Genomic DNA, 54,968 nt, shown 5'->3' with positions numbered 1-54,968 from the left:
GCGTGCTGCCGCCCGCCGAGCAGGTACGCCGTCAGCAGGCCCATGAACAGGCAGCCGAGCATGTTCACCAGGAAGGTGCCCCAGGGAAAACCCCGCACCGCCCCGGGCATCACCTCGGTGATCAGGTAACGCAGCAGAGCCCCGATCGCACCTCCGAAGGCGATGTCCGCGAACGCGCTGGGCCGCAGCCCCGGATGACGCGGTGGGCCCGTGCCCCGGTACAGCGCGACGGTCTCGGCGCGCTCACGCCGGAGTAGCCGACTTCCTGCCCCGGTTGAATCTCCCATTGTCGACTTTCCTCCAGATATGCGAATGTCACTGCTTGTGGCGGTCCGGCGCGGGCACTCCCAGGAGCAGCTCACGGACGGCGTTCCAGGTCAGCTGGAGAGCCGCCTCGACCTCGGGAGACCTGTCCCCGAGGATGCGGGCCCAGGCGCCCCGGCCCCCGGGCAGGACGCTGGCACCGGCCCGCAGCCCGGTGCCGACGAGCACCGCGTGCATCGTGTCGGCCACCACCTGCGCGGGCTGCGCGGCGGTGACGACGTACAGGGAGGCCAGCAGCCCGAATCCGGCCATCACCGCGGGTCCGGTCACCGGCCGTTCCCCCGGCACCAGGCGGAGCGGGTCGGCGAAGAGCAGCCGCGCCGAGGTGTCACGCACCTCGACGTCGCTGCAGTAGGCCGTGTACGCGTGCCGCTCTCCCCGCGCCAGCCTGCCGGCCATCAGCGTCTCGCCCAGCACCACCGTCGCGTCCGCCGCGACGGTGACGCGGAGCCGCTGGTAGTACCGCGACTCGGCGAACGGGATCGTGGTGTCCGGCAGGTACTCCAGGTATCCGCCCGGCTCCGCGGTGAGGTTGATCAGCTGGGTGGCGTAGTCCTGTTCCATCCGGTGGAGCCGGGTGGCGGCCTGGGTGGTCAGGTGGACGGACGAGCCCTCGCCGCAGGAGACGTCGATGCGGTAGCGGTCGCCCTGGAGAACACCGCCGCCGGACGACATGAACATGAGGTACGGCATGTCCGGGCGCTCGGGGTCGTAGTACAGCGGACGGGCGATCTGCAGCGGTGTCTTCTGGTAGTGACCGGTCAGCTCGGTCCGCCCGCCGACCCGCTCGAACGCCAGGTGCAGGATCCCGACCTTGCCGGGGCTGCCGACCGGCAGCATGTCCAGGTCGGCGGCATGGCGCGCCACCGAGCCCGGCAGCCACCCCGGCTGGTAGCGCTCCGGGACGAGATGGTCGATCACCGCCCCGGAGCGCACATCGCCTCCAGCCGCGCCTCGATGAAGTCGGCGACCTCGGTGACACCGGTGCCGGCCAGACAGTCGGTCAGCACGACCGGCCCCGCCCCGCGCACCGTGTGGGCGTCCCGTTCCATCACCGACAGGTCGGTGCGCACGTACCGGGCGATGTCGATCTTGTTGATGACCAGCAGGTCGGAGTCCGTGGTGCCCGGGCCGCGCTTGCGCGGCATCTTGTCGCCCGCGGCGGTGTCCAGGACGAAGATGTAGACGTCGGCGAGCACCGGGCTGAAGGTGAGCGTCAGGTTGTCGCCGCCGCTCTCGAACAGCAGCATGTCGATGTCGGGGAACCGGTCGAGCAGTTCGGTCGCCGCCGCCAGGTTCATGCTCGGATCGTCACGGACCGCGGTGTGCGGACAGGACCCCGTCTCGACCCCGACGATCCGCTCGGAGTCGAGCACCCCGGCCATCGTACGGCGGACGTGTTCGGCGTCCTCCTGCGTGTAGATGTCGTTGGTGATCACGCCGGGACTGTGCCCCCTGGCGATCAGGATGGGGACCAGCATCTCGATCAGGGCCGTCTTGCCGGATCCGACGGGCCCCCCGACACCTACCTTGAACACCTTCCGCGGTTCCATATCGTGCCCTCTCAGGTGATGAACAGGCGGGCCGCTGCCCGCTCGTGCGCGGCCGAGACCGTGTCGGCGACGGGTACCGAGCCGTTCAGGTCCATGGGGTCATCGGCGGCGAGCGCCGCCCGCGCGACCTGGGCGAGGTCCGGCCGGACCTCGCCCAGGATCCGCTGGGCCCGGCGGAAGTCGGTGCGGCCCAGCCGCACCGCCGCCGCCGTCCAGCCCGCGGCGAAGGCGTACAGGTCACCGGCCACCGCGTGCGCGACGGGCACGCCCATGCCCGCGTGGATCACACCGACCACGACCGCGTGGTTGCCCGGCACGGCCCTCTCCGCCACCAGGGCCGCCAGCCGGGCCGTCTCCGGCGAGGCGAACGCCCACACCGCCGTGTCGAGGACCTGCCGGCCGGTCCTGACCGAGGCGGAGCGCTGCTCGCGGTTGAGTTTGATCGCGTGCAGCCGCTGGTCGACCTCGACCAGTCGGTCCCAGTCGCCCGCTCCGGCGGCGCGGTGCGCCAGCACCAGGGCCGTCGCGTCCCCCGGCCCCACCGAGTTGTACAGCAGATCGGTCAGCAGGCCGCGCAGGTCCGCCGATCCGGTCGCCCCGAGCTGGACGTACCCCTCCAGCCCGTGCGAGAGCGTGTACAGCCCGCTCGGGAAGCCGGAGTCGGTGAGCTGCAACTGGGCGAGCAGCGGGCCCAGGTCGGTCAGGCTCATCAGATGAAGTAGAGCCGGTTCAGCGGCAGCTTGGTGGCAGGCTCGATGCTGACCGGCTTGCCGTTCACCGAGACCTTGTAGGTCTCCGGATCGACCATGATGTCGGCCAGCGTCGAGTTGCGCAGCATGTGGCGCTTGTCGACGGTCCGGCACTGGCGTACGCCCCGGACGGTCCGCTCCAGGCCGAGCCGCTCGGGCACGCCCGCGTCGATCCCGGCCTGCGACATGAAGGTGACGCAGGTCTCCTTCAGCGCGGTGCCGAAGGCGCCGTACATCGGCCGGTAGTAGATCGGCTGCGGCGTCGGCAGGGACGCGTTCGGGTCGCCCATCGGGGCCCAGTTGATCATGCCGCCCTTGACGACCATGTAGGGCTTGGCCGCGAAGGAGTGCACCTGCCAGAGCACGATGTCGGCCAGCTTCCCGTCCTCCAGTGAGCCGATCGTGTCGGCCATCCCGCAGGTGCGGGCCGGGTTGATGGTCAGCTTGGCCAGGTAGCGCAGCACCCGGAAGTTGTCGTTGCGCGCGGAGTCCTCCGGCAGCGTCCCCCGCTTGTCCTTGCAGTGGTGGGCGATCTGGAAAGTGCGGGTGAACGACTCGCCCACCCGGCCCATCGCCTGCGAGTCCGACCCGATCATGCTGATGATGCCCAGGTCGTGCAGGACGGTCTCGGCGGAGATGGTCTCGGCGCGCACCCGGCTCTCCGCGAACGCCACGTCCTCGGGGACGTCGTAGCTGAGGTGGTGGCAGACCATCGTCATGTCCAGCAGCTCGTCCACCGAGTTGGCGGTGTAGGGCAGCGTCGGGTTCGTGGAGGCCGGCAGCACGTTGGGCTCCCCGGTCACCCGCAGGATGTCGGGGGCGTGCCCGCCGCCCGCGCCCTCGGAGTGGTACGTGTGGATCGCGCGACCGTTGATCGCACTGATGGTGTCCTCGACGAACCCGGCCTCGTTCAGCGTGTCGGTGTGGATGGTTATCTGGATGTCGTACTCGTCGGCGACCGACAGCGAGCAGTCGATGACGGCGGGCGTGGTCCCCCAGTCCTCGTGCACCTTCAGCCCGCAGGCGCCCGCCCGGATCTGCTCCTCCAGGGAACCCGGCAGGCTGTTGTTCCCCTTTCCGTACACCCCGATGTTGATCGGGATGGCCTCGTACGCCTGCAGGATGCGGGCGATGTTCCACGGCCCCGGGGTGCAGGTGGTGCCGCGGGTGCCGTCGGCGGGACCGGTTCCCCCGCCGACCAGGGTGGTGATCCCGTTGCTCAACGCGTGCTGCGCCTGCTGCGGGGAGACGAAGTGGACGTGGGTGTCGATCGCGCCGGCGGTGGCGATGAGGTTCTCGCCGGAGATCACCTCGGTGCCCGCGCCGATGACGAGCCGCCGGTCGACCCCGTTCTGGGTGTGCGGGTTGCCCGCCTTGCCGATCCCGGCGATCCTGCCGTTCTTGATACCGATGTCGCCCTTGACGATGCCCAGGATCGGGTCGATGACCACCGCGTTGGTGATCACCACGTCCAGGGCGGCCGTGGCGTTCTGCGAGGCCGGGTCGGCCGACATCCCGTCGCGGGCCGTCTTGCCGCCTCCGTACTGCGCCTCGTCCCCGTAGTGCCCCTCGGTGTGGTCCTTCTCCACCTCGACGACGAGGTTGGTGTCCCCGAGACGGATCCGGTCACCCACCGTGGGGCCGTACATGGTCGCGTACTGCTTACGACTGATCGTGGTCATCGGGATTCAGCCCTTCTTCGCGGAGCCTGAGGAGCCGTTCTTCTTTGACGAAGCCGGCGCGGACCCGCCCGGCTCGTCGAGATAGCCGCGTTCGCGCATTCTTTTCAGTGCCTTGCGATGCGCCTCGTGCGAGCGGACGCTTCCGTTGAGCAGTCCGCCGAAGCCGACGATCCGCAGGCCCCCGCCGTACTCGACCAGCTTCACTTCCTTGGTGTCTCCGGGTTCGAACCGGACGGCGGTACCGGCCGGAATGTCAAGGCGCTTGCCGAACGCCTTGTCGCGGTCGAACCTCAGCGCGCGGTTGGCCTCGAAGAAATGGAAGTGCGAGCCCACCTGAACGGCCCGGTCACCGGTGTTGTGCACGGTCAGCTTCACCCTGGGCTGACCGGCGTTCAGCTCGATCTGTCCCTCGCCGTAGATGTAGACGTCGTCATCCGACATGGGATGTCGCCCCCTTCAGGTTCGCCACCGCCCGAAAGCCGTGGTGTCGGTCGTCGTGGTCGTGGTGGTGTCCGGCCGTCGCGGACGACAGTCCGCCGGGCGGCAGGACCGCGCGTTCCCCGGGCATCACTTCCCGCCGACGGGATCGTGACAGGAGACCAGCTTGGTGCCGTCGTCGAAGACGGCCTCGACCTGCAGCAGCTTCAGCATTCCGCGCACTCCGGGCAGCACGTCGTCGGGCCCGACCACCTGCTTGCCCAGCTCCATGCACTGGGCGACGGTCTTGCCGTCCCGTGCCGCCTCCACGACCGCCGAGCTGATCAGCGCCACCGTCTCGCCGTAGTTCAGCTTCAGCCCGCGTTTGCGGCGCTGCTCGGCCATCTGGGCGACGAGAAAAATGAGCAGCTTGTCCATCTCGCGTGGTGTGAGATTCATCGGGGTCCTTTCTCCGCACGGCTATCCGGCGCGCTGGATTTTCGTGAACATCGGGATGGCCACCAGGAACGCCCAGGTCACCAGGACGAACGGCCAGGTGAGGGTGTGGCCGCCGGTAACGGCGAACAGGTTGCCGATACCGGCGGTCAGAGCCGCCGCGGACACCACGCCGATCACCGCGTAGACCGCGCTCACCCGGTTCACCAGCACGAACGTGCCCCACAGCGCGAGCCCGGTCAGCACGGCGTTGTAGCCGTACAGGCCGGCCCCGAGATCGGCGGCCTGCGCGCCCAGCACCCAGCCGGTGAGCAGGCCGACCAGGCTGGAGAGGAGCGCCACCAGCCCGGTCACCCAGCCGGCCACGAACAGTCCGATCAGGAAGATCAGGCCGACGTACCACTGGTTCTGGAAGAACACCTGGCCGATGCCGCTGAGCGTGCCCCGCCAGAAGTCGTGCCAGCTCATCACGGTGCCCGGAGCCGTGGCCGACGGCGGGGCCGAGCGTGCGTGCTCCGCCCAGATCCGGCTGAAGGACGGCCCGCCGATCACCATCACGCTGGTGACCACGCAGAAGGGCGCGGTGAAGGTCGGCAGGTGGTATGGGGTGAGCAGCACGTTCAGCGCTGAGGTGAGCACGCTCCCGGCGATCGCCCCGGCGACGACCAGGAGCACGGTCATCCACCGGACTTCCAGGTAGAGCACCAGGCTGACACCGATCAGCGTGCCGCAGAAACCCTCCAGCCCCACCGAGACCCGGTCCCAGGTGACGCCGAACAGGTACGCGGTGACCGTGGCGACGAGCGTGCCCAGCAGGCCGAAGACGCCGAACTGCCAGCCGCCGACGAACAACGCGACGATGAAGACCAGGCCCGTCCAGTGGTTGGGCTGGAAATCGACCTGCGCGACCCCGCGGGGGATCGTCAACAGGTACTCCAGCGCGCGACGTCCCCCGGAAGGGTGCTCACCTCCGGGTGAGCCCGACGGCAGAAACGCCGATGTCATAAACGTCGCCCTTCCCGCCACTGGCGCGCGTCCTGCCCACGGACGGCCATCAAAGGTGAATCCACGATGTGGGCACACAGCACTACTTTCCATGTGCCGAACCGGCAAAAATCAACCAAGGCCAGCATTCGGTCAAATATCAAAGGTGCTGAGGTTAACTCCCGACTTAAACGCCAACCATGTGGGTCAGGGCATCTCCGCCGGCGGGCGCAAAAAGAGCCGAAGGAGTAAACAGGACGAAGGAGCCCATAATGTCAGTTGGAATGAGCAGCTGGATATCGAGCGGGCTGAACACCGGTGATTCGGCCTGGATGCTGACCAGCACCGCGATGGTGCTGCTGATGACTCCGGGGCTGGCCTTCTTTTATGGCGGAATGGTCCGTTCCAAGAATCTACTGACAACGCTTTACATGAGTTTCATCTCGATCAGCCTGGTGACCATCATCTGGTTCTGCTACGGATACGGACTGGCCTTCGGCAGAGACCTGGGTGGCGCCGGGCTCATCGGCTGGAGCAATTTCCGGTTCGCGAACATCACCCCCGAGACGCTGCACCAGCAGATCCCCACGTACGTCTTCGCGCTGTTCCAGCTGACCTTCGCCATCATCACGGTCGCGCTGATCAGTGGCTCGATCGCGGGACGGGCCCGATTCGGTCCGTGGATACTCTTCGGCGTCCTGTGGATGACCCTGGTCTACGCACCGGTCGCGCACTGGGTGTTCTCCGACACCGGCTGGCTGCACAGGTGGGGCCTGCTGGACTTCGCCGGCGGGCTGGTCGTCGAGTTGAACTCGGGCATCTCCGGGTTGGCACTCGCACTGGTGCTGGGGCCGGGTGTCGCCTTCCGGCGCAAGGACGCCCCGAGACCGGAGAACATCCCCATGGTCCTGCTCGGCCTGGCCCTGCTCTGGTTCGGCTGGTTCGGCTTCAACGCGGGCTCCGCGCTGACCGACGGCCCGCTGGCCGCCCGGGCGTTCCTCAGCACGATGATCGCGGGCTGCGCGGGGATGCTGACCTGGCGGCTGGTGGAATGGATCCGTTTCCGGCACCTGACCAGGATGGGCTCGACCAACGGCGCCCTGGCCGGGCTGGTGGCCATCACCCCGTCCTGCGGGTTCGTCAACGTCGAGGGCGCGCTCGTCGTCGGCATCGTCGCCGCCCTCGTCTGCACGTACGCGGTCGAGATGAAGCTGGTCCTCGGCTACGACGACACCCTGGACGTGGTCGGCTTCCACGGGGCCGGCGGTGTCACCGGCATCGTGCTGCTCGGGTTCTTCGCCACCGGCGAACTCGTCGGGACCCCCGGCCTCTTCTACGGCGGGTCGATCGCACTGCTGGGCAAGCAGGTGGCCGGTGTCCTGGCCGTCGGCCTGTACAGCTTCATCGTCACGTTCGTCATCGGGAAAGTGGTCGACAGCCTGTTCCGGATGCGAGCGACCGAGGAGGAGCAACGCGCCGGCTCGGATGTGGGCTTTGCCGAGGGGTGAGCCCGGCGGTCACCATGACAGGTCGCCGCCATGACCCCGCACCACCAACCGAACCGCCCTGTTCACGTCAGTTGGCGGGTCAGGCCCCAGCTGCGCCACGGTGAGGGCGAAAGGCAACATCTGACCAGCCTGCAGGGGCTGGCCGCGCTGTCGCTCGACGCGCTCAGCTCGGTCGCCTACGGGCCGGAGGCGACCGCGCTCATCCTGGTCACCGCCGGTGGCGCCGCGATCGGCTACACGCTGCCGATCGTCCTGGCCGTCGTCGGACTGCTCACCGTGCTGGTGATCTCCTACCGCCAGGTGATCGCCGTGTATCCGAACGGTGGCGGCTCCTACGCGGTGGCCAAGAGCGATCTCGGCGAACGGGTGAGCCTGCTGGCCGCCGCGGCGCTCATCGTCGACTACGTGCTCACCGTGGCGGTCAGCCTCGCGGCCGGCGCCGCCAGCCTCGTCTCGGCCTTCCCCGTCCTGACCCCGCATCTCCTGGCGATCTGCCTGGTGGGACTGGCCCTGCTGACCGCGGTGAACCTGTACGGCATCGCCGAGAGCGCGCGGGTGCTGATGCCGCCCACCGTGCTGTTCGTGGTGAGCATCCTCGGCGTCGTGGTGCTGGGGCTGGCCCGCTCCCATCCGGCGGCCGTGGTGGGGACCCCCATGCACGTCCCGGTGACCGACACGCTGGGGGTGCTGCTGATCCTCAAGGCGTTCTCCTCCGGATGCTCCGCGCTGACCGGCGTCGAGGCCATCGCCAACGGCGTGCCCATGTTCCGCGAGCCGAGGATCGCGCGGGCGCAGCGAACCGAACTGCTGCTCGGCGCGCTGCTCGGCACGATGCTGATCGGGCTGGCGCTGCTCATCCACCGCGACCGGGTGCAGCCCCGGCACGACGTCACCGTCCTCGCCCAGCTGACCGCCGGCGCCTACGGCACGGGCTGGGCGTACTACGCGACCAACCTCGTGGTCACGCTCGCCCTGGCACTGGCCGCCAACACCAGCTTCGGCGGCCTGCCGGTCCTGCTGAGCCTGCTGGCCCGCGACAACCGCCTGCCCCACCTGTTCGCGCTGCGCACCGAACGTCCCGTCCACCGCTACGGTGTCGTGGCCGTGGCGGTGGCGGCGGCCGTGATACTCATCGCGGTGGACGCGCGGACCCACAGGCTGATCCCGATGTTCGCCATCGGGGTGTTCATCGGCTTCACGATCAGCCAGGTCGGCCTGGTCAGGCACTGGGCGACCCAGCACCCGCCCCGCCGGCTCGGCAAGGCGCTGCTCAACGGCACCGGCGCCCTGCTGACCGCCATCGCCACCCTGGTGCTGCTCACCACCAAGTTCCTGGAGGGCGCCTGGGTGGTCGCCATCGTCATCCCGCTGCTCATCCTGCTCTTCGCCCGCGTCGAGCGCTACTACACCGCGGTCGAAAAGCAGCTCGGGGTTGGGCGGACGCCGCCCAGACCCACCCGGCCCGCGGCGGTCGCCGAGGCCGGGAAAGTGATCATCATCCCGGTCTCGGACATCACCGCCAGGACGGAACGGGCCGTCAGCGCGGGCCTGGCCCTCGGTGGCGAGGTGGTGGTCGTCGCGGTGTGTTTCACCGAGGAGGGGCGGCACGACCTGCGGACGCGGTGGAACCTGTGGGATCCGGGGGTCCGACTTGAGATCCTCGACAGCCCGCAGCACACCGTGGTCCGTCCCGTTCTCGACTACATCCGGCAGGTCGCCGACAGCGGCACATGGGTCGCCGTGCTCATTCCCACCATCGAACCGCGGCACTTCCACCATCGGGCCCTGCACAACCAGCGTGACCTTTTCCTGATGGTCGCGCTACGGGAGCACACGGACGTGCTCATCTGCCTGCTCCCCTTCCGAATAGCCACATAGACGACGCCAGCGATTAAAACAGCTTTTCATACTACGTGTTAACTATAGTCCGATTTGAGTGTCACGTCATAAGCTGATTTAAGTGTCACACTCGGCAGTTAGACCGCCCGAATTGACATGATATTTCCACTGAAAATGCTGGTCGCCCAGAAGCAATACCTAATCCTCCGCAAGCCAGCCGAGTTTCTGATGGTCGCTTTGCCCTCAGCAGGAATGGCCGGTGCGAGCATCGCCAGAGAGGCAGAACCGATCATGACATCTGGGGGAAAAATGCTTCGAAAACTAATCCTGGCGCTGGCCCTGGTCACGGCGGCCGGATCACCAGCCGCCACGACCACGGCCTGGGCGGACGGGGTGTCCACCGCTCCGGCCGCACAGGCGCCCGTCGCCGCCGCGCCGTCCGCGCAGAAGGCGGGGAGGTGCGACCCGGGATCGCCATGCGCGGCAGTCAACTGCGGCCCCGGCCGCGTCTGCGTGCCCTCTCCCAAGCAGTGCTTCACCACGCCGTGCCCGCAGTACGACTGCGTGCCCATCTCCGGCACCGTCGGCCAGCCGTACTACCCGGGCTGGCAGCCTCCCTACCCGGGCTGGCGCCCGCCGTATCCAGGTTGGCGACCGCCGTACCCGAACTCCTACCCGATCCCGCCGTACCCGGGCTGGCACCCGCCGTACCCGGGCTGGCGGCCCCCGTACCCAGGTTGGCGGCCGCCGTACCCGAACTCCTACCCGGTCCCGTGGCGGCCTCCGTACCCACCACCATGGCCTCCCCGACCCCGCTAACGGATGACGGTCCGCTTCCCGGGGAAGCGGACCGGCCGGAAACCTCTCGCCATTGACGGTCGCGGGAGCCATGCGGACTATGGCCGCATGGCTCCCGCCACCTCCGGCGGGGGCGCGTCCACACCGCGCGAGGCGGAGCCGAACAGGCCGAACCCGTGGAACAGGGAAGGACGGAAATCGACAGTTGACCCCTCCCGCGGTCAACGACGCCGGCAACGAACTGACCGCCTTTCACCGCGGCGCCGAGGCCGTGCCTCCCGGCGACGCCCCGCTCCCGCTCGCCCTGGTCGCCCTGTGGTCTCGCGGCCGATTGCTTCTGGTGTTCACCCGCTATCGCCAGGAACGGGAACTACCGGGCGGAGGACACCGGCGTCTCAGCCGATCCTGGCGCTCTGCCCTCCGTCGACCGGAAGCAGGACGCCGGTGATGAACCGGGCCTCCTCCGAAGCCAGGAAGAGAGCCGCGTTGGCGACGTCCCATCCCGTGCCCATGCCGCCCTTGAGCGGAACCCGCTGGTGACGGCGGGCCGCGTACTCCTCCCTGTCCATGCCGTACGCCGCCGCGCCCAGGTCGACGCCGAGCGGGGTGTCGATGAGGCCCGGCATGATGGCGTTGACCCGGATTCCGTAGCGGGCGTTCTCCAGGGCCAGCTGCTGGGTCGCGGCGTTCATGGCCGCCTTGGACATCTTGTAGGTGATGGGTGGATTGCCGGGAGCGGGGTTTCCGGCGATGGCCGCGATGGAGGAGATATTGGTGATCACACCGCGCTCGGCGGCCCGCATCACAGGCAGCACCGCCCGGGCCATCAGCAGGATGCTGCCAGAGTTGATCATCATGGTCCGGGCCCAGTCGTCGGGCTCGACGGAGGTGGCCGAGCCGTCGCCGATGGCCACGCCCACGTTGTGATGCACCACGTCGAGGCGGCCGAAGCTCTCGACACAGGTGGCGACCGCGGTCAACCAGTCGTCGGCCACCGACACGTCACCCTGGACGGTGACCGCGGTTCCGCCCTGCTCCTCGACCAACCCCGCCGTGACCAGCATCGAGTCCAGGTCGCGGTCGACGAGGACGAGTTTGGCGCCCTCCCGGGCGAAGACCAGTGCCGTCGCCCTGCCGTTCCCGATCATCTGGCCGGGGGTCTGTCCGGCACCGGTGATGATCGCGGCGTATCCCTCCAGCCGGTCGGTCACGAGGCACCTGCCAGGTCGGGATCGATCTCGACGCCGAAGGTGTTCAGCGCCATCGCCGTCATCGTGTAGAAGCCGACGGTCATCGTGAAGTCCATCACCTGGTGGGTGTTCCAGCGGGTGGACAACGACGTCCAGGCCGCCTCCGACAGGTCGTGCCCGCCGTGCAGCTCGTCGATCGCCCGCAGCAGTACACGGTCGTCGTCCGCCCAGCCGGGATCTTCGGGACCCGCGGCGATGCGGTCGATCTCCTCCTCGGTGAGCCCGGCCCGCCGCCCGATGCCCACGTGCTGCGCCCATTCGTAGGAGGAGCCCGACAGCGCGGCGGTACGCAGGATCACGATCTCCCTCTCCCGCGCGGGCAGCGTCGACTCGCGTAGCAGGTGCTGCCCGAGACCGAGCCAGCGCCGGAGCAGCCGGGGGTGCCTGGCGAACGTGGTGAAGATGTTCGGCACCCGGTCACCTCCCACGGCCAGCCCGTCGAGCAGGCGCCGTGCCTGCTCGTCCCCTTCGCCCTCGGGCAACGGCGGAATACGTGTCGTCATGCCCTGCCAACCCTTCGATTGATCGTGGCGCTGCTTCCCCCGAGCGTGTACGGAGAACGATGAAGAGCATCCCCAGACACTGGAATCTAATTCGGAGATCCCGCGATCAAGTCGAGCACCGGCCGACGATGACCAGGCCTTGCGGCAGGAGCAACGGCGCGTTGAAAGGTGTGCCCCCGCAGGTCACATCTCACACGGTGATGACCACCTTGCCGCGAGCGCGTCCCTTCTCCAGATACCGGATGGCCTCGGGAACCTCAGCCAGCGGGTACGTCCGGTCGATGACCGGCGTGACCTTGCCCGCCTCGATCAGCTCCCTCAGCGACCGAAGGTCCTCCTCCCGCGGCATCGAGAACAGCCCGCGCAGCCGCTGACCCACGAACGCCTTGGTCAGCTGCACCGCGAACGTCCCCACGCCTCCCCCCGCGCCGATGATCAGGACCTTCCGCCCCGGCCGGCACCCTTCCCGCCTCGCGAAGAGCGTTCAGGGCGGTGCAGGCCGAGACGGGAACGGCCGCCGCCTGCTCGAAGGTGAGGTTCGCCGGCTTTGGCACGAACCGGTCCTGCCGGGCAAAGGCGTACTCGGCGAAGGCACCGTCGCAGGTGCCGAACACCTCGTCACCCGGCTTGAACCGGGTCACATTCCCGCCGACCGCCTTGACGCCCCCGCGACGTCCATCCCCCGGACCCGGACCTTGGGCCTGCGGAACCCGAAGCCCATGACGCGCGCCAGATACGGCAGGCCCGTCATGAGATGCCAGACGCCCGGATCGACGGCGGCCGCACGCACCCGTACGAGCAGGTCGTCGTCCCCCGGCACCGGCCTGTCGATCTCCCTGAGTTCCAGGACGTCGGAAGAGCCGTACGTGTCCTGGACGATTGCCTTCACTGCGTCTCTCCTAGACTGTCCGCGTACTGGAAAACGTCGTCGAGCGAGACGCCGAACACCCGGGCGATCTGGAAGGCCATCTCCAGCGAGGGCGAGTAGCGGGCCTGTTCGATGGCGATGACGGTCTGGCGGGTCACGCCGATGCGGTCCGCCAGCTCCGCCTGGGTCATCTCCCCGTGCGTGAACCGGAGGGCGCGGATCCTGTTGGTGACCCTGGTCGGCTTCACCACGGCCAAAAGCCCCGGCGATAGGCGAAGATCTTCGCGGTGGATCCGACGACCGCGGACAGGACGAACATCAGGTAGACGACATTGGCGATCCAGAAGTGGTCCAGCTCGGCCAGCGACATGCCGAGCGCCGCCACCCCGCCGATGACGACGAACGACTGGCCGGTGTACTCACCGAACCTGTAGATCTCCCGGTCCCGCTGGTCCTTCTTGCCGGCGTCCTTGGGTGAGGCGATCGCGACCGCGACGTGCAGCACGATCGACGCCACGATCGCGGCACCGATGCTCCACAGCATCGTCGACACGTACCGGACCTCGGTGAGCGGGACACCGTCCGCTCGCCCCAGCACGAGGACGAGGTAGGCCGCGTACGCGCACACCGCGACCACGCCCATGATCCAGGCGCTCTTCTCTTCGGATGACATGCCTCGAATGTAAGGTAAAGCCAACATCATGTCTAGTTTTATTGACACTCCTCCGTATCAAGCACCCCCCGGCCGCCCCCATGCCTGCCGATCACGTGCGCCCTGACGCCTCAAAGCCCCGCCGGTGTCGAGACGTGACCTGCGAGGGAGCGGGCGGTCAGCGGTTGCGGCTCGCCAGGAAGCGGCGCCACTGCGGCGAGGTCCGGGCGAGCACACGCAGCGAGGCCGGGACCGTGGGCCGCGGGTCGTTACCGCCGAGGTGGAGGGTGGTCAGCGCGGTGAGATCCGGGAGCCATTCCGGGACCTCCGCCAGCCGGTTGCCGCGCAGGTCGAGCTCGGCCAGCGCGGTGAGGTTCCGCAGTGGCTCGGGAAGCTCGGTCAGCCGGTTGCCGCGCAGATCGAGCTTGGTCAGGCCGGTGAGATCGCCCAGCGACCCGGGGAGTTCGGCCAGTTCGTTGCCCCACAGGTAGAGCCAGGGAACGCCGGTGAGGTTGCCGATCGACTCCGGCAGGCTCGTCAGCTGGTTGTCCCACAGGCAGATCCTGGTGAGCGCGGTGAGGTCGCCCAGCCACTCGGGAAGCTCGGTCAGCCGGTTGTCGTGCAGGTCGAGCTCGGTCAGCGCGGTGAGGGCGCACATCGAATCCGGCAGGCGGGTCAAACGGTTGGCCTGCAATGACAACCCGGTGAGCGCGGTGAGGCCGCCGAGCCAGTCGGGCACCTCCGCCATGTGGTTGTAACTGAGACGGAGCTCGGTGAGCGCGGTGAGATTGCCCAGTGACTCGGGAAGACCGACGGGCGGCCGGCAGTGCGTCAGGCCGAACGAGGTGAGCGCGGTGAGGTCGCCCACCCAGCCGGGAATGTCGAACGGCTCCCAGCCACCGCTCAGGGAGAGCCTGGTGAGGGCGGTGAGCTTTCGCAAGGAGTCGGGAAGCCCGGTCAGCCGGAGGTCGAACAGGGAGAGGTCGGTGAGAGAGGTCAACTCGCCGAGCCACTCAGGGAGCCGAACCAGTTTGTTGTGGCCGAGGTCGAGTGCGACAAGGGCGGTCAGGTTCACCAGCCGCTCGGGGAGCCCGACGAGATTGTTGTATGACAGGCGGAGCCGGGTGAGGTCGGTGAGGTCGCCCAGCCACTCGGGAAGCTCGGTCAGCTCGTTGAAGGTCAGGTCGAGCTCGCGCAGATGCGTCAGGTCTCTCATCCGCTCGGGCAGCTCCGTCAGCTTCAGCCCGCTCAGACTGAGCGTGGGCGCCCCTTCCCGTCCGCACCTGTTGATCCGGGTCAGGGCGGCCTTCGGACCGTTCTTGACCGCCATTGAGAGATCCCCTTTCCGAGGTGAACGAAATGATCGGGGTGACCTGGGCGGCTCACCGGCGAGAAGCCTAAGGACCGGCACTTGCGGATGGCTGGTGTCCGTCTTTCCGAGCCGCACCGAACCCTTCGCGCTCCGCGCGGACCAGGCTCGGGTCGCGTCCGACCGGCACGTGCCTGAGGCCCCAGCACTGCGAAGCCCGCAGGCGCGGCGTTAGGGCGTGGGAGGAAAGGCATCCCGGGGTCACTCATTCCGGAGGAGCGATCACATCACCGGCGGTCCACCCCGACCCGGACGGACGGCGCCGACGCCTCTTCACACCGCGCCTGCCACTAGCGGGTATGTCTCACCTCGGGGAAACGTCTGGAGGGACCGTCCAGCAGATGACCGCGGTGGCGCAGGTGCAGGTCGAAGAAGGCCCGGGGATAGGCGCGCTGGAAGGCCAGCGCTCTCGCGGCCGGTATGGTGCCCACCAGTTCCCGGAGCTCCTGGCTGGACAGTTTCAGCAGTGGCGCGACCAGGGGCAGAATGAGCGCGTCATCGCCGAAGGAGTTGTGCGCGGCTCCGTTCAGGGTCAGGTTGAGCCGCCAGCCGCGCAGGTTCGACCAGAATTTCCGCAACTGGGGGTTGGTGGCCATGCCGCCCTTTCCTGGCGTGTCCACGACGAGGTACGGCCGGTTCAGCCCGCCGTCGACGACCGGCCCCAGCGCGGCTCCGTCCAGGCCCATCCCGGCTTTGATGCGCTGGTCGGCGTACATGGCGGACGAGGTGGCCGCTCCGCCCAGAGAGTGGCCGAACATGCCGATCCGCCGTAGGTCGAGGGCGCCGCGCAGCCCCGTGGGGAGCTTCTTGCGGTCCGCGTCGGGATTACCGCCGGCCTGGAGCGCGGCCAGCTGGTTCAGCACGAACCGGGCGTCGTCGGCGCGTACCTTCGCGGCCTTGTCGAAGTCGGTGAGCTCCCCGTCGGGGTTCACGGTGACCCGGCCACCGGGGAACTCCACCACGGCCGCGTCATAGGTGTGGTCTATCGTGACCACCGCATACCCGTGGCCGGCCAGGTCCTCCACCACACCGGTGCCGAAGGACCGTGAGGCGTTGGCGCCCGGGGAGTACAGCACGACCGGCAGCCGGCCGAGACGCCGGTCGACGGGTGCCCCCTCGTGGCCGCTGGTCTGGCCGAACGTCACGCTGCCGGGTGCCAGTCCCAGGGAGCCGAGGTAGCGGTCGGCGGCGGCGCGTGGCATCCATGGGGCGAGGGGGCGCCTACGCACGTCGCGTGCCGGGTACCACAGGCTGACCATCAGCTCGCGCTTTTGCGGGGCACCCACCCACGGATCCGTCCTCGACTCGTCGACCAGATGCAGCGAGACCGTGCCGATCTTGTACGGTCCGGAGGGTTTCGGCAGGGTGAATCTCACCGGTTCGGTGTCGGCCGCCGCGGAGGCGCCTGCGGTCGCGGTTGCGGAAAGCGTGAGCAGCGCGGCGACGAAGACCGCGACTCTTGTTCTGATCATGCTTCTACGGTTCCGTACGGCTTGGCCCCTGACCTCGGCCCGCGGCATGGACTTCGGGTCAGCCCGAGACAGGACGCCGATGCTCGGCCATCGGGAGAGATCAGCCCGCGGCACTACGTCCTTGGTCGGAGCAGTGGGACGAGGTCCGCGCATTTCACAGTGGTCAGCGGCCGCTCGATGCACTGACCAGCCCGCTCTCGTACGCGGCGATGACGAGGTGGGCGCGGTCATGGGCGTCGAGTTTGGCCATCAGGCGTCGGATGTGCGTTTTGACCGTGGCCAGGCCGACGCCCAGCCGTACGGCGATCTCGGTGTTGGTGAGACCACGGGCGATCAGCAACAGCACCTCGCGCTCGCGATCGGTGATCCGGCCGAGGTCGGCGCCCGGCGCCCCGGGGTCGCCGGGCGTATGGCGGGAGAACTCGGCGATCAACCGCCTGGTCACCGTGGGCGCCAGCAGTGCCTCACCGGCGGCGATCACGCGCAGGGCGGCGAGCAGATCGCCCGGGCGGGTGTCCTTGAGCAGGAAGCCGCTGGCTCCGGCGCGGAGCGCGGCGTAGACGTACTCGTCGAGGTCGAAGGTGGTGAGGATGAGGACCTTCACATCGGCGGTGACGGGGTCGGTGCGGATCCTCCTGGTCGCCTCCAGACCGTCGAGGTCGGGCATGCGCACGTCCATCAGGACGATGTCCGGCCGTAGCCGCCTGGCCAGGTCGACGGCGTCGCGCCCGGTGCCCGCCTCACCGACCGCCGCCAGGTCCGGGGCGCTGTCGATGAGCAGCCGGAACCCGGCGCGCAGCAGATGCTGGTCGTCGGCCACGAGCACTCTGGACGCTCCGCCGCCGGGTCGTGCGCCTTCGTTCGTGATCGCGTCCATCAGGTGGTCTCCTCTTGCTCAAGGTGCCGGGACGGGCAGACGCGCCTCCACGACGAACCCGTGCCCCGGTCGCGGACCGGCCGACAGCGTCCCGCCGTGCAGGGCGGCCCTTTCCCGCATCCCGGCCAGGCCCTGACCGCCACTCCCGCCGGGCGGTACCAGGGGGCGAGGGCCGGACGGGCCCTCGTCACTGATCACGACCATCACCTCGCCGGGCTCTCCGGGCGTGACCGTGACCTGGCAGCGCGTCGGGGCGGCGTGCTTGATCACATTGGTCAGCGCCTCCTGAACGATCCGGTAAACCACCGGCCCCACGCCTTCGGAGACGGTCGGCTCCAGGTCGACGCGGAGGTCGACCGCGACTCCGGCCGCCCGCGCTCCGACGGCCAGGGCCGGGACGCCGGCCAGCCCCGGAGCGGAACCGATCCCGCCGGTTCCCTCGTCGCGGTGGGCGGAGGCGGGGCGCAGCGTGCCGAGCACGAGGCGCATGTCGGCGAGGGCGGCATGGCCGGTCTCCTCGATCAGGGCGAGCGCGTGCCGTGCCTCCTCGGGATGAGTCTCCGCGACGTGGTTGGCGATGGCCGCCCTGACGGTGATCACGCTCAGGCTGTGCGCGACGACGTCGTGCAGCTCGCGGGCGATCCGCAACCGCTCGTCCGTCACTGCCTGGCGTGCCGATTGCCGGATCGCGCGAACGGCGTGCGCCCGCTGCTCGCGTACGGCCATGCCCACGGTCCAGGACAGGCCGAGCAGCAGCCACGCGAACGCGGTCAGCGACAACGCCTGTGCCCATGACGATTGCCCAGAGCCCACGGCCGCCACCAGCAGCAGGGAGACGACGAGCGCGACGACCGCGGGCCGCCGAGGTTCCGAGAGCGCCACCATGTGCAGCGCCACCGCCACGACCAGGTACGACTCGCTCTCGCCTGCGAGCCCGGCGAGTGTCGCGGCGGCGAGCACCCAATAGAACACGGGACCGGGCCACCTCCTGCGCACGGCGAGAGGCAGCCAGGAGGCGAGGAGCAACGGCACCGTCACGACCCTGCCCTGTGACAGCGCCGCGGCGGAAAAGCCCGCGCCGAGCAGCACCGCGGCGGCGGCGTCCAGAGCCACCCAGTGGCCGGGACGCAGCCGCCGAGCGATCAGCGGACGCGGCTCGGACACGGAGCAACGCTATAGGCGCAGCTCATCGAAGGGATCGTCCCGAAGTACGTCATCTCCTGGGCGGAGTTCATCCGCCGGGATGAGCCGTGCCGTACGGTCCTGGGCTGACCCGGTGTCAACACCCGCGCTCCCGGCTCCACGTTCTTATGACCGCCGGTTCCGGGTACGCCGGGCCGGTCACACCGCCGCCGTCGGGCCTACCCCTCGGCGACCGGCCGGTAGGTGCACACGTGCACGCCCTTGTCGCTGATGACCGTGGAGGCCAGTTCGAGCGTGCGCGCCGCACCGCCGTCGGGGAAGATCGTCTTTCCGCCACCGAGAAGCACCGGCATGATCATGAGTCGGAGCTCGTCGACCAGGCCCTCGCTCAGCAGAGTGCGCGCGAGCGTGGGGCTCCCCATCACCACCAGGTCGCCGCCGTCGCTCTCGCGCAGCTTCCGGATGCCGGCGACGGCCTCGTCACCGGGGATGCGGGTGGTGTTGTTCCAGGTCAGCTCGTCGTCGCCCAGCGTCTTGGACACGACGTACTTCGGAATGGCGTTCATCCGGTCGGCGAACGGGTCGCCGGCCCGCCCGGGCCATGCCGCGGCCATCGTCTTCCAGGTGCGGCGCCCGAACAGCAGCGCCCCGGCCTCGGCCACCGCGTCGTTGAAGGCGCCGCCCACCACCTCCGGGTCGAAGAACGGGTGCGACCAGCCGCCGTGGGCGAAGCCACCGTCGGTGTCCTCGTTGGGTCCGCCCGGCGCCTGCACAACGCCATCCAAGCTCATGAACTCAGTGATCACGATGCGCATGGGACTCGCTCCTCCTGGTTGCGTTGCCGAGTTCCGGCACCGCTGATCTGGTCGCGGTGCGGGGGGGTGAAGGTGTTACTCGTCGTGCTCCGATACCGGCCGGTCAGCCGAAGTGCTCGGCCATCCAGGTGTCCCACGCGGACTGCTCGTCGCGGCCCGCGAAGTTCTGGTGACCGAGCACGAGGGCGTCGCCGCGGTCGGTGCCGGAGTGGATGAACCGGTACAGGCCCTCGCCCGTCCGGACGCCCAGGTTGACGGGCAGGTTCGCGTAGTAGACGACCCCGGCGGAGCCGTCCGGGAGACGGACGTCGTCGCCCTCGGCGACGTCCGGCGTGACGCCCAGTTCCCGGGTGACGGTCTTCCAGACGGCGTCCGGACCGCCCGCTCCGGGCCGGAAGGCCGTGGTGACCGACGGGGTGCGGCCGGTGAAGCGCGCGAGGTACTGCTTGAGGGTCTCCAGGTAGATGGGCCAACCGGCCTGCATCGCCTCGAACTCGGTCTCCCAGTCGTCGCCGAGCATGCCACTCTGCACGAGCCGCAGCACGGTGGTGCCGCCGCCACGCCCCTCGATGAGGTACTCGAACGCCATGAACCGGCCGTCGGGGGCCTGCTCGCTGCGGGTCGCCAGGCGGGTGCCCGGCTCGTAGGCGGTGATCGTGGCCTGCTCGGTGTGGCCCAGCATGGTCAGGTTCGCCGGGCCTCCCTCGGCGGTGCCCAGCTCGGTGCGTCCCATGAACCAGGAGTCGACGCCCGGCCCGGTCGCGATCGCGTCCCAGACCTGCTCGGGCGTGGCGCTGAGTTCGATCTCCTGGCTCAGCTCGAACGGGTGCGTCATCGGGTTTCCCTCATGCTCGGGTGGACGGCGACGACGATCCGGTGGTCGCGGCCGTGCTCGGCGGACTGGTCGTGGTACTTGGACACCAGGGTCGTGACGGCCCCGGCGAGTTCCTGAGCGAACGCGGCCCGGTCGGCGGCCGAGGCGAAGCGCACCTCGGCGTCGATCGCGAAGGTCGCGACGTGTTTGCGCGCTTTGGCGGCGCCGGCGATGAGCCCTCCGACGTCGCGGACCAGCCGGGCCGCGACGGCCAGCAGCCAGCCGGCCGACAGCTGGTCGGGAGAGCGGGCCGGATCGGGCTCGACGGACGCCAGCGCGGTCGGGGAGATCACGTAGGAGGCCGCGGTCGCGCGCATGATGCGCTCGTTGACGTTGCCCTTGCGCCGCTCCTCGATCATCTCGACGAGCCCGTGCGCCTCAAGCGTCTTGAGGTGGTAGTTGACCTTCTGCCGGGGCAGGCCGACCTTGGCGGCCAGCATGGTCGCGGAGGCGGGCTCGCTCAGCTCGGCCAGCAACCGGGCCCGGATGGGGTCCAGCGAGGCCTCGGCGGCGGCCGGATCCTCGATCACAGCGATGTCCTGCATGACCACAGGCTATGACCGACAAATTAATTTGTCAAGGAAGTCTTATTGATCGGCACATCGGCCCTGCCGGGCTCGGGTCCCGGCGATCCCCCTACCGAGGTCAGGGCAGGACCGTGCCGAGCCCTCTCCAGGAACCTTCCGACTCCGCACGTACCGAAGTCGGATCGCAGCTATACGATCCGGCCAAAAGTGCGTCGGCTCCGGTCCCGGTATTCGCCATGCCGACGTATGCGCCACGGTGGGCTTTCGGGTGCGAGATAGCCTGACGTGGTGGGCATCACCTCTGGCAGCTACCCGTTGGGGCCTGAGTCCGGTCGGCTCATCGTCAATACGACCCGTACCGGGCTGGGCGCGAAGGCCGGCCATGACCTCACCATCGAGGTCACCCGTTGGCGCGGCGATGCCACGATCGACGTCGCCGATCCGGCCGGCTCCTCGGTGACCGTCGAAGTCGACACCGGGTCGTTCGAAGTCCGGGAGGGAACCGGTGGCATCAAGCCGCTCACGGACTCCGATCGCCGGGACATCAAGAAGAACCTTCAGGAGAAGGTCCTGCACGTGGCGCGTTACCCGACGATCACATTCCGGTCGACACGGATCAGCGGAACAGCGGAGTCGTTTCGCGTCGAGGGCGATCTCACCATCGTCGGTGTCACCCAGCCCGTCACGCTCCAGGGCCTGCTGACCGAGGACCGCGTACGCGGCTCGGCGACCATCGCGCAGACCCGGTGGGGCATCCGGCCCTATTCAGCGTTCTTCGGCACACTCAAACTCAGCGACGAGATCGAGGTACGGTTCGACATCGGCCTTCCTCGGGGACGCGAACCCGACGGCTCGGCTTCCAGCCCGTGATCGAGATCGTCCATTCGGCCCGGCCAGGTCGGGCACCGGGCCCGGCCTGCCGAGCGTAGGCTCCACAAGCCGGGCCGCCACCTCGCGCGAGTCTGCGGCCGGGAGCACGCGCCTACGCCGACTCCTCCGGTGCGGCTCTCACCCCGGCTGCCGCGGCGGCCGGCCTGGCATCATCAGGCCGGCGTCCTAGGAGCCGCCGTTCATGGCCGAGGCCGAATTCTTCTGCGCCCGACCCGGGGCTCCCCTGCGGCGATCAGACATCACGCGCCCGTCAGTGCCGCTTGGGGGGACGGGTGTGCGTGGGTGCCGCGACGCGGTTCCACAGGTTGATCTGCGCCACCTGGGCGACAAGGTAGGCGACCTCCTCCGGCTTGAACGCGGCGGCCACCGCGTCCCAGACCTCATCCGACACGCCGTCGGGCTGCTCGGTGGCGGCCTCGGCGTAGGCCAGCGCCGCTCGCTCGGCGTCGGTGTACAGCTCCGACTCCCGCCAGGCGGACAGCTGGTAGATCCGATCCTGCGTCTCACCGAGTCGCAGCGCCTCGTGGACGTGCATGTCGATGCAGAAGAGGCAGCCGTTGATCTGCGAGCTGCGGATCTTCACCAGTTCGCGGGTCGTGGCGGGGAGCGGCCCCTTCTGGATCACCTGCTCCGCCTGGATGAACGCCTTGTACAGCTCGGGCGCCACCTCGGCGACGTTCAAACGTGACATCGTGCTCCCACCTTTCTCGGTCTCTCTCCGGTTCTCACCAGGAAGACAAGATCGCACCCGCCGCTGTGACAGCTTTTGCCAGAAAGATTGGCGAAGAGTCAGCGCGCCCGGCGTGGTTCATCCGCGGCCTCGCCGGGTGAGCGCGTTGCCGGCCGCGCCTACCACGATGCCGAGGACGATCATTAAGGCGTAGCTGTAGATCTCGTAACCTTCGGGGGCGAGGAACCGGAGGAAGCCCATGAAATGGATCCAGCCGAACCACTCGTGCAGAAGGCCGCTCCCGCCGCCGGCGACGAGGATGAAGCAGAGCAGGCCCGACAGGGGCGCCAGGGGGGACTTCGGGTTGGTGGAGGTCATGGCCCCACGGTAGGCAGGTGATGTCCGGCGCGGGATCGGGCTTAGGACGGTCGTGCGGCGACCAAAGTCGGCCGTCGTCGGTCGAGGGGACGTACTTAAGTTTCCGGTCGCACGGACTCCTGCTCGCGGGTAAGGCCCGGCGTCGCAACCGGCCCCTGGCGAGGTGGGCATGTGACCAGCTCATCGCACGAGTCGCTAGCCTAAGGCGCGATGAACCGTTTCACGACGTCGAGAGGTGAGTTCGACCTCACCCGATTCCCCGAGGATCCCCGCGACCCGTTTCGCGCCTGGGACGCCGCCGACGAGTACCTGCTGCGGCACCTCGACGACGAACAGGCGGATCTGTCCGGCACCGTGGTCGTACTGGGCGACCGGTGGGGCGCCCTGGTCACCGCGCTCGCCGATCACCGCCCCACGCAGATCACCGACTCCTTCCTCGGCCGGCAGGCGACCCTGGCGAACCTTGAGCGCAACAAGGTCGCCGGGGACGCCGTACGGCTCCGCACGACCGGGGACGCGCCACCGGACCGGATCGACGTGCTGCTCATCCGGGTGCCCAAGAGCCTCGCGCTCCTTGAGGACCAGCTGCACCGCCTCGCCCCGCACCTGCATTCCGGCACGGTGGTCGTCGGCGCCGGGATGGTCACCGAGATCCACACCTCGACGCTGCGACTGTTCGAACGGATCCTCGGGCCGACCAGGACCTCACTGGCGGCCAAGAAGGCGCGGCTCATCTTCTGCGCACCGGACCCCGGGCTCCCCCGGGGCGAGAACCCATGGCCACGGAGCTACCCGCTGCCCACCGGCATCGGAGCCGTCTCGGGTCTGACCGTCATCAACCACGCGGGCATCTTCTGCGCCGACCGCCTCGACGTCGGCACCCGCTTCCTGTTGCGGAACCTGCCGCGGCGCCGTGGACCGGAACACGTCGTCGACCTGGGCTGCGGCAACGGGGTGGTCGGGCTCGCCGCCGCACTGGGAAACCCCGAGGCCCGGGTGACCTTCATCGACGAGTCCTATCAGGCGCTGGCCTCGGCACAGGCCACCTTCCTGGCGAACGTGCCCTCCGGCACCACCGCGGAGTTCCTGGCGGCCGACGGTCTGTCGGCCATGCCCGCCGGGACGGTGGACCTGGTGCTGAACAACCCGCCGTTCCACACGCACCGCGCGACGAGCGACGCGACGGCCTGGCGCATGTTCAACGGCTCCCGCGCCGCGCTGCGCCGCGGCGGCGAGCTGTGGGTGGTCGGCAACCGGCACCTCGGCTACCACGCGAAGCTGCGCCGGCTCTTCGGCAACTGCGAGATCGCCGCGAGCGACCCCAGATTCGTCGTCCTACGAGCCGTCAAGCGCTGACCGCACCCCGGCTGTCCCATCGGGGAGGAAATCCTCGACCGCCATGCTCACCGGAAAGCTGCGGCGCTGCGCTCGGCCCAGGCCGCGAAGGTGCCCGGCGCCCGGCCCAGGACACGCTCGACATCGGGGCTGATCCGCTGCTCGGCGTGGGTGGGCTCGCCGAGGATGGCAAGGGTGGTCTCGACCACGGGTTCGGGCATGAACTGCAGCATCTGCGCGCGGGCCTCGTCGCGGGTCTGCTCGATGAACCGGATCGGCTCGCCGAGCGCGTCGCCGATCGCCTCGGCTCGTTGCCTGGGCGTGATGAGGGCGGGCCCGGTCAACTCGTAGACCTGCCCGGCGTGACCGTCCTCGTGCAGGACCGCTGCGGCGACCTCGCCGATGTCGGCCGGGTCGATGAACGGCAGTCCGGTATCGCCGAACGGTGCGGCGGCCGTGCGCTGCGTGCGGATCGTCTCGGCCCACGCGAAGGCGTTGGAGGCGAAACCACCGGGCCGCAGAATCGTCCAGTCCATGCCCGACTGTCGGATGGCGTCCTCGATGGACAGTCCCATGCGCCCATGTGAGGACGACTGCGGTCGGGTTGCGACTCCTTGGGAGGACAGCAGGACGACCCGTCGAACGCCGCCGGCTTTCGCGACGTCGAGGATGCTCTGGGGGTTCAGCAGGTGCACGGCGGCACCGCCGTCGTGGAGGAACACCGCGTCAGCGCCGTCGAAAACGGGCCGAAGGCTCTCAGTGGCGGCCAGGTCCACCTGACGGTGCCGGACACCCTCCGGCACCGCCGTGCCCGAGACTCCTCGGGACACCGCCGTCACCTGCTCACCGGCTGCCGCGAGTGCCCGCACGAGCGGTCGGCCGACGTTGCCGGTGGCTCCCGTTACTACGATCATGAACTTCCCCCATCGATTGTGATCAGTCACGCCGGGAGCTCTCTCCCGACTGAGTTAGCTGACTAACTTGGTACGACCATAGCCAGCCGAACCCGCTGCTGTCTATGGTTAGTTAGGTGACCAACTTGAAGAAAAGCGATGTCCTCACGAAGCGGGGCAAAAGGGAGCGGCTGACGGCCGCCGCAGTGCGAATGCTGCATGAGCAGGGCGTGGAGAAGACAACGCTCGCCGACATCGCACAGGCGGCCGACGTCCCCGTGGGCAACGTCTACTACTACTTCAAGACCAAGGACGAGCTGGTCGAGGCCGCCCTCTCCGAGCACACCAGACATCTGGAGACCCTCACCGGCCGGCTCGACCAGCTCCCCGACCCGCGCGAACGCCTCAAGGGCCTGGTGAACGCGTGGGTCGGCCAGCGCGACATCACGGCCCGCTACGGCTGCCCCACGGGCACCCTTGCCGTCGAACTCGACAAGCGAACCGACAGTGGCCTCGACATCGCGGCGGGCCATGCCATCCGCCGGCTACTGGACTGGGTGGAACAGCAGTATCGCCAGATGGGCGTGGCCGACCCCGAGGACCTCGCGCTGGCATTCGTCGGCGCCTATCAGGGCATGTCCCTGCTCTCCAATGCGCTACGCGACCCGGAGATCATGACTCGGGGGGGCGCCCGCCTCGTTCGCGAGCTCGATAACTTGACGTGACACACGCCGCCGGGTCAGTGTCCGGCGGCGTAGCGGCCGGCGAGCTCGGTGCCGATCCGGGCCAGCTCGGCCTGGACGGAGCACGGTTCGACCACCTCGATCATCGCACCCCAGCCGGCCAGATGCCGGGCGATGTCCAGCGGGGTCGGCGCGGCGAGGCGGACCCGGACACGCCCGTGGTCGAGCTCGGCGTCGATGTGGCAGTGCCGCCCGAAGTGCGTTCGCAGCACCGGCACGAACCTGGCCTCGATGAGCACGGTCGCCCAGGTGCGTGACCGCCGCCGCTCCACCTCGCCGACGACCTGCTGCCACGCGGTGGCGAGCGTGAAGTCGTCCGGGCGCTCGGCGACCTGGTCGGTCGGCTCGGCCCCGATGATCCGGTCGACCCGGAAGGTTCGCCGCCCTCGTTCGGTCCCGGCGAGCAGGTACCAGATGTCGTCCTTGTCGACCAGGCCCCACGGGTCGACCAGCCGCTCGGTCCGCTCCCGGGCGTGGTCGGTGTAGGTCAGCCGGACCTTCCGCCGGCGGATCACGGCGGTCTGCAGCAGGTCGACCAGCTCGGGCCGACGGCGATCACGCTCGCCCCACCGGGTGGGGTCGATCACCGTGGCGTCGGCGGCGGCCTCGGCGTCGGCCCGGAAGGTCCGCGGCAGTGCCCGCACGAGTTTGCGCAGCGCCGCCTTGGCCTCCCCCGAGACCGCCGCGGCCGGGCCGACGAGCAGGAACAGCGCCTGCGCCTCGGTCGCCGACAGGCCGCTGAGATCGGTGCGGGCGCCACCGACGAGCGACCAGCCGCCGCCCCGTCCAGGCTGCGGATACACCGGGATGCCGGCCGCGGACAGCGCCTCCAGATCGCGGCGGGCGGTGGCGACGGACACCTCCAGCTCGTCGGCCAGCTCGGCGGCGGTCACCCGGCTACGGGCCTGCATGAGCAGGAGGGCCGCGACGAGACGATCAGCACGCATGCCCCCAGTCTCTCCAACAAAGTGCTCAGTTCGTGAGCACTTTGGGGTGGAGCATGGTGACTGTCACCGACCGAAAGAGGAGACCACCGATGTTGCGAGGACTGGCCACCGTCAGCTTCTGGGCCGACGACCTGGAGGCCGCCAAGAAGTGGTACGTCGACCTGCTGGACGTCGAGCCGTACTTCGAGCGTCCGGGCAACGGGCAGCCGGCCGCCTACTACGAGTTCAGGATCGGCGACTACCAGGCCGAACTCGGCCTCATCGACCGGCGTTACGCCCCGCCGGGCGCGCCCGCCGCCCCGGGGGGCGCGATCGTCCACTGGCACGTCGACGACGTACAGGTCACCCTGGACCGGCTGCTGTCCCTGGGGGCCACGCCGCACACACCGCTCACCGAGTACGGCCCCGGTTTCGTCACCGCGTCCGTGGTCGACCCGTTCGGCAACGTGCTGGGCATCATGTACAACCGGCACTACCTGGAGATCCTGGGCCGATGATGCACTTCGCGGACGCCGCCCGGTGGGAGTCGTGGCTGGCCGAGCATCACGAGACCGAGGGCGGCGTCTGGCTGAAGATCGCCAAGAAGAGATCACCCGAAGCGTTGATCACGATCGGGCAGGCGCGAGAGGTCGCGCTCTGTTACGGCTGGATCGACAGCCACCGCAGGTCCTACGACGAGCACTGCTTCCTGCAACGGTACTCGCGCCGCCGCAGGGGCAGCCCCTGGTCGCGAGTGAACGTCGAGCACGTGGAGGCGTTGGCCGCCGCCGGGCGGATGCGGCCGCCCGGCCTGACGGAGGTCGCCGCCGCCCAGGCGGACGGCCGGTGGGCGGCGGCCTACACCGCCCAGCGCAACGCCACCGTCCCACCCGACCTGGCAGAGGCACTGGCGGCCAACCCACGGGCCGCCGCCCGCTTCGAGGCACTCGACAAGACCGGCCGCTACCTGATGATCCTGCCGCTGCTGAAGACCAGGACCCCGACCGGCCGCGCGGCCCGCCTACAGAAGACGATCTCCAGCTTGCTGGAGTGAGAAAGCCGCCGATACTCGCCGCGTCGTGGAAGGTGTTTCAGGGACCGTGAGCGTCAACGCCGGGCCGGGCGTAGCACTTCACGTCGGAGACGTCGCAGCCATGTCCCTTCCGCCGGGCGGCGAGCAGGGACGGACGGTGACCGTGCAAGGTCGCGGCACGTTCGTCAACGAGCGGGAGAACTGGCCGACTGATCAGCGCGGCGGCAGTCACCTTTGTTCTCCAGGAATTCGCCAAAGCGTGCCCGGAGGACCGGGGGGACGCCAATGGTCACAGGCGGCCTTGGCCCGAAGGAGCCGGGGTGTTGGGCTCGCCGGGAAGGTCGGGTTCCTCCCCCAGCCACCACAGAGCCGACTCTTGCGGCCGGCGTTCATCCCGGAGCTCAGGTCCCCACCGGAGGTCTGAAAGGCGGCGAAGCACAGGGTAAAGACCACCCATGATTACCGTGGCGGTCACGACGATGAGAAAGCCGACGCAGAACACCAGGCCGACGAGCATGAGCACTACGTACACGAATTCGTAGGCGAGCCCGAAGAGAACCTCCTCCGCTCCATCAGAAGCAAAGCCGCTCCTCATCATGCGCGCCGTAGGTGCACAGTGAGGGTATATCGACTGTGGGGGAAATGTCTTCCGTGTACGGTAACGCGGCCCCGGTACGGCGAACGTGCCGGCCATGGCCGCCGTTCGGAACCGATGCGTCCGGGTGGAGGGCGGAAGTCCCCCGTCAGGGTCTCGGAGGAAGGGGGAAGCGGAGGGCCGCGGCTGTGATGTGGTCTTTCAGTGGGGTGTCGACGGCGACGTGTTCGACGGAGCCGCCTTCGGTGATGACCGTTTCGGTCAGTTCGTCGAGGACGTCGGGGACCTGGCGGGTGGCGCCGCCGCAGAGCGGGCAGGTCTGGCCGGAGCGGGCCAGCCAGCCGGACTCGTCGCAGACCACGCCGGGGACCTCGGCGCCGTCCTGGATGAGCAGGGTGTCGATCGCGGCGGTGGTGCCGCCCCACAGGCATTCGTCGATCCCTGTCGCGGCGTTGCCGCCGACGGCGGCCTTCTCGAAGACCTCCTGCACCAGACGGCGTTCCTCCTCACGTTCGTAGTCGGCGACGATGCGCTCGGCGCTCTCCCGGATGTCCGCGAACGTCGCCACCTTGCCCGTGTCGACGTTGAAGACGCCCGCAACCTTCGTGCGCAGCTGCTGCGGCAGGAAGTCCAGGAAGACGGTGACCTCGTTCTGCCGGCCACCAACGACCAGCAGGTCGTAGTTCTCGGCGCGGAAGAGCCTGTCCAGCAGGCTCACGGTCTGGCGATAGTGACGTTTGACGAGGTCATCGGCCTTGTTACGGACCGTGTACTCGGCGAGACCGGCCCAGCCGGCGTAGTCGGGCTTGCGGAGGACGCTCCCTCGTACCTCGCCGATCTCGCGCATCTCCGTCTGGTACAGCTCCCATACGCGGGCCGACTCCTTGTCGACGACCAGGACGCAGCAGCGGTGATACTCATCGAGCACCGCGAGCATGGGACGGACGTACGGAGTCTGGTCCACCACGACCTGGTCGCGCACCTTGCGCGGGAGCGACACGACCTCGAACAGGTCGCCCTCGCTGCACGCGAACACCGCGACGGCACCGACCGTGCCCCGCCCGAGCTCCGGTATGCCCTCGATGCGTTCGATGTCCTGCCGCAACGAGAGCCGTGCCCGCCGGTCGAGCGACGGGTCCTCGGTGAGCGGGCGGATCTGGGTGATGAGGCTGTTCACCCGGGTACGGACCGCCTCGAACTCGTCAAAGCCCACAGCGACGTACATGGAGAGAACCGGCAGGCCGCCGCTGTCAAAACGGATGAGGCGGTCGACAGTGCCCTTGGTGATCATGCGATGTCCTCGTCATGGCGGTCGGATGCTCGAACTTCAAGGGGTGGACACCCCGGCAAGGCCGCCCCTTATCGTCATGGAAGTCAATCTAGGATCCGCTAAGTAACGTGCAAGGCGAAGCCGGACAACGTGCCCGACAAGATGTCAGCGCAGTTCGGCAGCCCCGCGGACCTGATGCGTCAGTGGTGGTAGGCGTGGACGACCGCATGCCCACGGCCCTTGGCGATCAGCCAGCGGTTGACCGGCACGGTCAGCACGAAGGCCAGCGCCAGGGAGAAGGCCAGGGCCGCCCAGAACAGGACGCTGGCCAGACCCGCGTCCATGGCGCCGGGCACGGTGAGCATCACGGTGTTGTCGATGATCTCCATCACCACGATGGAGACGGTATCGGCGGCCAGGGCGACCTTCAGCGCCTGGCGCATGTCCAGGCCCGCCTTGAGGACGCCACGCATGGTGAGGGCGTAGCCGAAGACGAAGGCCAGCGCGACCGACAGCACGACGGTGGCGCCCGCGTGCAGTCCCACCGCGGTCCCGATGATCATTCCGAGGACCTCGCCGATGGCGCAGCCGGTCAGGCAGTGCAGTGTCGCCTGGGCGGCGGTACGCCAGGAGGAGCCTCCGTGTGCGCCCGCGTGTCCGGCGTGGTCGTTTCCGGTATGGCTGTGCGTGCTGTGGCCGTGATTTGAGTGGTCCATGGCCTGTCACATCCTTTTCGGTTATGGGCCCGTCTGCTGACACCCACGCCGGAAATATACCCATGGGGGGTATCGAATCGCAAGACGAAGCACTGCCGAGACCGGGAATTGAACCCCGGGGGGGTATGTTATGGTCAAGAACCAAGGTACCCGGTAGGGGTACATGTGAGAGGAGAACCTCATGTGCACGGCATGCGCGTGCGGCACTGCGGACACCGCCTCCGCACAGGTGGAAACCAGCGGCGGAACCGCCTACCAGGTCAGCGGGATGACGTGCGGCCACTGCGTCAGCTCGGTCACCGAGGAGGTCACCGAGGTCCCGGGCGTCACCGACGTCAAGGTGGACCTGGCCACCGGCCTGGTGACGGTTGGCGGCGACGGCCCGATCGACGCCGCCGCCATCGCGGCCGCGATCAAGGAGGCCGGATACGAAGTGGTGACCGTGTCATGAACACGCCCGTCAAGCTCGGCGCCTACGCCCTGGGTCTCGTCGTGATCTTCGGTGGGGCTCTTGGAGCCGGCGCCGCGGTGGGCCCCACCGAAACGCCGCCCGTCGTCAACGGCCACCAGGCCCCGAACCAGGCGGCCGACGGTCATGGAGCCCACGTACAGCCGGCTCCCAGCCAGGCAGCGACCGCGGCATCCATCCCAGGAGGACTTCAAGTGTCCCAGGACGGCTACATCCTGACCTCCGAGACGACGACCATCACGCCCGGCGAGCCGACGGACTTCCGGTTCACCGTGACCGGTCCCGACGGCCGCCCGGTCACCGGCTACCAGACGCTGCATGACAAGAAGCTGCACTTCATCGTGGTCTCCCGCGATCTGGTCGGCTTCCAGCATTTGCACCCCGAGCTGACCGACGACGGCGTGTGGTCGGTAAAGCTGACACTGCCAGAGGCGGGCGCCTACCGGGCGTTCGCCGACTTCGCCCCCGAGGGTGGCACCGGCCTGACCCTCGGCGTTGACCTGCACGCGAGCGGCGCCTACAAGCCCAAGGCGCTGCCGGCGGCCAACCGTACGTCCACGGTCGACGGCTACACCGTGGAGCTCGACGGGGCACTCACCCCGGGTGCCTCCAGCAGGCTCACTGTGAAGGTGAGCAAGGACGGCCGCCCGGTCACCGATCTGCAGCCCTATCTGGGTGCCTACGGTCACCTGGTCGCCCTGCGCGCCGGAGATCTGGCCTACCTGCACGTGCATCCCGACGGCGAGCCGGGCGACGGCAGAACGCCTTCCGGCCCGGAGATCACCTTTTACGCCGAGGTGCCCAGCAGGGGTGGCTACCGACTGTTCCTGGACTTCCAGCACGAGGGAGCCGTACGCACCGCGGAGTTCACCGCCCACGCCGGTGAACTCCGCACGCCGGCCACGACCTCAAGCCCGACGCCGACGGCCACCCCGTCCGCGTCACACGGCGACCACAACCACTGACCTCTGGCATGACGAGCGAAAGGAGCAGGTGGTGTCTCCCCTCACCGGCGACAGATCGCAGGACACGGTCGAACTCTCGATCGGTGGCATGACCTGCGCGTCCTGCGCCAACCGGATCGAGCGCAAGCTCAACAAGCTCGACGGCGTCACCGCGACCGTCAACTACGCCACGGAGAAGGCCAAGGTCACCTTCGGTGAAGGCGTCGATCCCCAAACGCTCATCGCCGAAATCGAGAAGACCGGCTACACCGCCGCACTTCCTGTGAAGCCGGGCAGCGGCACACAGCAAGACGGATCACAGACCGACCCAGCCGACGAACTTCGGCCGCTGCGCCAGCGGCTGGTCACCTCGGTGGTGCTCGCCGTGCCGGTGATCGCGATGGCGATGATCCCGGCGCTGCAGTTCACCAACTGGCAGTGGCTGTCGCTCGTCCTGGCAGCGCCGGTCGTGGCCTACGCGGGCTGGCCCTTTCACCGGGCGGCTTGGACCAACCTGCGCCACGGCGCCGCGACCATGGACACTCTGGTCTCGCTCGGCACCCTCGCCGCGCTCGGCTGGTCGTTGTGGGCGCTGTTCCTCGGCAGCGCGGGCACCCCGGGTATGACTCACCCGTTCGCCTTCACGATCGAGCGCACCGACGGCTCGGGCAACATCTACCTTGAGGCGGCCGCGGGCGTTACCGCGTTCATCCTGGCGGGACGCTACTTCGAGGCTCGCTCCAAGCGCCGCGCGGGCGCCGCCCTGCGGGCCCTGCTGGAGCTCGGCGCCAAGGACGTCACCGTACTGCGCGACGGTCACGAGATCCGCGTTCCCTCCGACCAGCTCAAGGTCGGAGACCGGTTCATGGTCCGGCCCGGCGAGAAGATCGCCACCGATGGCGTGATCGAGGAGGGCTCCTCCGCCATCGACGCCTCCATGCTCACCGGCGAGTCGGTGCCGGTCGAGGTGGGCCCCGGGGCGGCGGTGACCGGCGCCACCGTCAACGCCGGTGGCCGCCTGCTCATCCGCGCCACCCGCATCGGCGCAGACACCCAGCTCGCCCAGATGGCCAGACTGGTCGAGGACGCCCAAACGGGCAAGGCCGCTGTGCAACGGCTGGCCGACCGCGTCTCTGGGATCTTCGTCCCGATCGTGATCGCGCTGGCCGTCGGCACGCTCGGCTACTGGCTGGGCACCGGCGACGGTGTTGGTGCGGCCTTCACCGCCGCGGTCGCCGTGCTGATCATCGCCTGCCCCTGCGCCTTGGGCCTGGCCACGCCGACCGCGTTGCTGGTCGGCACCGGTCGCGGAGCCCAACTCGGCATCCTGATCAAGGGCCCGGAGGTCCTGGAGTCCACCAGGAAGATCAATACCGTCGTGCTCGACAAGACCGGCACCGTCACCGAAGGCAAGATGACCCTCACCGGCGTCCACCTCGCCGACGGCGAGGACGCCACCGAGGTGCTGCGCCTGGCCGGCGCCCTGGAGCACGCCTCCGAGCACCCCATTGCCCAGGCCATCGCCCGGGGCGCCGCCGAACGCGTGGGAGAGCTGCCCGCCGCAGAGGACTTCGCCAACCTCGAAGGCCTCGGCGTCCAAGGCATCGTTGACGGGCACGCCGTGCTGGTGGGCCGTCCCGCACTGCTCGCCGAATGGTCACAGCAGCTGCCGGTGGAACTGGAACGGAAACTGCAGGCGGCTCAGGCGGCGGGCCGTACCGCGGTCGCGGCCGGCTGGGACGGGAAGGCCCGCGCGGTCCTGGTGGTGGCCGACACGATCAAGCCGACCTCGGCCGAGGCGATTCGGCGGTTGCGCGCGCTGGGGCTGAGGCCGGTGTTGCTCACCGGGGACAACGCCGCCGTGGCACGGTCGGTGGCCGCGGAGGTGGGCATCGACGAGGTGATCGCCGAGGTACTGCCCGCAGGCAAGGTCGACGTCGTCAAGCGCCTGCAGGCCGAGGGCAGGTCGGTGGCCATGGTGGGCGACGGCGTCAACGACGCCGCGGCGCTGGCTCAGGCCGATCTCGGCCTGGCCATGGGGACCGGCACCGACGCGGCCATCGAGGCCTCAGACCTCACCCTGGTCCGCGGCGACCTGCGGGTGGCGGCCGACGCCATCCGGCTGTCGCGCCGCACCCTGGCCACCATCAGGGGCAACCTGTTCTGGGCCTTCGCCTACAACGTGGCCGCCCTGCCGCTGGCCGCACTCGGTCTGCTCAACCCCATGATCGCCGGAGCCGCGATGGCGTTCTCCTCGGTCTTCGTGGTCGGCAACAGCCTGCGCCTGCGGGGCTTCAGGTAAGACCAACCTCAGCTGAGACCGCTCGGCTTCGAGCGGGCATCGTGACGGCCTCCGGCATCGTGCCGGAGGCCGTCACGCCATTTCCCGGAAACCGGCCCCGCGTGGATGTCGAGCGCCTAGGAGAGGTACGGCAGATGAGCCGAGCGGTAGAGCACGATAATCAAGGCCACGATGGCCGCGAACCAGGCGACCAACGCGAAAAGCCCCAGGTCGGCATAGCCGTGCTGGACCAACGCGCCGAGCACTCCCAGGCCGACCACGAGCCAGCGCAGCACGTCGAGCAGAGCGACCGGGGAGATGGCCCCCTGAGGGCGGATCCGTCTGATGATGGCGTCGGTGATCAGCCAGACGGTGATCAAAGTGCCTGCCGTGTTGGCGATGCCGATCACCTCCCCCAGGGAGGAGGTCGACAAGGTACGGCTCGAATCCGCGATGGACACGATCGTGGCGACAAGCGAGGTACAGACCATGGCGACCGCGGCCAGCCTGGCCCGGCCGAAGGGATCGTCGACGGATCGCTCCAACCGGAACAGTCCGGACACGCACAGGTTCCATCCGACGGGGTCGAGCAGCAGATCGAAACCGTTGAAGCGGAAGGCACCGAAGACGAGGACGAAACCGGTAGCGATCTTGGCGACCGGGCGCATCCGCCCTGACCTTTCAGGCTTGTCGCCCGGAATCTACGAACCGGGCCGACAACCGAAGCGCCCGACGAAGCGACCCGGGCCGGTCTGGCGATTCGCCAATGGTCGACGCGGAACCTCTACCTCGCGGGAACCGCGGTCGTACTTTCAGGCGCAGTGCTCACTCCCGGGCAGCCACCACAGCGCGAGCTGCCCGAATACTCGATGCCCAGGTCGTTCCCGAAGGACATGGCCGTGTTCACGAAGGTGGGCGGATATAAGGCGCCTACCTGTCCATGGATCGATCAGGTGGACGATCCCTGCCGGTATTGGCTGGTGAACGGACAACCGTTCCCGCAGGCCGCGCCTTATACCGTCAGAAAAGGCAAGGCCCCCCAACAGGCGCCGTTCATCCGCAGTCCCGATAAAAAGGCGGTCGTCTATTTGGGCAGAGACGACCGCCGCATGGCGTACCAGGATGCCAAGGGCATTCACCACCTCACCGGCAACCTGGCCGACGCCGAAGTTCCCACACCCGCGTTCCTCGGTCAGAGCAGGTATGTCGCCCTGACCAAGGGGGCACCCGGGTCACCGACACCAGGACCTGGACCACGGTGTCGATCCCCGGTGCTCAACGCGTCCACGCCCTCAACGGAAGCGGGATCGTGGTCACGACGGCCTCTCAAGTGCTCGTGCTCGACCACCGAGGAAAGACCCGGATGAGCCTTCCCCTCAGGAAGACCAGGAAGAACACCCGCGAGGACACGTACCATCTCCGGCTGGATGGAAAACGCCTTGTGGCCATCCGGGACTTCGGGAGTCGCGTCGAAACCTTCGACCCGGAAACCGGCAGGCGTTTGTCCAGCGTCGCTCTCAAGCTCCCCGGCGACGATTTCCTTGACGTTGGCCTCGGCTGGTCCAAACGAGACCTTTTCCTGGTCCGCGGCGCCCTGAGCGAACGCGTCTACTACCTCGATCCGGCGACCGGCGAGCTCTGGAGACGCGACTGAACCGCTCCAATCCCGCGCGGACGATTCACCCTGGAGGCCGGACCCGGTCGATATGCCGGTTGACCTCGCGATCGATGACGACCTCGTCCGCCCGCTCGAACTGCGCCGGGTCCCGGTTGGCCGCCGGGAACGACAGCAGGACCCAGTCGTCCGCCTTAAGGTCGACGCCGTTCCAGTGCGTGTCCTCCTTGATTCGTCAAGAGCCTCGTTCCACAGCCCCGGCTGTCTGGACTCATCGCACCTGACAGTTCGCCGCGAATCTTGACAGTTGACCTGACAGTGCGAGATCGAAGATGACAGTCGGCCCGCGCCCTCGACGCCTGGCGTTGGTGGTCGAGCCGCAGCCGAACGCCGAACCTGTCGGTAGGTTTCTGATCATGTCCGACGCCGACTTCACCCCCCTCCGCGTCACCTACCGAACGCACGGGCTTGACACCTCCCGCCGCATCCGCACATGGGCGAAGGCGAAGGGCTACTCCGTCAGCGAACGTGGCCGGGTCGCTCCGGAAATCATCGATGCCTTCTTCGCCGCCCATCCCGAGGTCCACGAACAGGCGAACACGTTCGAGCTGGTCCACGCCACCGCAAGGACCCCCGGCGCCTCCCCGGAGGATTACGAATGGCAGGAGGAGGACGACATCTACACGATCGTTTTCGTTCGTGGGCTCGACGAGCACGAGGTGCTGCGCCGGCTCGGCGCCGCGGAAGAGGACATCCGGCTGATCGGAGATGGGGACCGCTCCTGTCCGGAAGGGCCCCAGGTCATCACCGTGAGGCGAATCGGGGACTGGACCGTCGCGATCGAGGACTGCGGCTGGCACGGCGCGCAATGGGAGGTTCTGGACGCCTTGTCACGCGACGGCGGAGAAGCTGTGGCGGTGCAGCGGCATGACTACGCCCAGCACCTCGTTTCCTATGCCGTCGACGGTCAACTCATTACCAACATCAACCCGGGGTTTCCCATCGACAGGCAGGGCGCGGATCCCGACCGGCTCAATCGTCACCTCCGTGAGCTGGGCATCGATCCGGCCGCCGACGACTCCATCGACAACCCCATCCCGGCGGCCCTGGCACTCGCCGGCCGAATCACCGGCGTCACGATCGGCCCAACACACCTCCGCGGCCCCGTTCTCGGCGCCGCCATACCTGGCACCTGTTCCTGACCCACCACAGCGTCGAAACGGGCCGGAAATGCCCTCGCCTCGCCACAGAGCCCCCCTAACTGTGACGGCAGACGATACGGGACGCGGGCTCAGCCAGTTTTTTCGTCCCAGTGGATCTGTTCGGCGCCGAAACCGGTTGGCACCTGTGATCCGCTACGGACCAAGCATCTGCCGTTGGCGTGCTAGGCACCTTTTGTGGAATCACCCCTCGTCACGGGGTTCTCCGATTCACGCCGGGTGAGCACCAAGGGGGCGTCCTCGGTGATGGCGACCGTGTGCTCGGAGTGGGCCGTGCGCGAGCCGTCGGCCGACCGGATGGTCCAGCCGTCGGCGTCGTAGACGATTCGGTCGGTCGTGCGGGCGAACCAGGGTTCGAGCGCCAGGGTCAGGCCCGGCCGGAGCGTAAGGCCGCGCCCTGCCCGGCCCCTGTTCGAAACGTGGGGCCCCTCGTGCATGGTGCGGCCGATGCCGTGGCCACCGAACTCGTCGTTGACTGGATAACCGTAGTCGTGGGCCACCGCCCAGATCGCCGCCGAGATGTCACCCAGGCGATTGCCCGGACGCGCCACCTCGATCGCCGCCTCCAACGCTTCCTCGGTGGCACGGATGATCCGTAGGTCCTCCTCCGCAGCAGTGCCAACGACGACTGTGCGCGCCGAGTCGGCCACCCAGCCGTCGACGCCGACCGCGAGGTCCGCGCTGAGTACGTCGCCGTCACGCAGCGTGTAGTCGTGGGGTAGGCCGTGCAGGACGGCGTCGTTGACCGACAGGCAGATGACGTTGCGGAACGGGCCGCGTCCGAAGGACGGCGCATAGTCCCAGTAGCACGACTCCGCCCCGCGCCGTTTGATCATGCCGCGCACGTGGTGCTCCAGGTCCAGGAGGTTGACGCCCACGTCGGCGAGCCGGCCGACCTCGGAGAGCACCTCGGCGACGAAACGCCCGGCCACGTGCATGCGTTGGATCTCCGCAGGTGTCTTCAGCTCAATCACAAGTACCTCGCTCCACAGGGTGTCGGTATTACTATACCGGCACCCTAACATTCACCGGTATAGTAATACCAACCCCGTCCCGGGGGCATGGTCCGCCAACCGCTCACACCTGAGCAGATCGAGGCCGGCAGACGTCTCGGCGCCCTGCTGTGCCACGCACGAGCGGGACGCGACCTAGCGGAAGTCGCACACACGGCCGGCATCTCGCCGGAAACCCTGCGCAAGATCGAGAATGGACGGGTCAGACCTGCAGCGTGCGGCCCCACTCGCGCGCTCGGGTGAGTTCCCCGCCGGCCAGAGGGCCCGGTGTGCCCGTGACGGTGAAATCCGCGCCGTGTTCAGCCCGAATCTTGTGGCGCTTGAACGCCTTTACGATCGCCTTGCTCGCCGAACCGGCGAACAGACCACCGGTCGTGGTCGAAAAGGCGATGACCCGGCCGTCGACCGAGTCGACCCGGTCGATCCACTCGCGGACGCCGGAGGACGGGGCGCTACCGCCCTTCTGCGCCGCCTGACTGCGCGAAGCGCTGCTGGGCAAGCCCATGTTGTGCGTCGGCGCACCGACAAGGACCAGATCGGCGGACAGGGATGGTGGCGCGGAGTCGGCCGATACCGCCTCCACCGCGGCACCGCCCGAGCGCAACCCTTCGATGATGGCCTCGGCCACCTGTGAGGTGTTACCGAAGCAGGACTCGGTAACGACGACCACACGCATTTTTCCTCCAGTAGTTGCGAGCGTCGAGGGCCGGATCATCGATCGATGAACCCGTCGCGCAGAGGCGGCGAAACGCAACCACCTAGGTGTCGGCAAGGGCGGCGGCGTCAAGCACCAGACCGTCGGCCACCAGGGTCGCGGCGGTGAGCACCAGCGCACCGATCCACATTCCCGCCCCCCTGCGGTTCCGCCCGAGCCGCAATACCCCCCAGACAGTGGCGAGCACCGCGATGAGCAAGCAGACGAACGCATCGGCGCTGTGCCCATGAGCCTGAGCGGGCATCCGCACCCCCTTCCCTCAAGCAGTAATTGAGACATGATGTCTCATTTGAGATGCTAGCAGCGTGAACAGTCCCCGCCGCAAGCCCTCCGACCGGATCATCGACGCCGCCATCACCCGGGTCCGCGAGCGTGGCATCACGGTGGGTCTCGACGGCATCAGCCTTGAGGAGGCGATCGCCGCCTCGGGAGTCGCCCGGGCCACGGCCTACCGCCACTGGCCGAGTCGGGCCGGATTCCTTCGCGAGGTGCTCGTGCGGGTCGTGCGCGACACCCGACTCGAACCGGAGGGCACCGAAGAGATCGACGCTCTTCGGGGGTTCATATCCGCACACCGGGACGGAGCGGCAACGGAAGCGGGACGCCGGACCCTGGTCGTCGAGGGCCTGCGCATCGCTGTGGAGGCTGACTTTCAGCGCTTCGCGACCTCGCGCGAATGGCGCGACTACCTCGCACTCCGCGCAACCTGCAGCAGCCTGCCCGACAGTGACCTGCGCACGGTCGTCACGGCCGAACTGGCAGCGGCGGAGCATTCCTTCGTGGCACAGCGCGCAGCCGTGTACAGCCGCCTTCCGAAGCTGCTCGGGTACCGGCTCACCACGCCGCTGGCCGACGACGCAGGCTTCGAGTTGATGTCCCAAGCCATGGGAGCGCTCCTGATGGGGTTCGTGGTCCGCGCCTCCGTCAACGAGGAGAGCCCGTCATTCCAGGCCCGGGCGTTCGGCTCTTCACTGGAGTCTCGCTGGACGAGCACGACCTATGCCCTTGTCGCCGCCATGCTCTCCTACCTCGAACCCGATCCCTCCGTCCACTGGACCGCGACACGGATCGCCGCTTCGATCGCCCTCCTCGACGAACTCGCGACCCTCGTGGAGAAAGGCCACGCGATCCGCACCGCCACCGGCGGAGCCGTCGGCGGCCCCGCACCAGATCTCGCCTGAGATGGTGACCTGTTCGGCCAGGTGCTCGTGGGCGGCCAGCAGCCAGGTGCGTCAAACGTTCTATTACGGACAGCAGGTCCGCCTGGCGACCGACAGGTCGCCAGACGCCAACCTCGGCGGCAAAAGACCGCTGCCTGTCATTGGACCTCGCAGGAATGAGCGAACGTGAGCACTTCGCCTTCGTGGCCAGGCGGCTTGCCGCGGTCGAGAGGTTCCTGGACGGTTACGACCAGCACGCGCCGCGTCTTGGAGGTCCTGGTCTGAGCGGTTAGACCATCGGCGAGATAGGGCGAGCCGACGCCGCAGCGCGTCGATCTCGATGATGGTCACGGTGACCTCGTCACCGACCTGAACATCGTCAACTGATGCCTCGGCATCGCGTGTCGAGAGGAGACGTCAGGAGATGGTGAGCGTGCCGTTCGCGTTACGAGCGCAGGTGACGATCGTGCGGGAGGCGGCGGTGAGGGCGCCGGTCAGGCACTGGCCGAGGACGGCGTGCCCCGCGGTGTTGGGGTGCCATGACTCCTGGCAGGTCTGGAAGTAGGTGACGCAGGTGTTCGCCACCCGCTGGACGCCGATCTTGTCCCAGCCGGAGAGGCTGGTGATGAACGTGCCGGACGGCCCGTCCTGCACCCGGACCGGCGTGGCGAGCGCGTCTGTCGGGCTGCCGGGGTTCTCGCAGAGCCGGGCCCCGTCGAATGCCTTCTGGACGTCCAGTACGCGCAGGTCGGCCGTCGGGCGCTCGGCCACCAGCGTGGTGTAGGCGTTCTTGACCAGGGAGCCGAGGTTCTGGGAGAACACATGCCCGGGGGCGAGGCTCGCACGGTGGATCGGGCAGCCGGCGGCGTACCGCTCAGCACCGAGCGCGCGGAACTTGTCGCGGGTGTCGGTACGGTTGTCCTCGTCCCGATACTGCGGGGCGACATCGAGCGGCAGCGGGTTGGTGTAGGTCTGCAGGATTACACGGTGGACGCCGTCGGCGTCGATTTGAGTGAGGGTGTCGAGGATCTGGCGCAGGGCGGCGGTGGTCTCGGTGGTGGCGGTGGCGACCTCGGCGTCGGAGGCCAGGTCCGAGACGGTGCAGGGCTCCTGCGGCACCTCACCGCCCAGGTAGGCCCAGAACTCCCACCAGCCCGTCCAGGCGTCGGCGATGAAGCGGTTGGCGCACACCGTGGCCACGTCGCCGAAGGTGAACTGGGTGTTGTTGGAACCAAGGCCGATGAGGACGACGTCGATGTCGTGGGTCTGGGCGACGACGCGTAGCTGGTCGAGTTGCGAGGCGACGGAACGGCCCTTGGCGCGGGCGCTGGAGGGGTTGGCGATGTCGGCGGGCTGACCGCCGGAGCACGCGAGGTTGAAGCGATCCTGGATACCGGGGAGCGACGCCTTGAAGAGCGAGGCGTTCGCCGACCGGTGACAGAAGTAGGCGTTGCTGTTGGCCGCCGACCAGCCGGGGAAGGCCTGTGCCGTCCCGGAGGCATCGACGACGGGCTGGTAGTTCCCCGCGCCCTCCCCGCTGATAAAACTGTCTCCGAGCGCGACGGCGGCGGTGGGCAGGGCCGCGTGCGCCGCTCCGCTCTGGACGACTTGGATGCCGACCGTGCCTACCAGGAGCGCGGCCATCGCGGCCACCCGCCGGAAAAACCTCACAGCTACTCCATTTCCTACTAAATAAGCATGAAATAACGAATACCTGGATCAGAACATGCCGCATCGATAGCGTCAAGATCTCTTGAGGCTCGGCCGTTTCACCTAAGAGATCGTGTATCGCCCTGATCGTCAAGCATGTGTTTGCTCGCTCAGACCGAGCGTTCAGCGACCGGGTGAACCAGACACCGATCGGGCTCGCCTTCCGCAGCATGCGCGAGCCGGCAGCCGTGGTGGGTTCGGGTCACCAAGCCCTGCGGTAGGCGTAGACCACCGCCTGCACGCGGTCACGCAGGTCGAGCTTGGTGAGGATGCGCGACACGTACGTCTTGACGGTTTCCCGACTGATCCGACCAGTCCTTCCATGACGGCTGACGGGCCGGATCCGCTGCCCCGTAGCGGTCACCCTCCGGCGCGGGCAGGGCGCCGAGCTCGGCCAGGTCAGCCGCGCTCAGCTCGACATCCGCCGCCCCGGCGTTCTCCGCGAGGTACTTCGGGGTCTTGGTCCCGGGGATGGGAACGACGTACCGTCCCTGGGCCATCACCCAGGCGAGCGCCACCTGGGCTGGGGTGGCGCCGATGCGCTCGGCGATCTGACGGACCCGGCCCGCGATGGCCAGGTTGGCACGGAGCGCCTCCTGCTGGAAGCGCGGCAGCCGCCGCCGGAAATCCTCCTCGGGCAGGTCCTCGAACGACGAGAACCGCCCGGTGAGGAAGCCCTTGCCCAGGGGCGAGTACGCCAGGAAGGCGATGTTCTGCTCGGTGCAGTACGGCAGCACCTCGGTCATCCAGTCCCGGGTCCACAGTGACAGCTCGGACTGCACCGAGGTCACCGGGTGCACCGACTGTGCCCGCTCGATCTGCTCCACCGTCACCTCGGACAGGCCGATACAGCGCGCCTTGCCCGCCGCCACGGTCTCCGCCAGCGCTCCCCAGGTCTCCTCGATCGGCACCTCGAGATCCACCCGGTGCAGCTGGTAGAGATCCACGTAATCGGTGCCGAGCCGACGCAGGCTCTCGTCGATCGACCTCCGGACGTGCTCCGGGCGGCCGTCCAGACCCTGAACGGGGTTGCCCTCGGAGTCCCGGGTGAGTGTGCCGACCTTGGTGGCCAGCACCGCACGCTCCCGATGACCGCCCGCCAGCGCCCGGCCGAGCAACTCCTCGTTGGTGAACGGCCCGTACACGTCCGCGGTGTCGAGCAGCGTCATGCCCATATCGAGCGCCCGGTGGATCACCGAGGTCAACGTGACCTCGTCCCTCGGGGTCGCCAGGTCGTAGCTGAAACTCATGCCCATGCAGCCCAGCCCCAGAACGCCGATCTCGGTACCGTCGGGACCGAGCGTCGTTGTGCGCATTTTTCGTCCTCTCATAGACTTCGGGAGCCCTGCGATCATCAGCATCGCAGGGCTCCCTGGAACCAGGCCCTGTCCCCGTTCGTCACTACCCATGTCGATCCACCCACCGAAGGGACCTCCATGCGCAGCGCGCTCTTCGGGAACCTGGACTCCCAGCAGGTCCCCGCCAACTTCGCCCTGCAGAACGCCAAGATGCTCCGCGTCCGGCTACCGCACGAGGTGCTCGCCAGGCAGGGCTCGATGGTCGCCTTCCAGGGCCAGATGGACTTCGACTACGAGGGATCGGGCGGGGTCGGAAAACTGTTCAAGAAGATGGTGACCGGCGAGGGCGCCCCGCTGATGCGCGTCAGAGGGCAGGGCCTGCTGTTCCTGGCCGACAACGCCGACGACATCCACCTTTTCTACCTGGAGAACGAGGCTCTCACCGTCAACGGCCGCAACCTGTTGGCCTTCGATCCCCAGCTCACCTGGGACATCCAGCGCGTGCAGGGCGCGGGGATCGCCGCGGGCGGCCTGTTCAACATGACGATCAAGGGCACCGGCTGGGTCGCGGTCACCGCGCACGGCACACCGGTGCTTCTCGACACCACCCAGATGCCGACCTTCGCCGACGGCCAGTCCGCGGTCTGCTGGAGTGCCGGCCTGCACGTGGGCGTCAACCGGACGATGAAGGTCGGCGCGCTGATCGGCCGCGGCAGTGGCGAGGCCATGCAGCTCGCCTTCCAGGGCCAGGGATTCGTCCTCGTCCAGGCGAGCGAGGGCCCACCGGTGGTGCAGGCACAGTAGGCCGGTGATCTCTCACCATGAGCCCTGAGCATCGCGGGACATGTCGCGCTCTCCGGCCGGCCTTCGGCACGAGCCGGAAGTGCTGTGGTGGGTTCAGGTCACCAAGCCCCTGCGGTAGGCGTAGACCACCGCCTGCACGCGGTCACGCAGGTCGAGCTTGGTGAGGATACGCGACACGTACGTCTTGACGGTCTCCTGACTGATCACCAACGTCGCGGCGATCTCGCTGTTGGACAGGCCGTCGGCGATGAGGCGCAGGACCTCCAGTTCGCGTGGGGTCAGCGCGACGTCGTCCGGCGTGCCCTTGGCGGGACGGATCCGCGACGCGTACCTGCCGACGAGCTGCCGCGTCACCTCGGGTGCCAGCAGCGCGGCGCCTGCCGCGACGGTGCGGATGCCGTTCAGGAGCTGCGCCGGTGGGGCGTCCTTGAGCAGGAACCCGCTCGCCCCCGCACGCAGCGCCTCATAGACGTACTCGTCCAGGTTGAACGTCGTCACCACGAGCACCTTGACGGGATGCGCCACTCCGGCACCGGCCAGCAGGCGGGTCGCCTCGATGCCGTCGAGCACCGGCATCCGCACGTCCATCACCACGATGTCGGGGCTCAGCCGGCGGGCCAGGTCGACCGCGGCGCGACCGTCCCCGCACTCGCCCACCACCTCCAGGTCGGGCTGCGCACCGATGATCGTCGCGAACCCGGTGCGGATCAGCGCCTGGTCGTCGCAGATCAGAACCCGAACCGGCGCGTTCATGACGGGCTTCCCGCAGGGATGCGTGCCCACACGACAAAGCCGCCCGCCCGCCGGTCCGCGTTGAACTCGCCGCCCAGGGCGTCAACCCGCTCGCGGAGCCCGGCGAGGCCCCGCCCGCTTCCGCCAGGCGAGCCGTTCCGGGAGCCGGAACCGTCGGTGTCGACCTCCACGGTGATCTCCTTTTCGCCATAGCGCACGCGGACCACGGTGCGATTGCCATGGGCGTATTTGAGGGCGTTGGTCAGGGACTCCTGCACGACCCTGTAGGCCACGAACTCGGCGCTGCCGGCCGACTCCACCGGCTTGCCCTCCTCGGTGAACTCCACCGGCTGCCCGGCCTGGCGTGTCTGTTCCACGAGTGTGGAAAGTTCACCGACGGGCGGCGTCCTGACATCGCTGTCGTGGTCGGGGTTGAGCAGGTTGAGCAGGTTCCGCAGGTCGCTGATGGCCCGTCGGCCGGTGTCGGTGACAGCGCTCAGCGTCGCGTCGAGGCGATCGGGTACGGCGGTCAGGTAGCGTGCCGCCTCGGCCTGTACGACCATCGCCGTCACGTGGTGGGTCACGACGTCGTGGAGTTCGCGGGCGATGCGGGTGCGTTCGGCGGCCCGGGTGGCCTCGGCGAGGTGGCGGCGGCGTTCGGCCTCGGCGGCCCGGGTGGAGCGCAGCCAGGCCCCGATGCCCCACGCGAGGACCACCGCCAGGTAGAACGTCACATATCCTTCCGACCCCTCGGTCGAGCCGAGCCGGTCGAGCGCGAGCGCCAGTGACAGGTACGCCGCGGAGAGGAGGACCGCGGTGACGCGCCGGTGGCGTTCCAGATAGGCGCCCGCGCTGATGAGCGCGATGGGCAGGGCGGCGCCCGCCACCATGTGGTAGGCCCGGAGCTGGTCGAGGGCGAAGCCGAGCGACACCAGGACGAGACAGAGGGCCGGCCACCGTCGGCGCACGGCGAGCGGGAGGCACTCCAGGGCGATCACCACGACGGCCGGCGCGTCGAAGGGACGGGCCGGCAGGTCGCCGAGTTGCGTCCCGTGGTCGTGAAGCGCCGGCAGGAATGACGCGACGGCCAGCAGCAGCGCGAGCGGAAGGTCCCGGACCGTGACGTCGAATCGCCGCCACAGATCCTGGAACCACCGGAGATCGATCACTGGGGGAGCGTAGCGGTCGCGCCGGACCGGGCACTGCGCCGACGGGGGACCACATTGCCGCGCCGGTGGGCCAGCCACATGAACACGATGGTCAGCAGCGCGCCGAACACCACCGCGTACGGGCTCGCCTCCGGCCCGAACTCGCCGCCGGTGAGCAGGGCCGGGCCCGACGTCACGCCGTGCAGCAGCCCCTCCGTGGCGCCATTGCCGGAGACCTCGGTGCTGAAGATGCCGGCCGCGGCGAAGTTCCAGCCGAAGTGCACGCCGATCGGCACCCACAGGGTGCGGGTGGCGGCATAGGCGGCGGCGAGCATGCCGCCGGCCTCGATCGTGATGGCGATCGCGCCCCACAGGCTGGCGTTCGGGTTGAACAGGTGCATCAGGCCGAACAGCAGACCGGTCAGTGCCAGCGCGATCCACGTGCCGGTGCGTTCCTCGACGATCCGGAACAGGATGCCGCGAAAGAGCAGCTCCTCCGTCACCGCGGCGGCGGCCATGAAGCCGAGCAGCCCGACCGCGCCCGTCAGCGAGCCCAGGCCGTCGATCCGGTAGCCGCCCAGGAGGGCGATGTTCACGATGACGGCCGCGAACATCCCGACACCGATCAGCGTCCCCCGGCCGACGGCGGCGGCACCTTTCGTGGCCACCTCCACCGGCTCGCGGCGCTCGGACCAACGCACCACCCGGGCGTACACGAGTACGGCGAGCACGGCTGTCGCGACACCGAGAACCAGGGTGAGAAGCGTGTTCCCCTGTACCGCACCCATGCCCATGCTGCCGACGAAGGCGACCGCCGCGACGGCCACAAACTGCTTCAACAGACGCATAACGACTCCCTTGCGAGATCCCGCGGCCGGAGCGCCGCGGCTGTGTCGAGAACGCTATGGATCCGACGGCCTGGAATCGTCACCGCGCGGTGGACATTCGCGGGTAGCTCGCACGGGGGACAAGCACCCCGCGATCGACCCCATCTCGTTCCGGGGTCGTCACCGAGTTCCGGAGCCGGCCGCGGACGGAATCGGTTCTGCGGGCGTTCCGCGAGGCGGTGTTCGTCATCAGGACCAGGGGGTCGAGCCGGCCCGACCGCACGTTCCCTCGCTACCTCAGCGACACCCTGGAACCTTACAGATTGCCGAGATCACCCCCAGGCAGTGATCGTTGTCTGAGTTCAGCATGACAACGGTTCGTCCCAGGAAGGTTCAACGAATGATTGCTCGTCGAATCAGCGCCATCGCGCTCACGGCGATGTGCGCCGCCGTGCCGCTGGCCACCCTTTCCATATCCGCTGCCCAGGCCGACAGCAGCGGCACGGCAGCCGTTCTCGGCGCGGTAAAGTGTGTCCCCATCGGGGACAACGAACTGTGCGCGCGCGGCATTACCGGCACTCCGGGCGGTTACAACGTGGCCTATTACAAGAATGTGGGATCCACGCTCACCGCACGGTTCCGCCTGATGTGCATAAATGGTTTCCAAAAGGACGATAACGGCGCCTTTTCCATCTCGCCTGGTCAGGTAAGGAGCTTCGTCTTCGCGGTCGGTAACCAGGGGTCGTGCCGGGTGCGAATGCAGGACCTTACCAACGGCGGGTACTACTACAGCCCTTACGTGGTTCCCTGAAATCAGTAAACGGCAATCTGTTTACGCCCTGCGCCGGCCTGCTCTCCGCTGGTGTTGCTGACCGCATCGGGGCCGTAGGTGGCGGCCGGTGGCGCCGCGCACGCCACCGGCGGTATACGTCAGGCCGTCCACAAGCCGCCGCACCGTGTGTCCGGCCGGGACAGGCGACCTACCCCGTCGACTACTGGCGGGCCTCAACCGATCACAAGCTGGAGTTCTGCCGCCTCTGCCGCGTTCGGTTCACACCGAGTCCAGATCACTGTCCCGGCTCGGCAGGAGGTCCCCACCGATGACCGGTGGGGACCTCCCTGGAGTGACACAGGTACGAGATACGACGAAGAAGGCCCTCGGCACACCTGTCTTCCACAGGGCGCTCAGCAGTTCGGGATGTCTCGGCCCGTGTTGTCCTTGGCCTCGTCGTTCCCCCATCTGGCGAGGTAGTACGCGGAGACGTAGGCACCTCTACCGTTCTTGCCGGGGTCCGTACGGTCCAGGTCGGTCCGCAGCCACCAGTGGTTGAACTCGTTGCCATGCCGGACTTCGGCCCCCCAGATCCGGCAGTACACGTAGTTGGTGCCCTTGTTGAGGGTGCCCTGCGGATCGTTGGTGTTCGCCTCCCGGTAGCCGGTCGCGTTGGCGAACGTGTCGGCCCAGTACCTCCCCCCGCTCCCGGGGTCGCCGCCACCGCCACCGAGCACCCTCGGCCGGTAGGCGCGGAACTCGCTGCCCGGCCGCAACCCGTAGCTGAGAACGCGATGGTCGGTTCCGTAGTCGCCGCGTTGTTCGTAGGCCCAGTAGGAGGTGCGCGCGGCGTTCGCCCACTTCTCGAAGATCACGACGTGCCGGGTGTTGTTGTTGCCGATGGCGTCGATGACGAGGTCGCCGGTGAGCAGGTCGGACATCGCGATCGGGCTGCTCACTCCCGACGAGGCGAGCGTCACGGTGTTCGGACCCGGGGCGGCCAACCCGAGTGCCATCGAGGCGTAACCGGAGCAGTCGGTGCGGTAGCCGTTGTGGTACCTGCTCTGGCTGTACGGCACTCGCTGGGGAGTGCCTGGATTCCAGGTCTTCGCCCGGTCGATGACGCTCTGCCGGGTCACGTCCGCCGCGGCGACGCTACTGGAGTGAGAGGCAACAGCGGCGGAGGCGTCGGCCGCGGTGAGCGGCGCCAGCGAAGCGACGGCGACACCCAGGATCGCGAACCCGATGGACAGTTGCTTACTAGACATATCACCCCTTGTAAATTGACTTTGTCGGGGGCCGAGTTTATTGCCGAGACCGTCGGAATTCCAAATATTGGCAAAAACCCTTCCAGCCAGAACACAAGGAGCGCCACCGGGAATCAAGTCACCCCGTTTTCCGAATTTTCAGATGTTCTGGCATCCAGGCGACGATCTCCCCATTTGGAGCGCAGGATGTCAGGAATCTTTCGCAATCACATGACATGGACAGCCGCCACTTATAAGAACAATGCCACAATCGGGTTACTCGATAACCATCAAAACAATTCGCCGAATCTTGCAGGGTGGCCTGATCCGAAGGGGAAAACACGGCGTCCCGATGACGCCCGGCCCGGCTCGCCGCCCTTCCGGCATGGCCGGCACGTCACGCTCTCTCAGCCGTGGGTACGGCGGCGGAACAGCCAGGCGGCGAAGATGAACGAGCCGGCCAGCAGGCCGACGCACCAGGCGAGTGCGATCCATCCGGTGTCACCGATCGGGGTCCCGGTCAGCAGGCCCCGTACGGTCTCGATCACCGGGGTGATCGGCTGGTTCTCGCTCACCGCCCGCAGGAACGACGGCATGGTGTCCGTCGGCACGAACGCGCTGCTGAGGTAGGGCAGGAACAGCATGAGGAAGCTCAGCGTGCTGGCCGACTCCACGGACTTCGCGATCACGCCGAGCCCGGCCGCCAGCCAGGACAGCGCGAGCACGTAGAGCAGGAGCAGACCGGCCGCCATCGCCCAGTCGGTGACCGTCGCGTCAGGACGGAAGCCCATCGCGACGGCCGCGCCGATGACGACGGTGGTGGACAGCAGGTTCCTGACGACGCTGGCGACGACGTGACCGGTGAGGACGGCGGAGCTGCGGATCGGCAAGGAGCGCAGCCGGTCGATCATGCCGCTGGTCATGTCGTCCGCGACGGACATCGCGGTGGACGCGGCGCCGTAACCGACGCACAGCAGGAGGGTGCCGGGCACCACGTAGTTGATGTACCGGGTGCCGGTGTCGATGGCCCCGCCGAAGACGTAGACGAACAGCGACATCATCAGCAGCGGCAGGACGATCGACATGACCAGCGTCTCGGCGTTGCGGCGGCTGAGCCGGATGCTGCGGCCGATCATGGTCATGGAGTCGCTCACGGCGTTGCGGACGCCGCCGTGCACGGCGATGGTGCTCATGGTCATGCTCCTTTCGAGAGCTGGGTCAGACCTGGACCGAGGTCCGGCCAATGGTGGTCAGAGAGCCGTTCAGACCTGGACCGGGGTCCGGCCGGTGGTGGTCAGGGACAGGAAGACGTCGTCCAGCGTCGGCCGGTGCGATGACACCCTGGCCACCGGCACGCCCGCGATCCGCAGTTCGTCCAGCACCCGGTGCAGGTGCTCCGCACTGCCGTCGGACGGGACACCCAGCACGAGCGGGTCGGTGCCGGGCGGCACGCCGAACAGCGCGGCGGCACGGACCAGGTCAGCCTCCACCGCGAACCGCAGGTCGAGTCGCTCCCCACCCACCTGGGACTTCAGCGCGTCGGCCGTACCGGACGCGGCGACCCTGCCGCCGTTGATCAGCACGATCCGGTCGGCCAGCCGATCCGCCTCCTCCAGGTACTGCGTGGTGAGGACGATCGTCGTCCCCGACGAGACCAGCTCCTTGATGGCGTCCCACATCGTCGTCCGGCTGGACGGGTCGAGCCCTGTGGTCGGCTCGTCCAGGAAGATCACCTTTGGCTGCGAGACCAGGCTCATCGCCAGGTCCAGCCGTCGGCGCATGCCGCCGGAGTAGGTCTTCACCCGCCTTTCCATGGCGTCCACCAGGTCGAACCTCTCCAGGAGGTCCGTGGCACGACGGCCGGCGGCGGGTCTGCCCAGGTGCATCAGGCGGCCGATCATGACCAGGTTCTCCCGGCCGGTCTGCTGGTCGTCCAGCGCGACGGACTGACCGGTCAGGCTGATCACGCCACGCACCTTGGTCGCCTCGCGTACGACGTCGTACCCGGCGACCCGCACGCTGCCTCGGTCGGGTCGCGACAGCGTGGTCAGGATGCGGACGGTGGTGGTCTTCCCCGCGCCGTTCGGGCCCAGCAGTGCGAAGACCGTGCCCTCTGCGACGTGCAGGTCCACTCCGTCCAGAACCTTGGTGGATCCGAAGGCCTTGTGCAGGCCGGTTGCCTCGACGATCACTCTCGCTCCTCGGGGGCGACGATATTATTGCGTATGAGATACGCCTAAAAGCGTAGACCATACGCATCGGAGTGCGGAAGGGGTGTTCCTAGACTGTGTCCGTGTTCGCGAGGAGAGGGACCGGATGACCGACGAGATCGAACTGCCCGCCGAGGTGACCCTGCTCTGGGGGTTGCGCGAGACGGTGCGGCGGGGGCGCAAACCGTCCCTCACGATCGCCGACATCACCCGGGCCGCGGTCGAGGTGGCGGACGCGGAGGGGCTGGCCGCGGTGTCGATGTCCAGAGTCGCCGCCCAGCTCGGCAACGCCACGATGGCGCTGTACCGCTACGTGAAGAGCAAGGACGAGCTTTTCCTGCTGATGTCGGACGCGGCTACAGGCGGGCCACCGGACCTGCCGGACGACGTGGACTGGCGGACCGGGCTGACGCTGTGGGCGCGGGGCCTGCTGAAGGTGACACGACAGCACCCGTGGGCCGTGCAGCTCCCGATCAGCGGGCCACCGCTGGGACCCAACAGCCTCCGGTGGTTCGAATGCGCGCTGCGCGCGTTGGGCGAAACCGGCCTCGGCGAGGAGGAGAAGGTCGGCGTCGTGATGGGCCTGCTGACCTTCGTGCACGGCGAGCTCCGGCTGAGCATCGACCTGTCCAGGAGTTACACGGAGAACCCCGAGGCCTTCGGCCGCCAGTACGGCATGGCACTGGCGCGGGTGGTGGACCCGCAGCGGTTTCCCGCACTGAGCAATGTGATCGCCGCCGGCGTCTTCGAGGCCGAGGTCCCCTACGACGAGGAGGTCGAGGGGGAGTTCAGCCTGGGCCTGTACCTGGACGGCGTGGCCGCCTTCATCGAACGCAGGACCACAGGGCAGGGGTAATACCACCCTCCTTTCCCTGCCATGATCGCGCCGGTCGCGATCAACGGCTTGGCGGCGGAATGAACCGAATGATCGAGATCGACGGCCCTTTCTTTTGAGTCGGCGAGTCAGATTTCTAAATGCCAATCCGTCAACGCGACGATCGCCTTCCCACTTAGCTGTTTGGCGGAGAAATGTCCAGTCTCGACAGGCTACGAACTGAGACGTAGCGTCAGGGGGCAACGACATCACCCCGGCGCGGGAGCGTACATGATTAAAGAAGTCATCTCGACCGATCAGTACGGCATTGATCCCCGCACGACTGTCGCGGCGCAGTTTCGCGCCAATAATGCGCATGTCACGCCCGGACAGAACATTGCCACCTTCCACCTGACGCGTCGGCGCGGCATGGACGACGAGGGCAAGGTCGTCGACTGTTACTCGGCGAACGACTATCCTGACCTGATAATCACGGCGCCCAGCCTTGGCGTGTCGTTCAAGCAGGACGTCGGCATCTACGGTCGGCAGGTCACACTCAACACCAGCCACTCGGAGTACCAGCTCTTCGAGCACAACGAGGATTTCGCCGCCCTACGGAAGGCGGAAAAATGGCCGCGGAACTATGTTATCGACTGGGTGTTCACGGAACGCCCGGCATGCGGGGCCAGATTTCACAACTGGAAAGTCGTCGCGGGCGGCTGCGAAACGCTTCTCCTGAAATGCGAAGAGAATCAGAGCTTACGCAAATGGGATCCCGACAACGGCGGGGAGTGGCCGTTCACCGAACGCGAAGACCTACAGATCAAGGTCTACAGCATGTTCGATCCGCAGACGGCCACCACTGCCATCAGGGCAGCCGCCGCCGCGTACAAGAAGACCTTGAAGTGATTTCCGGGGTCCGTGCGAACACGTTCACGCGGACTCAACCGCTCTTGGCCTCCACCCACACCTGCGGTCGGGGACCGTCGTTGCAGGACATCGATTTTTTGTCTGACGAGCGCGCGAGGGACATGCCTTCATCCCTCGCGCGCCCTCCGATCAGCCCCGGATAAAACCGTTCACGACCATCGGCAGCGACGCGTCCAGACCTCCTATGTTCAGCACGCCCGCGTCGTCCGGGTCGCCGATCGTGTGACCGGCGGCGGTCATCGCGGCGACCACGACGTGCGCCTGCGGGTTGACGGCCTTGCGGTACGCGGTAAGCGACTGGGAGGCGTGGGAGCGGCCGGTCCAGGTCTCGTTGTCGGTGAAGACCACGATGCCGTCCACGTTCAGCTGCTCCTGCCGTGCCCAGTCGAACGGCAGCGCGAGGTTTGTGCCACCACCCGAGGGCCGCCAGGTGGCGATCTCCCGCAGGTTCGTGCGAGGCGTCACCTTCGAGGCGTGGACGGACGTGTCGACGTCGATGACGTGCACGTTGCCCTGCTCGATGCGGGCCAGCATGACCGCCATGGCGCACCCCACCTCGTACGGGGCGCCGAGCGAAGACCCGCCCACCGTGAGGGGACCGCCCCAGTCACCGCTCATCGACCCCGAGGAGTCGACCGCGACGAGGAGGCGCTTACCGGACGGCTCAACGGAGCCGAACGACAGCTCGTAGGTCTCCTCCAGGGCGTCGAGGATCGCCGGGACGGGCTTCCACGTCTGCACGTCGGCGCGCGGGTTCGGCCGGGCGGTGCCGGACGCGTAGACGCGCATGGCCAGCCAGGCGTCCATCGGGTGGATCCGCGCCTTCAGCAGCGCCTCCCCATTGGTGAGGCGCGCGACTGCACGCCGGGTGGCGTCACCCATCGGCTTCAACGCGCCAAGGCGGGTCATGCGGGCGAGGTTGCGGATCAGCGCGGTCATGCCGACCGTGTCGACCAACGCCTCCCACACCGCCGGCTCGCGCAGCATCGCGTCGGGGAGGAACTCCCACGGCACTCGAAGCTCGCCCACCACGCGGACCGCCTCGTCCACGGACGTGACGGCCTTCGCGGTGAGGAACCGGTCCACCGCGGGCAGCACCTCGCGCGCCGCGTCGTCGGTGACGTTGCCGGCGATCCACCCGAACAGCGCCTTGTGCTGCGCGGTGTCGGCCTTGGGATGGGCGATACGCAGCACGTCCCGCAGCGCGAGCGCCTCACCCTGCGGCGTCTTGCGCTGCATCGCCTTGCACGCCCGGAACGCCACGTTGTCGGGCTCGTCCCGCAGGAACCACGACGCGAGCGCCGTCCGCAGGGCACGACCCACGACCAGGCCGGAACCGTTACGGGACGCCTTGCCGCCGAGGTTCTTCAGGTAGCCGACGAACATCGCCAGATGATCCGTGGTCCGCACCACCAACGGCAACGCGGCCTTGACGGCCTGGCGGGTGTCGAGGTCGCCGCGGGCGAACGAGGCGGCGAGAGCGAAGACGGCCGGGCGGGGCTTCGGCGCGCGAGGCGGCCTGGAGGTGGAGACGGCCATGATGAGGTTGACGACCCGCGGCCCGTCCTCGCTGATCGCGGCGAACAGGACATCGGCGTTGTCCGCGGTCAGCTTGTCCTCACCCACGTAGTACGTGCCACCCGTGGTGCCGAGGATCAGGAAGTCCTCCAGCTTCGTCCAGGTGTCCTTGGCGAACACGTAGCCGCCGGCGTTGTTGAGGACCTGGTCGGCGCGGCCGGGGATACGCTGCGTCTGCGGGGTCGCGATCGTAGAGATCCCCGCGAGCGGATCACGTGCCATGGCGCTCTCCTTCTTGTTCGACCCGCTGGTGGGCGGATATGCGAAAGGGGAGCGGATATGGTGATGAGCGCCGGGGTTTGACAATCGCTCTACCAGGCTGAGCTACACCGCGGCCAGACCACGGCGACGGGATTCGAACCCGCGACAAATTGTTCCGATAACCGATGTTCTTCGACCCGCTCCCCTGTTCGTCAGCCCTGCCGGAGGCGCGGATATGGGGACTCCGACCGGAATCAGGACCTGAAGGTCCCGACAGGACTCGAACCTGTTAGACCAATAACCGACCAGATTCGACCCGCGTCGCCGACAGGGCTGACGAACGATCAGGCCAGGTGAAGGCACGGATGTGAAAACGCCCACCGGCCTTTTTGGTGCTCTACCAATTGAGCTACACAGACCGAGGCCTGCGACGGGACTTGAACCCGCAACCACCCCATTAACAGTGGATAACCGACAAGCTTCGACCCGTGCCAACACCAGACCTGACCAGCCCACCGGGCCAGGAAAAGGCGCGGACGCAGGACAGACACCGGAGAATCTTTGCAAGAGATAACCGATGTCCTTCTACCCGCACCAACTCCAGGCCCGATGAACTGAATGCGATGCTACCGGGCAGGGCGGTCCATCACACCTGTATTTCCGGCACGGCATGAAATGTCAGGCAATCACCCCGAGCGATGACCTGACGCTCCTGAGGCGGTTGTCAGGCCGGCTCTGGAAATGTGCCTTCAGGGCTTTCGTAGTAGCGGGCGATGGAGGCACGGTGAGGTAAGGCGCCTGGCTGGAGGTGGCAGGGTTCCAGTCGGACGCCTGTGCGTCGTTCGGCGAGCGCCAGAGCGCCCTCGATGTAAGGCGGGAAGACCTCGCGCTCCGGGTCGAAATCCCAGATCATGCCCAGTTCTTCGAGGTCCTCCTTCAACCGTTCGGGGTCGGTGCTGTCGCTCCAGTGGGCGTACATCGGGTCCAGTCGCGCGACGATACGGCCGTCGACGGCATGGACGAAGTGAGAGTGGTAGTTGACATTGCGTTCCACACTGGCGATCGACGTACCTAGTGCCGTGACCGCATTGGTTCGCCGGGTTTGTCAGGCTGCGGCCTTGAGAGGGCGTCCGCCCCAGCGGATGCCCTTCTCGCCGCGGATGCGTACGC

At 68.2% G+C, this 54,968-nt stretch carries 58 protein-coding genes and 3 pseudogenes (1 of these 61 running past the window's edge); 19 read left to right on the top strand and 42 right to left on the bottom strand.

Annotation, left to right across the window (positions count from 1 at the left end):
- From crcB to IG98_RS0123320, 8 genes are all read right to left on the bottom strand, one after another.
- Positions 1-287, bottom strand: the 5' portion of a protein-coding gene (gene crcB, locus IG98_RS0123355) for a fluoride efflux transporter CrcB (RefSeq protein WP_051752730.1). 220 nt of this gene lie to the left of the window's left edge; the window shows 287 of its 507 coding nt (coding positions 1-287); the start codon lies at positions 285-287; the stop codon falls past the left edge of the window.
- Positions 288-315: 28 nt separating this feature from the next.
- Entirely contained in the window at positions 316-1,245 is a 930-nt protein-coding gene (locus tag IG98_RS0123350; RefSeq protein WP_063766269.1) for an urease accessory protein UreD, read from the bottom strand.
- A complete protein-coding gene (gene ureG / locus IG98_RS0123345) occupies positions 1,242-1,862 on the bottom strand; it encodes an urease accessory protein UreG (RefSeq protein ID WP_281178512.1) in 621 nt (206 codons plus the stop codon). Before ureG ends, IG98_RS0123350 begins: the two co-directional genes overlap by 4 nt.
- A gap of 26 nt (positions 1,863-1,888) precedes the next feature.
- Positions 1,889-2,587, bottom strand: coding sequence for an urease accessory protein UreF (locus tag IG98_RS0123340; RefSeq protein ID WP_030915907.1), 699 nt, complete (start codon positions 2,585-2,587; stop codon positions 1,889-1,891).
- Entirely contained in the window at positions 2,587-4,308 is a 1,722-nt protein-coding gene (gene ureC, locus IG98_RS0123335) for an urease subunit alpha (RefSeq protein WP_030915904.1), read from the bottom strand. The genes IG98_RS0123340 and ureC overlap by 1 nt, the downstream gene beginning before the upstream one ends.
- A 6-nt stretch (positions 4,309-4,314) precedes the next feature.
- Entirely contained in the window at positions 4,315-4,749 is a 435-nt protein-coding gene (locus IG98_RS0123330; protein ID WP_030915901.1) for an urease subunit beta, read from the bottom strand.
- 126 nt (positions 4,750-4,875) lie between these two features.
- On the bottom strand, positions 4,876-5,184 hold the full coding sequence (locus IG98_RS0123325) for an urease subunit gamma (protein ID WP_030915897.1): 309 nt from the start codon (positions 5,182-5,184) through the stop codon (positions 4,876-4,878).
- Positions 5,185-5,205: 21 nt separating this feature from the next.
- Positions 5,206-6,108 (bottom strand): urea transporter, encoded by a 903-nt coding sequence (locus tag IG98_RS0123320; RefSeq protein WP_245651674.1) that lies wholly within the window; start codon positions 6,106-6,108, stop codon positions 5,206-5,208.
- A 329-nt stretch (positions 6,109-6,437) separates the two neighbouring features.
- On the opposite strand from IG98_RS0123320, the gene IG98_RS0123315 reads away from it, so the two are divergent.
- The 3 genes from IG98_RS0123315 to IG98_RS48965 all read left to right on the top strand — a co-directional run bounded on the left by IG98_RS0123315 (position 6,438) and on the right by IG98_RS48965 (position 10,331).
- On the top strand, positions 6,438-7,673 hold the full coding sequence (locus tag IG98_RS0123315; protein ID WP_245651673.1) for an ammonium transporter: 1,236 nt from the start codon (positions 6,438-6,440) through the stop codon (positions 7,671-7,673).
- 30 nt (positions 7,674-7,703) lie between these two features.
- A complete protein-coding gene (locus IG98_RS0123310; protein WP_051752728.1) occupies positions 7,704-9,551 on the top strand; it encodes an APC family permease in 1,848 nt (615 codons plus the stop codon).
- Between the two features lie 270 nt (positions 9,552-9,821).
- Entirely contained in the window at positions 9,822-10,331 is a 510-nt protein-coding gene (locus IG98_RS48965; RefSeq protein ID WP_084195583.1) for a hypothetical protein, read from the top strand.
- A 374-nt stretch (positions 10,332-10,705) separates the two neighbouring features.
- On the opposite strand, the gene IG98_RS0123300 is transcribed toward IG98_RS48965, so the two are convergent.
- The 13 genes from IG98_RS0123300 to IG98_RS0123245 all read right to left on the bottom strand — a co-directional run bounded on the left by IG98_RS0123300 (position 10,706) and on the right by IG98_RS0123245 (position 20,678).
- On the bottom strand, positions 10,706-11,521 hold the full coding sequence (locus IG98_RS0123300) for an SDR family NAD(P)-dependent oxidoreductase (RefSeq protein WP_030915882.1): 816 nt from the start codon (positions 11,519-11,521) through the stop codon (positions 10,706-10,708).
- The gene (locus tag IG98_RS52620) at positions 11,518-12,063 is read right to left on the bottom strand and encodes a carboxymuconolactone decarboxylase family protein (protein ID WP_037971060.1); all 546 of its coding nucleotides are present in this window, start codon (positions 12,061-12,063) and stop codon (positions 11,518-11,520) included. The genes IG98_RS0123300 and IG98_RS52620 overlap by 4 nt, the downstream gene beginning before the upstream one ends.
- Positions 12,064-12,253: 190 nt before the next feature.
- Entirely contained in the window at positions 12,254-12,502 is a 249-nt protein-coding gene (locus IG98_RS53470) for a zinc-binding dehydrogenase (RefSeq protein ID WP_281178515.1), read from the bottom strand.
- A 198-nt stretch (positions 12,503-12,700) separates the two neighbouring features.
- Complete coding sequence (locus IG98_RS53465) at positions 12,701-12,952, bottom strand: MDR/zinc-dependent alcohol dehydrogenase-like family protein (protein WP_051752725.1); 252 nt, start codon at positions 12,950-12,952, stop codon at positions 12,701-12,703.
- Positions 12,949-13,179: a helix-turn-helix transcriptional regulator gene (locus IG98_RS0123285; RefSeq protein WP_281178514.1), complete on the bottom strand. Its 231-nt coding sequence runs from the start codon at positions 13,177-13,179 to the stop codon at positions 12,949-12,951. The genes IG98_RS53465 and IG98_RS0123285 overlap by 4 nt, the downstream gene beginning before the upstream one ends.
- A complete protein-coding gene (locus tag IG98_RS0123280) occupies positions 13,176-13,604 on the bottom strand; it encodes a hypothetical protein (protein ID WP_030915873.1) in 429 nt (142 codons plus the stop codon). Before IG98_RS0123280 ends, IG98_RS0123285 begins: the two co-directional genes overlap by 4 nt.
- A gap of 157 nt (positions 13,605-13,761) precedes the next feature.
- On the bottom strand, positions 13,762-14,913 hold the full coding sequence (locus IG98_RS0123275) for a leucine-rich repeat domain-containing protein (protein WP_051752723.1): 1,152 nt from the start codon (positions 14,911-14,913) through the stop codon (positions 13,762-13,764).
- 329 nt (positions 14,914-15,242) lie between these two features.
- Positions 15,243-16,424, bottom strand: coding sequence for an alpha/beta hydrolase family protein (locus tag IG98_RS0123270; RefSeq protein ID WP_037971058.1), 1,182 nt, complete (start codon positions 16,422-16,424; stop codon positions 15,243-15,245).
- A 163-nt stretch (positions 16,425-16,587) separates the two neighbouring features.
- Positions 16,588-17,301 (bottom strand): response regulator, encoded by a 714-nt coding sequence (locus tag IG98_RS0123265; protein ID WP_051752720.1) that lies wholly within the window; start codon positions 17,299-17,301, stop codon positions 16,588-16,590.
- A gap of 18 nt (positions 17,302-17,319) precedes the next feature.
- A complete protein-coding gene (locus IG98_RS0123260) occupies positions 17,320-18,465 on the bottom strand; it encodes a sensor histidine kinase (RefSeq protein WP_030915861.1) in 1,146 nt (381 codons plus the stop codon).
- Positions 18,466-18,662: 197 nt separating this feature from the next.
- Positions 18,663-19,259, bottom strand: coding sequence for a dihydrofolate reductase family protein (locus tag IG98_RS0123255; RefSeq protein ID WP_030915858.1), 597 nt, complete (start codon positions 19,257-19,259; stop codon positions 18,663-18,665).
- A 103-nt stretch (positions 19,260-19,362) separates the two neighbouring features.
- Positions 19,363-20,094 (bottom strand): SRPBCC family protein, encoded by a 732-nt coding sequence (locus tag IG98_RS0123250; RefSeq protein ID WP_030915854.1) that lies wholly within the window; start codon positions 20,092-20,094, stop codon positions 19,363-19,365.
- On the bottom strand, positions 20,091-20,678 hold the full coding sequence (locus IG98_RS0123245) for an ArsR/SmtB family transcription factor (protein WP_030915851.1): 588 nt from the start codon (positions 20,676-20,678) through the stop codon (positions 20,091-20,093). The genes IG98_RS0123250 and IG98_RS0123245 overlap by 4 nt, the downstream gene beginning before the upstream one ends.
- Positions 20,679-20,948: 270 nt before the next feature.
- Here IG98_RS0123245 and IG98_RS0123240 point away from each other — a divergent pair, with 270 nt between their 5' ends.
- Complete coding sequence (locus IG98_RS0123240; protein WP_030915849.1) at positions 20,949-21,530, top strand: YceI family protein; 582 nt, start codon at positions 20,949-20,951, stop codon at positions 21,528-21,530.
- A 271-nt stretch (positions 21,531-21,801) separates the two neighbouring features.
- Here IG98_RS0123240 and IG98_RS0123235 read toward each other — a convergent pair whose 3' ends face one another.
- Together IG98_RS0123235 and IG98_RS0123230 are read right to left on the bottom strand one after the other, a co-directional pair.
- Positions 21,802-22,242, bottom strand: a complete 441-nt coding sequence (locus IG98_RS0123235; RefSeq protein WP_037971057.1) for a carboxymuconolactone decarboxylase family protein — start codon at positions 22,240-22,242, stop codon at positions 21,802-21,804.
- Positions 22,243-22,359: 117 nt separating this feature from the next.
- On the bottom strand, positions 22,360-22,599 hold the full coding sequence (locus IG98_RS0123230; protein ID WP_030915842.1) for a hypothetical protein: 240 nt from the start codon (positions 22,597-22,599) through the stop codon (positions 22,360-22,362).
- 210 nt (positions 22,600-22,809) lie between these two features.
- Here IG98_RS0123230 and IG98_RS0123225 point away from each other — a divergent pair, with 210 nt between their 5' ends.
- Positions 22,810-23,955: a methyltransferase gene (locus tag IG98_RS0123225; protein WP_030915839.1), complete on the top strand. Its 1,146-nt coding sequence runs from the start codon at positions 22,810-22,812 to the stop codon at positions 23,953-23,955.
- A gap of 47 nt (positions 23,956-24,002) precedes the next feature.
- On the opposite strand, the gene IG98_RS0123220 is transcribed toward IG98_RS0123225, so the two are convergent.
- Positions 24,003-24,848: an NAD(P)H-binding protein gene (locus IG98_RS0123220; RefSeq protein WP_030915838.1), complete on the bottom strand. Its 846-nt coding sequence runs from the start codon at positions 24,846-24,848 to the stop codon at positions 24,003-24,005.
- 116 nt (positions 24,849-24,964) lie between these two features.
- On the opposite strand from IG98_RS0123220, the gene IG98_RS0123215 reads away from it, so the two are divergent.
- Entirely contained in the window at positions 24,965-25,552 is a 588-nt protein-coding gene (locus IG98_RS0123215) for a TetR/AcrR family transcriptional regulator (protein ID WP_245651671.1), read from the top strand.
- 14 nt (positions 25,553-25,566) lie between these two features.
- On the opposite strand, the gene IG98_RS0123210 is transcribed toward IG98_RS0123215, so the two are convergent.
- A complete protein-coding gene (locus tag IG98_RS0123210; RefSeq protein WP_030915832.1) occupies positions 25,567-26,517 on the bottom strand; it encodes a helix-turn-helix transcriptional regulator in 951 nt (316 codons plus the stop codon).
- Positions 26,518-26,606: 89 nt separating this feature from the next.
- Between IG98_RS0123210 and IG98_RS0123205 the strand changes: the two genes are divergently transcribed.
- Together IG98_RS0123205 and IG98_RS0123200 are read left to right on the top strand one after the other, a co-directional pair.
- Complete coding sequence (locus IG98_RS0123205) at positions 26,607-27,014, top strand: VOC family protein (RefSeq protein WP_030915829.1); 408 nt, start codon at positions 26,607-26,609, stop codon at positions 27,012-27,014.
- Positions 27,011-27,550, top strand: a complete 540-nt coding sequence (locus IG98_RS0123200) for a YdeI/OmpD-associated family protein (protein ID WP_030915827.1) — start codon at positions 27,011-27,013, stop codon at positions 27,548-27,550. The genes IG98_RS0123205 and IG98_RS0123200 overlap by 4 nt, the downstream gene beginning before the upstream one ends.
- A 722-nt stretch (positions 27,551-28,272) precedes the next feature.
- On the opposite strand, the gene IG98_RS0123190 is transcribed toward IG98_RS0123200, so the two are convergent.
- Complete coding sequence (locus IG98_RS0123190) at positions 28,273-29,415, bottom strand: baeRF10 domain-containing protein (RefSeq protein ID WP_030915820.1); 1,143 nt, start codon at positions 29,413-29,415, stop codon at positions 28,273-28,275.
- Positions 29,416-29,594: 179 nt separating this feature from the next.
- Positions 29,595-30,110, bottom strand: a complete 516-nt coding sequence (locus tag IG98_RS0123185) for a DUF4396 domain-containing protein (RefSeq protein ID WP_030915816.1) — start codon at positions 30,108-30,110, stop codon at positions 29,595-29,597.
- A 229-nt stretch (positions 30,111-30,339) separates the two neighbouring features.
- Between IG98_RS0123185 and IG98_RS0123180 the strand changes: the two genes are divergently transcribed.
- From IG98_RS0123180 to IG98_RS0123170, 3 genes are all read left to right on the top strand, one after another.
- Entirely contained in the window at positions 30,340-30,561 is a 222-nt protein-coding gene (locus IG98_RS0123180) for a heavy-metal-associated domain-containing protein (RefSeq protein ID WP_425428079.1), read from the top strand.
- On the top strand, positions 30,558-31,544 hold the full coding sequence (locus IG98_RS0123175; RefSeq protein ID WP_030915811.1) for a hypothetical protein: 987 nt from the start codon (positions 30,558-30,560) through the stop codon (positions 31,542-31,544). Before IG98_RS0123180 ends, IG98_RS0123175 begins: the two co-directional genes overlap by 4 nt.
- 88 nt (positions 31,545-31,632) lie before the next feature.
- Positions 31,633-33,825, top strand: coding sequence for a heavy metal translocating P-type ATPase (locus IG98_RS0123170; protein WP_425428078.1), 2,193 nt, complete (start codon positions 31,633-31,635; stop codon positions 33,823-33,825).
- Positions 33,826-33,941: 116 nt separating this feature from the next.
- On the opposite strand, the gene IG98_RS0123165 is transcribed toward IG98_RS0123170, so the two are convergent.
- Positions 33,942-34,472 (bottom strand): hypothetical protein, encoded by a 531-nt coding sequence (locus tag IG98_RS0123165; RefSeq protein ID WP_030915806.1) that lies wholly within the window; start codon positions 34,470-34,472, stop codon positions 33,942-33,944.
- Between the two features lie 590 nt (positions 34,473-35,062).
- Between IG98_RS0123165 and IG98_RS0123160 the strand changes: the two genes are divergently transcribed.
- Entirely contained in the window at positions 35,063-35,458 is a 396-nt protein-coding gene (locus IG98_RS0123160) for a hypothetical protein (RefSeq protein WP_030915804.1), read from the top strand.
- A gap of 377 nt (positions 35,459-35,835) precedes the next feature.
- Complete coding sequence (locus IG98_RS47210; protein WP_211264068.1) at positions 35,836-36,621, top strand: DUF6461 domain-containing protein; 786 nt, start codon at positions 35,836-35,838, stop codon at positions 36,619-36,621.
- Between the two features lie 182 nt (positions 36,622-36,803).
- Here the strand turns inward: IG98_RS47210 and map are convergent, their stop codons facing one another.
- On the bottom strand, positions 36,804-37,613 hold the full coding sequence (gene map / locus IG98_RS0123150; protein WP_030915797.1) for a type I methionyl aminopeptidase: 810 nt from the start codon (positions 37,611-37,613) through the stop codon (positions 36,804-36,806).
- 87 nt (positions 37,614-37,700) lie between these two features.
- Here map and IG98_RS48960 point away from each other — a divergent pair, with 87 nt between their 5' ends.
- The gene (locus IG98_RS48960; RefSeq protein ID WP_425428075.1) at positions 37,701-37,895 is read left to right on the top strand and encodes a helix-turn-helix domain-containing protein; all 195 of its coding nucleotides are present in this window, start codon (positions 37,701-37,703) and stop codon (positions 37,893-37,895) included.
- Here IG98_RS48960 and IG98_RS0123145 read toward each other — a convergent pair.
- Together IG98_RS0123145 and IG98_RS0123140 are read right to left on the bottom strand one after the other, a co-directional pair.
- Positions 37,855-38,328 (bottom strand): flavodoxin family protein, encoded by a 474-nt coding sequence (locus IG98_RS0123145; RefSeq protein WP_030915795.1) that lies wholly within the window; start codon positions 38,326-38,328, stop codon positions 37,855-37,857. The genes IG98_RS48960 and IG98_RS0123145 overlap by 41 nt on opposite strands.
- 82 nt (positions 38,329-38,410) lie before the next feature.
- Positions 38,411-38,611 (bottom strand): hypothetical protein, encoded by a 201-nt coding sequence (locus tag IG98_RS0123140; RefSeq protein ID WP_157594473.1) that lies wholly within the window; start codon positions 38,609-38,611, stop codon positions 38,411-38,413.
- 61 nt (positions 38,612-38,672) lie between these two features.
- On the opposite strand from IG98_RS0123140, the gene IG98_RS0123135 reads away from it, so the two are divergent.
- Positions 38,673-39,548, top strand: a complete 876-nt coding sequence (locus IG98_RS0123135) for a TetR/AcrR family transcriptional regulator (protein ID WP_030915789.1) — start codon at positions 38,673-38,675, stop codon at positions 39,546-39,548.
- 396 nt (positions 39,549-39,944) lie between these two features.
- Here IG98_RS0123135 and IG98_RS0123130 read toward each other — a convergent pair whose 3' ends face one another.
- The 3 genes and pseudogenes from IG98_RS0123130 to IG98_RS0123125 form a co-directional block, all read right to left on the bottom strand.
- Positions 39,945-41,198: an SGNH/GDSL hydrolase family protein gene (locus IG98_RS0123130; RefSeq protein ID WP_157594472.1), complete on the bottom strand. Its 1,254-nt coding sequence runs from the start codon at positions 41,196-41,198 to the stop codon at positions 39,945-39,947.
- Between the two features lie 241 nt (positions 41,199-41,439).
- Positions 41,440-41,544 (bottom strand): annotated as a pseudogene (locus IG98_RS53460) (LuxR C-terminal-related transcriptional regulator); the annotation flags it as partial.
- 46 nt (positions 41,545-41,590) lie between these two features.
- Positions 41,591-42,553: pseudogene (locus IG98_RS0123125) on the bottom strand (aldo/keto reductase); the annotation flags it as partial.
- A gap of 120 nt (positions 42,554-42,673) precedes the next feature.
- Between IG98_RS0123125 and IG98_RS0123120 the strand changes: the two are divergent.
- Entirely contained in the window at positions 42,674-43,339 is a 666-nt protein-coding gene (locus tag IG98_RS0123120; protein WP_030915780.1) for an AIM24 family protein, read from the top strand.
- A gap of 93 nt (positions 43,340-43,432) precedes the next feature.
- On the opposite strand, the gene IG98_RS0123115 is transcribed toward IG98_RS0123120, so the two are convergent.
- Genes IG98_RS0123115 through IG98_RS0123105 form a run of 3 tightly spaced genes read right to left on the bottom strand, consistent with a single transcriptional unit; the run spans position 43,433 to position 46,067 of the window.
- Positions 43,433-44,092, bottom strand: a complete 660-nt coding sequence (locus tag IG98_RS0123115; protein ID WP_030915777.1) for a response regulator — start codon at positions 44,090-44,092, stop codon at positions 43,433-43,435.
- A complete protein-coding gene (locus tag IG98_RS0123110; RefSeq protein WP_030915775.1) occupies positions 44,089-45,240 on the bottom strand; it encodes a sensor histidine kinase in 1,152 nt (383 codons plus the stop codon). The genes IG98_RS0123115 and IG98_RS0123110 overlap by 4 nt, the downstream gene beginning before the upstream one ends.
- Positions 45,237-46,067, bottom strand: a complete 831-nt coding sequence (locus IG98_RS0123105) for a CPBP family intramembrane glutamic endopeptidase (RefSeq protein WP_030915769.1) — start codon at positions 46,065-46,067, stop codon at positions 45,237-45,239. The genes IG98_RS0123110 and IG98_RS0123105 overlap by 4 nt, the downstream gene beginning before the upstream one ends.
- A gap of 379 nt (positions 46,068-46,446) precedes the next feature.
- On the opposite strand from IG98_RS0123105, the gene IG98_RS0123100 reads away from it, so the two are divergent.
- Positions 46,447-46,857 (top strand): hypothetical protein, encoded by a 411-nt coding sequence (locus IG98_RS0123100; protein ID WP_030915767.1) that lies wholly within the window; start codon positions 46,447-46,449, stop codon positions 46,855-46,857.
- 374 nt (positions 46,858-47,231) lie between these two features.
- Here the strand turns inward: IG98_RS0123100 and IG98_RS52615 are convergent, their stop codons facing one another.
- From IG98_RS52615 to IG98_RS0123085, 3 genes are all read right to left on the bottom strand, one after another.
- Positions 47,232-48,086, bottom strand: coding sequence for a hypothetical protein (locus IG98_RS52615; protein ID WP_211264067.1), 855 nt, complete (start codon positions 48,084-48,086; stop codon positions 47,232-47,234).
- Positions 48,087-48,472: 386 nt separating this feature from the next.
- The gene (locus tag IG98_RS0123090; protein ID WP_030915762.1) at positions 48,473-49,258 is read right to left on the bottom strand and encodes an ABC transporter permease; all 786 of its coding nucleotides are present in this window, start codon (positions 49,256-49,258) and stop codon (positions 48,473-48,475) included.
- A gap of 69 nt (positions 49,259-49,327) precedes the next feature.
- Entirely contained in the window at positions 49,328-50,257 is a 930-nt protein-coding gene (locus IG98_RS0123085; protein ID WP_030915759.1) for an ATP-binding cassette domain-containing protein, read from the bottom strand.
- 124 nt (positions 50,258-50,381) lie between these two features.
- On the opposite strand from IG98_RS0123085, the gene IG98_RS0123080 reads away from it, so the two are divergent.
- A complete protein-coding gene (locus IG98_RS0123080) occupies positions 50,382-51,131 on the top strand; it encodes a TetR/AcrR family transcriptional regulator (RefSeq protein ID WP_030915757.1) in 750 nt (249 codons plus the stop codon).
- Positions 51,132-51,380: 249 nt separating this feature from the next.
- Positions 51,381-51,998: a hypothetical protein gene (locus tag IG98_RS0123075; RefSeq protein WP_030915753.1), complete on the top strand. Its 618-nt coding sequence runs from the start codon at positions 51,381-51,383 to the stop codon at positions 51,996-51,998.
- 150 nt (positions 51,999-52,148) lie between these two features.
- On the opposite strand, the gene IG98_RS0123070 is transcribed toward IG98_RS0123075, so the two are convergent.
- Entirely contained in the window at positions 52,149-53,819 is a 1,671-nt protein-coding gene (locus tag IG98_RS0123070) for a TROVE domain-containing protein (protein WP_030915749.1), read from the bottom strand.
- Between the two features lie 703 nt (positions 53,820-54,522).
- Positions 54,523-54,864, bottom strand: a pseudogene (locus IG98_RS0123065) (DUF6461 domain-containing protein); the annotation flags it as partial.
- Positions 54,865-54,968: the final 104 nt, after the last annotated feature.

This window comes from Streptosporangium amethystogenes (assembly GCF_000721075.1).
GTDB lineage: Bacteria > Actinomycetota > Actinomycetes > Streptosporangiales > Streptosporangiaceae > Streptosporangium > Streptosporangium amethystogenes.
This window is presented reverse-complemented; position numbering and strand designations above follow the sequence as displayed.

Bases quoted from the DNA above. Each gene is read 5' to 3' on its own strand.
- IG98_RS0123340 (WP_030915907.1), bottom strand. From the start codon at position 2,587: ATGAGCCTGACCGACCTGGGCCCGCTGCTCGCCCAGTTGCAGCTCACC.
- ureC (WP_030915904.1), bottom strand. From the start codon at position 4,308: ATGACCACGATCAGTCGTAAGCAGTACGCGACCATGTACGGCCCCACG.
- IG98_RS0123330 (WP_030915901.1), bottom strand. From the start codon at position 4,749: ATGTCGGATGACGACGTCTACATCTACGGCGAGGGACAGATCGAGCTG.
- IG98_RS0123325 (WP_030915897.1), bottom strand. From the start codon at position 5,184: ATGAATCTCACACCACGCGAGATGGACAAGCTGCTCATTTTTCTCGTC.
- IG98_RS0123315 (WP_245651673.1), top strand. From the start codon at position 6,438: ATGTCAGTTGGAATGAGCAGCTGGATATCGAGCGGGCTGAACACCGGT.
- IG98_RS0123310 (WP_051752728.1), top strand. From the start codon at position 7,704: ATGACCCCGCACCACCAACCGAACCGCCCTGTTCACGTCAGTTGGCGG.
- IG98_RS48965 (WP_084195583.1), top strand. From the start codon at position 9,822: ATGCTTCGAAAACTAATCCTGGCGCTGGCCCTGGTCACGGCGGCCGGA.
- IG98_RS52620 (WP_037971060.1), bottom strand. From the start codon at position 12,063: ATGACGACACGTATTCCGCCGTTGCCCGAGGGCGAAGGGGACGAGCAG.
- IG98_RS0123280 (WP_030915873.1), bottom strand. From the start codon at position 13,604: ATGTCATCCGAAGAGAAGAGCGCCTGGATCATGGGCGTGGTCGCGGTG.
- IG98_RS0123275 (WP_051752723.1), bottom strand. From the start codon at position 14,913: ATGGCGGTCAAGAACGGTCCGAAGGCCGCCCTGACCCGGATCAACAGG.
- IG98_RS0123270 (WP_037971058.1), bottom strand. From the start codon at position 16,424: ATGATCAGAACAAGAGTCGCGGTCTTCGTCGCCGCGCTGCTCACGCTT.
- IG98_RS0123265 (WP_051752720.1), bottom strand. From the start codon at position 17,301: ATGGACGCGATCACGAACGAAGGCGCACGACCCGGCGGCGGAGCGTCC.
- IG98_RS0123255 (WP_030915858.1), bottom strand. From the start codon at position 19,259: ATGCGCATCGTGATCACTGAGTTCATGAGCTTGGATGGCGTTGTGCAG.
- IG98_RS0123250 (WP_030915854.1), bottom strand. From the start codon at position 20,094: ATGACGCACCCGTTCGAGCTGAGCCAGGAGATCGAACTCAGCGCCACG.
- IG98_RS0123245 (WP_030915851.1), bottom strand. From the start codon at position 20,678: ATGCAGGACATCGCTGTGATCGAGGATCCGGCCGCCGCCGAGGCCTCG.
- IG98_RS0123235 (WP_037971057.1), bottom strand. From the start codon at position 22,242: ATGTCACGTTTGAACGTCGCCGAGGTGGCGCCCGAGCTGTACAAGGCG.
- IG98_RS0123230 (WP_030915842.1), bottom strand. From the start codon at position 22,599: ATGACCTCCACCAACCCGAAGTCCCCCCTGGCGCCCCTGTCGGGCCTG.
- IG98_RS0123225 (WP_030915839.1), top strand. From the start codon at position 22,810: ATGAACCGTTTCACGACGTCGAGAGGTGAGTTCGACCTCACCCGATTC.
- IG98_RS0123220 (WP_030915838.1), bottom strand. From the start codon at position 24,848: ATGATCGTAGTAACGGGAGCCACCGGCAACGTCGGCCGACCGCTCGTG.
- IG98_RS0123210 (WP_030915832.1), bottom strand. From the start codon at position 26,517: ATGCGTGCTGATCGTCTCGTCGCGGCCCTCCTGCTCATGCAGGCCCGT.
- IG98_RS0123205 (WP_030915829.1), top strand. From the start codon at position 26,607: ATGTTGCGAGGACTGGCCACCGTCAGCTTCTGGGCCGACGACCTGGAG.
- IG98_RS0123200 (WP_030915827.1), top strand. From the start codon at position 27,011: ATGATGCACTTCGCGGACGCCGCCCGGTGGGAGTCGTGGCTGGCCGAG.
- IG98_RS0123190 (WP_030915820.1), bottom strand. From the start codon at position 29,415: ATGATCACCAAGGGCACTGTCGACCGCCTCATCCGTTTTGACAGCGGC.
- IG98_RS0123185 (WP_030915816.1), bottom strand. From the start codon at position 30,110: ATGGACCACTCAAATCACGGCCACAGCACGCACAGCCATACCGGAAAC.
- IG98_RS0123175 (WP_030915811.1), top strand. From the start codon at position 30,558: ATGAACACGCCCGTCAAGCTCGGCGCCTACGCCCTGGGTCTCGTCGTG.
- IG98_RS0123170 (WP_425428078.1), top strand. From the start codon at position 31,633: ATGACCTGCGCGTCCTGCGCCAACCGGATCGAGCGCAAGCTCAACAAG.
- IG98_RS0123165 (WP_030915806.1), bottom strand. From the start codon at position 34,472: ATGCGCCCGGTCGCCAAGATCGCTACCGGTTTCGTCCTCGTCTTCGGT.
- IG98_RS47210 (WP_211264068.1), top strand. From the start codon at position 35,836: ATGTCCGACGCCGACTTCACCCCCCTCCGCGTCACCTACCGAACGCAC.
- IG98_RS48960 (WP_425428075.1), top strand. From the start codon at position 37,701: ATGGTCCGCCAACCGCTCACACCTGAGCAGATCGAGGCCGGCAGACGT.
- IG98_RS0123145 (WP_030915795.1), bottom strand. From the start codon at position 38,328: ATGCGTGTGGTCGTCGTTACCGAGTCCTGCTTCGGTAACACCTCACAG.
- IG98_RS0123140 (WP_157594473.1), bottom strand. From the start codon at position 38,611: ATGCCCGCTCAGGCTCATGGGCACAGCGCCGATGCGTTCGTCTGCTTG.
- IG98_RS0123120 (WP_030915780.1), top strand. From the start codon at position 42,674: ATGCGCAGCGCGCTCTTCGGGAACCTGGACTCCCAGCAGGTCCCCGCC.
- IG98_RS0123115 (WP_030915777.1), bottom strand. From the start codon at position 44,092: ATGAACGCGCCGGTTCGGGTTCTGATCTGCGACGACCAGGCGCTGATC.
- IG98_RS0123105 (WP_030915769.1), bottom strand. From the start codon at position 46,067: ATGCGTCTGTTGAAGCAGTTTGTGGCCGTCGCGGCGGTCGCCTTCGTC.
- IG98_RS0123100 (WP_030915767.1), top strand. From the start codon at position 46,447: ATGATTGCTCGTCGAATCAGCGCCATCGCGCTCACGGCGATGTGCGCC.
- IG98_RS52615 (WP_211264067.1), bottom strand. From the start codon at position 48,086: ATGTCTAGTAAGCAACTGTCCATCGGGTTCGCGATCCTGGGTGTCGCC.
- IG98_RS0123090 (WP_030915762.1), bottom strand. From the start codon at position 49,258: ATGAGCACCATCGCCGTGCACGGCGGCGTCCGCAACGCCGTGAGCGAC.
- IG98_RS0123080 (WP_030915757.1), top strand. From the start codon at position 50,382: ATGACCGACGAGATCGAACTGCCCGCCGAGGTGACCCTGCTCTGGGGG.
- IG98_RS0123075 (WP_030915753.1), top strand. From the start codon at position 51,381: ATGATTAAAGAAGTCATCTCGACCGATCAGTACGGCATTGATCCCCGC.
- IG98_RS0123070 (WP_030915749.1), bottom strand. From the start codon at position 53,819: ATGGCACGTGATCCGCTCGCGGGGATCTCTACGATCGCGACCCCGCAG.